This is a genomic window from Micromonospora profundi (assembly GCF_011927785.1).
In the GTDB taxonomy this organism is placed as follows: Bacteria; Actinomycetota; Actinomycetes; order Mycobacteriales; family Micromonosporaceae; genus Micromonospora; species Micromonospora profundi.
In genome coordinates this window covers 6072055-6128312 of sequence record NZ_JAATJK010000001.1, presented here as the reverse complement: position 1 = coordinate 6128312, position 56258 = coordinate 6072055, and the positions used below count along the sequence as shown (strand labels likewise).

58 protein-coding genes and 1 tRNA gene (1 of these 59 running past the window's edge) are annotated in these 56258 nt (G+C 70.5%); 37 read left to right on the top strand and 22 right to left on the bottom strand.

The window, feature by feature from the left end:
- Positions 1–80: 80 nt before the first annotated feature.
- Positions 81–1325 (top strand): hypothetical protein, encoded by a 1245-nt coding sequence (locus F4558_RS31815; protein WP_245241371.1) that lies wholly within the window; start codon positions 81–83, stop codon positions 1323–1325.
- Here F4558_RS31815 and F4558_RS27410 read toward each other — a convergent pair.
- On the bottom strand, positions 1286–2056 hold the full coding sequence (locus tag F4558_RS27410) for a CPBP family intramembrane glutamic endopeptidase (RefSeq protein ID WP_167946558.1): 771 nt from the start codon (positions 2054–2056) through the stop codon (positions 1286–1288). The two genes, F4558_RS31815 and F4558_RS27410, sit on opposite strands and share 40 nt — an antisense overlap.
- A gap of 145 nt (positions 2057–2201) precedes the next feature.
- Between F4558_RS27410 and F4558_RS27405 the strand changes: the two genes are divergently transcribed.
- Positions 2202–3317, top strand: a complete 1116-nt coding sequence (locus tag F4558_RS27405; RefSeq protein WP_053651469.1) for a globin domain-containing protein — start codon at positions 2202–2204, stop codon at positions 3315–3317.
- A 106-nt stretch (positions 3318–3423) separates the two neighbouring features.
- On the opposite strand, the gene F4558_RS27400 is transcribed toward F4558_RS27405, so the two are convergent.
- Positions 3424–4953: a peptide deformylase gene (locus F4558_RS27400; RefSeq protein ID WP_167946556.1), complete on the bottom strand. Its 1530-nt coding sequence runs from the start codon at positions 4951–4953 to the stop codon at positions 3424–3426.
- 323 nt (positions 4954–5276) lie between these two features.
- Here F4558_RS27400 and F4558_RS27395 point away from each other — a divergent pair, with 323 nt between their 5' ends.
- Positions 5277–6059 carry an IucA/IucC family C-terminal-domain containing protein gene (locus F4558_RS27395; protein ID WP_053651473.1) on the top strand — a complete coding sequence of 261 codons (783 nt, stop codon included), beginning with the start codon at positions 5277–5279 and terminating at the stop codon, positions 6057–6059.
- Positions 6060–6089: 30 nt separating this feature from the next.
- On the opposite strand, the gene F4558_RS27390 is transcribed toward F4558_RS27395, so the two are convergent.
- The gene (locus F4558_RS27390; RefSeq protein WP_245241370.1) at positions 6090–7940 is read right to left on the bottom strand and encodes a DUF6311 domain-containing protein; all 1851 of its coding nucleotides are present in this window, start codon (positions 7938–7940) and stop codon (positions 6090–6092) included.
- Between the two features lie 212 nt (positions 7941–8152).
- Between F4558_RS27390 and F4558_RS27385 the strand changes: the two genes are divergently transcribed.
- Positions 8153–8863, top strand: a complete 711-nt coding sequence (locus F4558_RS27385; protein ID WP_053651475.1) for a class I SAM-dependent methyltransferase — start codon at positions 8153–8155, stop codon at positions 8861–8863.
- A gap of 117 nt (positions 8864–8980) precedes the next feature.
- Here F4558_RS27385 and F4558_RS27380 read toward each other — a convergent pair whose 3' ends face one another.
- Entirely contained in the window at positions 8981–9523 is a 543-nt protein-coding gene (locus tag F4558_RS27380) for a YbhB/YbcL family Raf kinase inhibitor-like protein (protein WP_053652301.1), read from the bottom strand.
- 142 nt (positions 9524–9665) lie between these two features.
- Here F4558_RS27380 and F4558_RS27375 point away from each other — a divergent pair, with 142 nt between their 5' ends.
- From F4558_RS27375 to F4558_RS27360, 4 genes are all read left to right on the top strand, one after another.
- A complete protein-coding gene (locus F4558_RS27375; RefSeq protein WP_157552129.1) occupies positions 9666–9821 on the top strand; it encodes a hypothetical protein in 156 nt (51 codons plus the stop codon).
- Between the two features lie 47 nt (positions 9822–9868).
- Positions 9869–10372 carry a helix-turn-helix domain-containing protein gene (locus tag F4558_RS27370; RefSeq protein WP_167946554.1) on the top strand — a complete coding sequence of 168 codons (504 nt, stop codon included), beginning with the start codon at positions 9869–9871 and terminating at the stop codon, positions 10370–10372.
- Between the two features lie 599 nt (positions 10373–10971).
- Positions 10972–11400 (top strand): hypothetical protein, encoded by a 429-nt coding sequence (locus tag F4558_RS27365; RefSeq protein WP_167946552.1) that lies wholly within the window; start codon positions 10972–10974, stop codon positions 11398–11400.
- Between the two features lie 175 nt (positions 11401–11575).
- A complete protein-coding gene (locus F4558_RS27360; protein ID WP_167946550.1) occupies positions 11576–11875 on the top strand; it encodes a hypothetical protein in 300 nt (99 codons plus the stop codon).
- 75 nt (positions 11876–11950) lie between these two features.
- On the opposite strand, the gene F4558_RS27355 is transcribed toward F4558_RS27360, so the two are convergent.
- Positions 11951–12655: an HAD family hydrolase gene (locus F4558_RS27355; RefSeq protein WP_167946548.1), complete on the bottom strand. Its 705-nt coding sequence runs from the start codon at positions 12653–12655 to the stop codon at positions 11951–11953.
- A complete protein-coding gene (locus tag F4558_RS27350) occupies positions 12652–13518 on the bottom strand; it encodes a GntR family transcriptional regulator (protein WP_167946546.1) in 867 nt (288 codons plus the stop codon). Before F4558_RS27350 ends, F4558_RS27355 begins: the two co-directional genes overlap by 4 nt.
- A gap of 405 nt (positions 13519–13923) precedes the next feature.
- Here F4558_RS27350 and F4558_RS27345 point away from each other — a divergent pair, with 405 nt between their 5' ends.
- The 10 genes from F4558_RS27345 (at position 13924) to F4558_RS27300 (ending at position 23771) form a co-directional block, all read left to right on the top strand.
- The gene (locus F4558_RS27345; RefSeq protein ID WP_167946544.1) at positions 13924–14169 is read left to right on the top strand and encodes a DUF6284 family protein; all 246 of its coding nucleotides are present in this window, start codon (positions 13924–13926) and stop codon (positions 14167–14169) included.
- Positions 14169–14543 carry an RRQRL motif-containing zinc-binding protein gene (locus F4558_RS27340; protein ID WP_167946542.1) on the top strand — a complete coding sequence of 125 codons (375 nt, stop codon included), beginning with the start codon at positions 14169–14171 and terminating at the stop codon, positions 14541–14543. The genes F4558_RS27345 and F4558_RS27340 overlap by 1 nt, the downstream gene beginning before the upstream one ends.
- The gene (locus F4558_RS27335) at positions 14540–15340 is read left to right on the top strand and encodes an ABC transporter permease (RefSeq protein WP_167946540.1); all 801 of its coding nucleotides are present in this window, start codon (positions 14540–14542) and stop codon (positions 15338–15340) included. Before F4558_RS27340 ends, F4558_RS27335 begins: the two co-directional genes overlap by 4 nt.
- A gap of 90 nt (positions 15341–15430) precedes the next feature.
- The gene (locus F4558_RS27330) at positions 15431–17638 is read left to right on the top strand and encodes a cell division protein FtsK (RefSeq protein ID WP_167946538.1); all 2208 of its coding nucleotides are present in this window, start codon (positions 15431–15433) and stop codon (positions 17636–17638) included.
- A 386-nt stretch (positions 17639–18024) separates the two neighbouring features.
- Positions 18025–18324 carry a hypothetical protein gene (locus F4558_RS27325; protein WP_167946536.1) on the top strand — a complete coding sequence of 100 codons (300 nt, stop codon included), beginning with the start codon at positions 18025–18027 and terminating at the stop codon, positions 18322–18324.
- A gap of 182 nt (positions 18325–18506) precedes the next feature.
- A complete protein-coding gene (locus F4558_RS27320) occupies positions 18507–19409 on the top strand; it encodes a bifunctional DNA primase/polymerase (RefSeq protein ID WP_312877451.1) in 903 nt (300 codons plus the stop codon).
- Entirely contained in the window at positions 19406–21004 is a 1599-nt protein-coding gene (locus F4558_RS27315) for a YfjI family protein (protein ID WP_167946534.1), read from the top strand. Before F4558_RS27320 ends, F4558_RS27315 begins: the two co-directional genes overlap by 4 nt.
- 482 nt (positions 21005–21486) lie before the next feature.
- The gene (locus tag F4558_RS27310; protein WP_167946532.1) at positions 21487–21687 is read left to right on the top strand and encodes a helix-turn-helix transcriptional regulator; all 201 of its coding nucleotides are present in this window, start codon (positions 21487–21489) and stop codon (positions 21685–21687) included.
- A complete protein-coding gene (locus F4558_RS27305; RefSeq protein WP_167946530.1) occupies positions 21684–23051 on the top strand; it encodes a tyrosine-type recombinase/integrase in 1368 nt (455 codons plus the stop codon). The genes F4558_RS27310 and F4558_RS27305 overlap by 4 nt, the downstream gene beginning before the upstream one ends.
- A 72-nt stretch (positions 23052–23123) precedes the next feature.
- Complete coding sequence (locus tag F4558_RS27300) at positions 23124–23771, top strand: hypothetical protein (protein ID WP_167946528.1); 648 nt, start codon at positions 23124–23126, stop codon at positions 23769–23771.
- Positions 23772–23853: 82 nt separating this feature from the next.
- Here the strand turns inward: F4558_RS27300 and F4558_RS27295 are convergent.
- Positions 23854–23940: transfer RNA gene (locus tag F4558_RS27295), tRNA-Ser, on the bottom strand.
- A gap of 170 nt (positions 23941–24110) precedes the next feature.
- Here F4558_RS27295 and F4558_RS27290 point away from each other — a divergent pair.
- On the top strand, positions 24111–25085 hold the full coding sequence (locus tag F4558_RS27290; protein ID WP_167946526.1) for an NAD(P)H-quinone oxidoreductase: 975 nt from the start codon (positions 24111–24113) through the stop codon (positions 25083–25085).
- Positions 25086–25104: 19 nt separating this feature from the next.
- On the opposite strand, the gene soxR is transcribed toward F4558_RS27290, so the two are convergent.
- The gene (soxR, locus tag F4558_RS27285; protein WP_053651487.1) at positions 25105–25560 is read right to left on the bottom strand and encodes a redox-sensitive transcriptional activator SoxR; all 456 of its coding nucleotides are present in this window, start codon (positions 25558–25560) and stop codon (positions 25105–25107) included.
- A 46-nt stretch (positions 25561–25606) separates the two neighbouring features.
- On the opposite strand from soxR, the gene F4558_RS27280 reads away from it, so the two are divergent.
- Both F4558_RS27280 and F4558_RS27275 read left to right on the top strand, forming a co-directional pair.
- Entirely contained in the window at positions 25607–26302 is a 696-nt protein-coding gene (locus F4558_RS27280) for a thiamine pyrophosphate-binding protein (protein ID WP_167946524.1), read from the top strand.
- Positions 26303–26307: 5 nt separating this feature from the next.
- Positions 26308–27201: a transketolase family protein gene (locus F4558_RS27275; RefSeq protein WP_167946522.1), complete on the top strand. Its 894-nt coding sequence runs from the start codon at positions 26308–26310 to the stop codon at positions 27199–27201.
- Here F4558_RS27275 and F4558_RS27270 read toward each other — a convergent pair.
- On the bottom strand, positions 27187–27894 hold the full coding sequence (locus F4558_RS27270) for a glycosyltransferase family 2 protein (RefSeq protein ID WP_053652303.1): 708 nt from the start codon (positions 27892–27894) through the stop codon (positions 27187–27189). The genes F4558_RS27275 and F4558_RS27270 overlap by 15 nt on opposite strands.
- A 123-nt stretch (positions 27895–28017) precedes the next feature.
- Here F4558_RS27270 and F4558_RS27265 point away from each other — a divergent pair, with 123 nt between their 5' ends.
- Positions 28018–30177: a glycosyltransferase family 39 protein gene (locus tag F4558_RS27265; RefSeq protein WP_053651491.1), complete on the top strand. Its 2160-nt coding sequence runs from the start codon at positions 28018–28020 to the stop codon at positions 30175–30177.
- 231 nt (positions 30178–30408) lie between these two features.
- On the top strand, positions 30409–32019 hold the full coding sequence (locus F4558_RS27260) for a ricin-type beta-trefoil lectin domain protein (RefSeq protein ID WP_167946520.1): 1611 nt from the start codon (positions 30409–30411) through the stop codon (positions 32017–32019).
- A 53-nt stretch (positions 32020–32072) separates the two neighbouring features.
- On the opposite strand, the gene F4558_RS27255 is transcribed toward F4558_RS27260, so the two are convergent.
- The 6 genes from F4558_RS27255 to F4558_RS27230 all read right to left on the bottom strand — a co-directional run bounded on the left by F4558_RS27255 (position 32073) and on the right by F4558_RS27230 (position 37855).
- Entirely contained in the window at positions 32073–32660 is a 588-nt protein-coding gene (locus F4558_RS27255) for a hypothetical protein (protein ID WP_167946518.1), read from the bottom strand.
- Positions 32661–32716: 56 nt separating this feature from the next.
- Positions 32717–34198, bottom strand: coding sequence for a sensor histidine kinase (locus tag F4558_RS27250; protein WP_167946516.1), 1482 nt, complete (start codon positions 34196–34198; stop codon positions 32717–32719).
- Positions 34191–34880 (bottom strand): response regulator transcription factor, encoded by a 690-nt coding sequence (locus tag F4558_RS27245; protein WP_053651499.1) that lies wholly within the window; start codon positions 34878–34880, stop codon positions 34191–34193. The genes F4558_RS27250 and F4558_RS27245 overlap by 8 nt, the downstream gene beginning before the upstream one ends.
- Before the next feature lie 72 nt (positions 34881–34952).
- Positions 34953–35465, bottom strand: coding sequence for a hypothetical protein (locus F4558_RS27240; protein WP_053651501.1), 513 nt, complete (start codon positions 35463–35465; stop codon positions 34953–34955).
- A 110-nt stretch (positions 35466–35575) separates the two neighbouring features.
- Entirely contained in the window at positions 35576–36589 is a 1014-nt protein-coding gene (locus F4558_RS27235; protein WP_167946514.1) for a phosphotransferase, read from the bottom strand.
- Positions 36590–36682: 93 nt separating this feature from the next.
- A complete protein-coding gene (locus tag F4558_RS27230) occupies positions 36683–37855 on the bottom strand; it encodes a thiolase family protein (RefSeq protein WP_053651503.1) in 1173 nt (390 codons plus the stop codon).
- A 79-nt stretch (positions 37856–37934) separates the two neighbouring features.
- On the opposite strand from F4558_RS27230, the gene F4558_RS27225 reads away from it, so the two are divergent.
- Entirely contained in the window at positions 37935–38369 is a 435-nt protein-coding gene (locus F4558_RS27225) for a PH domain-containing protein (protein ID WP_167946512.1), read from the top strand.
- Positions 38370–38404: 35 nt separating this feature from the next.
- Here the strand turns inward: F4558_RS27225 and F4558_RS27220 are convergent, their stop codons facing one another.
- Together F4558_RS27220 and F4558_RS27215 are read right to left on the bottom strand one after the other, a co-directional pair.
- Positions 38405–39316, bottom strand: coding sequence for a rhomboid family intramembrane serine protease (locus F4558_RS27220; protein WP_053651508.1), 912 nt, complete (start codon positions 39314–39316; stop codon positions 38405–38407).
- A gap of 100 nt (positions 39317–39416) precedes the next feature.
- Positions 39417–39947 carry a peptidylprolyl isomerase gene (locus F4558_RS27215; RefSeq protein ID WP_053651510.1) on the bottom strand — a complete coding sequence of 177 codons (531 nt, stop codon included), beginning with the start codon at positions 39945–39947 and terminating at the stop codon, positions 39417–39419.
- Between the two features lie 84 nt (positions 39948–40031).
- On the opposite strand from F4558_RS27215, the gene F4558_RS27210 reads away from it, so the two are divergent.
- Complete coding sequence (locus F4558_RS27210; RefSeq protein WP_053651512.1) at positions 40032–40811, top strand: hypothetical protein; 780 nt, start codon at positions 40032–40034, stop codon at positions 40809–40811.
- 113 nt (positions 40812–40924) lie between these two features.
- Here the strand turns inward: F4558_RS27210 and corA are convergent, their stop codons facing one another.
- The 4 genes from corA to F4558_RS27190 all read right to left on the bottom strand — a co-directional run bounded on the left by corA (position 40925) and on the right by F4558_RS27190 (position 44528).
- Positions 40925–42073: a magnesium/cobalt transporter CorA gene (gene corA, locus F4558_RS27205; protein WP_053651513.1), complete on the bottom strand. Its 1149-nt coding sequence runs from the start codon at positions 42071–42073 to the stop codon at positions 40925–40927.
- Between the two features lie 316 nt (positions 42074–42389).
- A complete protein-coding gene (locus tag F4558_RS27200) occupies positions 42390–43484 on the bottom strand; it encodes an aminotransferase-like domain-containing protein (protein WP_053651515.1) in 1095 nt (364 codons plus the stop codon).
- A gap of 105 nt (positions 43485–43589) precedes the next feature.
- Entirely contained in the window at positions 43590–44048 is a 459-nt protein-coding gene (locus tag F4558_RS27195) for an ester cyclase (protein ID WP_053652305.1), read from the bottom strand.
- 87 nt (positions 44049–44135) lie between these two features.
- Complete coding sequence (locus F4558_RS27190) at positions 44136–44528, bottom strand: CBS domain-containing protein (RefSeq protein WP_053651517.1); 393 nt, start codon at positions 44526–44528, stop codon at positions 44136–44138.
- 114 nt (positions 44529–44642) lie between these two features.
- On the opposite strand from F4558_RS27190, the gene F4558_RS27185 reads away from it, so the two are divergent.
- The 5 genes from F4558_RS27185 to F4558_RS27165 all read left to right on the top strand — a co-directional run bounded on the left by F4558_RS27185 (position 44643) and on the right by F4558_RS27165 (position 48414).
- Positions 44643–45092 carry an NUDIX domain-containing protein gene (locus F4558_RS27185; RefSeq protein ID WP_053651519.1) on the top strand — a complete coding sequence of 150 codons (450 nt, stop codon included), beginning with the start codon at positions 44643–44645 and terminating at the stop codon, positions 45090–45092.
- Positions 45089–45856 carry a hypothetical protein gene (locus F4558_RS27180; protein ID WP_167946510.1) on the top strand — a complete coding sequence of 256 codons (768 nt, stop codon included), beginning with the start codon at positions 45089–45091 and terminating at the stop codon, positions 45854–45856. Before F4558_RS27185 ends, F4558_RS27180 begins: the two co-directional genes overlap by 4 nt.
- 77 nt (positions 45857–45933) lie before the next feature.
- Complete coding sequence (locus tag F4558_RS27175) at positions 45934–46665, top strand: phosphocholine cytidylyltransferase family protein (protein WP_053651524.1); 732 nt, start codon at positions 45934–45936, stop codon at positions 46663–46665.
- A complete protein-coding gene (locus F4558_RS27170; RefSeq protein WP_053651525.1) occupies positions 46653–47720 on the top strand; it encodes an iron-containing alcohol dehydrogenase family protein in 1068 nt (355 codons plus the stop codon). The genes F4558_RS27175 and F4558_RS27170 overlap by 13 nt, the downstream gene beginning before the upstream one ends.
- Positions 47695–48414, top strand: coding sequence for a CDP-alcohol phosphatidyltransferase family protein (locus F4558_RS27165; protein ID WP_053651527.1), 720 nt, complete (start codon positions 47695–47697; stop codon positions 48412–48414). Before F4558_RS27170 ends, F4558_RS27165 begins: the two co-directional genes overlap by 26 nt.
- A gap of 89 nt (positions 48415–48503) precedes the next feature.
- On the opposite strand, the gene F4558_RS27160 is transcribed toward F4558_RS27165, so the two are convergent.
- Entirely contained in the window at positions 48504–49778 is a 1275-nt protein-coding gene (locus tag F4558_RS27160; RefSeq protein WP_167946508.1) for a glycosyltransferase, read from the bottom strand.
- A gap of 24 nt (positions 49779–49802) precedes the next feature.
- On the opposite strand from F4558_RS27160, the gene F4558_RS27155 reads away from it, so the two are divergent.
- The 7 genes from F4558_RS27155 to F4558_RS27125 form a co-directional block, all read left to right on the top strand.
- Positions 49803–50663: an Fpg/Nei family DNA glycosylase gene (locus F4558_RS27155; protein ID WP_053651531.1), complete on the top strand. Its 861-nt coding sequence runs from the start codon at positions 49803–49805 to the stop codon at positions 50661–50663.
- Positions 50664–50928: 265 nt separating this feature from the next.
- Entirely contained in the window at positions 50929–52500 is a 1572-nt protein-coding gene (locus F4558_RS27150; RefSeq protein WP_053652306.1) for a sugar transferase, read from the top strand.
- A gap of 38 nt (positions 52501–52538) precedes the next feature.
- The gene (locus F4558_RS27145) at positions 52539–53765 is read left to right on the top strand and encodes a sensor histidine kinase (RefSeq protein ID WP_167946506.1); all 1227 of its coding nucleotides are present in this window, start codon (positions 52539–52541) and stop codon (positions 53763–53765) included.
- The gene (locus tag F4558_RS27140; protein ID WP_053651534.1) at positions 53762–54520 is read left to right on the top strand and encodes a LytR/AlgR family response regulator transcription factor; all 759 of its coding nucleotides are present in this window, start codon (positions 53762–53764) and stop codon (positions 54518–54520) included. The genes F4558_RS27145 and F4558_RS27140 overlap by 4 nt, the downstream gene beginning before the upstream one ends.
- A gap of 67 nt (positions 54521–54587) precedes the next feature.
- The gene (locus F4558_RS27135; protein ID WP_167946504.1) at positions 54588–55250 is read left to right on the top strand and encodes a DUF5701 family protein; all 663 of its coding nucleotides are present in this window, start codon (positions 54588–54590) and stop codon (positions 55248–55250) included.
- A gap of 121 nt (positions 55251–55371) precedes the next feature.
- On the top strand, positions 55372–56049 hold the full coding sequence (locus tag F4558_RS27130; protein ID WP_053651538.1) for a response regulator transcription factor: 678 nt from the start codon (positions 55372–55374) through the stop codon (positions 56047–56049).
- Positions 56049–56258: the 5' portion of a sensor histidine kinase gene (locus F4558_RS27125; protein WP_197281397.1), read on the top strand. The gene runs 870 nt beyond the window's last position; the window shows 210 of its 1080 coding nt (coding positions 1–210); the start codon lies at positions 56049–56051; its stop codon lies off the right edge, out of view. The genes F4558_RS27130 and F4558_RS27125 overlap by 1 nt, the downstream gene beginning before the upstream one ends.

The following is a 56258-nucleotide window of genomic DNA, read 5'->3' as shown; positions in this document are numbered from 1 at the left end:
CTCCCGCCGGCAAGAAGCCGCGAGCGTCGGCCGGCGACCCAAGCGCGACGACCGCGCCGCCGGTTCCGCCGACCTCAGCCGTGCCGGCAGCCGCCCCGATCGAACCAACGACGGACCCGAGCGAGCAGGCCACTCAGAGCGAGCAAGCCGCCCAGGCCAGGCGGGCCGAACAAGACACCTCGACCAAACGAACCGCGCCGGCCAAGCGAGCCGCACCGGGCAAGGCAGCCACACCCACTAAGGCGACCACGCCGGCCAAGGCAGCCACACCCGCCAAGGCAGCCACACCGACCAAGCGGGCGGCGAGCCCTCGCAAGAGTGCCGCGTCGAAGAAAGCCACGACAGCAGCACCCGAGACTGCGACCGAGCAGCCCCAGCCCGACGTCGCGGCGCCCCTCGCCCTCACCGGCAGCGCCGCCACGAGCAGCGCCGCCACGAGCAGCGAGCCGGCAGCGCAGCAGACCTCACACGAGCCAGCCGCACACGAGCGCGCGCACACGCCAGCCGCGCAGCAGACCCCACACGAGCCAGCCGCACACGAGCCGACCGCACAGCAGACCGCTCAAGCACCAGTCGCGGACGCGCCAGCCGCACAGCAGGTCGTGCACACGCCAGCCGCACAGCAGATCACGCACGAGCGGGCACCAGCTCTGGGGCGTACCCCGGAATGGGATCTTCGGGCGGTTACCGCCCGCGTGCTTGACCACCCGGGTTTCGCGCCGGAGTTGTTGGCCCTGGCGGCGGTGCCCGCGCTCGGGCCGAGCGCCGCCGAGTGGGCCGAACGGCTCCGGGGTCGGTATCCGGACGCTCCGGCAGACGGCCTGGCCCGGCTGGCCACCCGGCGGTACGTCGGTGCGGCCGCAGCGGGTGGGGCGACGGCCGCGCTCGCGGGGCTCTTCGCGCCGGTGGCGGAGTTGGCGTCGGTGCTCTGGACCCAGTCGAACCTGGTGCTGCACCTGGCGGCGGCGTACGGGCAGGATCCGGCGCATCCCGACCGGGCCGTGGACCTGCTGGCGCTGACCCAGGTGCACCCGGATCCGGAGAGCGCGCGTGCCGCGTTGGCCGCCGCGCAGACGGCGGGCGATCCGACGGAGGAGCCGTGGCCGAGGGCGGCGGAGGCCGCGTGGCGGCTGGCCGCGCCGCTCACGGCGCAGGCCGGCGGGTGGCTGGCGTTGCGGTTGGCGTCCCGGCTGCTGCCGGGTGCGGCGGTGCTCGCCGCGGCGTTGGGCGACTCGGCGGCGACCGAACGGCTCGCGGCGCGGGCGGTGGCCCTCTACCGGCCGTGTCAGAGCCAGTCGAACCACTCGCGGGGCAGCAGCGCGTAGCCGACGAACGCGAACACGTCGAGCAGCGTGTGCGCGATGACCAGCGGCATCACCCGCCGGGTCCGCAGGTAGAAGAGGCTGAACACGACGCCCATCACGGCGTTGCCGACGAACGCGCCGAAGCCCTGGTAGAGGTGGTACGAGCCGCGTAGCAGCGCACTGGCCGCGATGATCGTGACCAGCCGCCAGTGCAGCTGGCGCAGCCGGGTGACGAGGTAGCCGACCACGATCACCTCCTCCAGCACGGCGTTCTGGATGGCGGCGAGGATCAGCACCGGCACGGTCCACCAGAGATCCGGCAGCGCGGCCGGCACCAGCGTCGCGTTGATGCCGAGCTGGGCCGCCACCCAGAACAGGGCCAGCCCCGGCAGGCCGATCAGCGCGGCGAGGCCGGCGCCTCGGGCCAGGTCCTGACCAGGCCGTCGGGCGTCCAGGCCGAGGGTCCGCGCCGGGTCGCCGGGGTCGCGGCTGAGCAGGTGTACGGCGAGCAGCACGGGCAGCAGCGCGAAGGCGATGCCGAGCAGTTGGTACGTCAGGTCCAGCCAGGGGCGGGCCGACGCGGAGGTGTTCAGCGAGGCGGTCTGCTTGGAGAGCGGCCCCTCGGCGGTCAGCTTCGCGATGATCGACACCACCGCGTAGACCGCGGACTGGCCGAGGGAGAGGCCGAGGACCAGCAGCGTCTCGGTCCCCAACACTCGGCGGGACACCGGGCGGGTCAGCTCAACGGTCACCGCACCACTCTGCCCGACGGGTGGCACCGCAGGTACGGCCGATCGGGCGGCGTGAGCCGATCGCACATTCTGTGCGACCGGTGTGCACGCTCCGTGGAGATTCTATGGATGCCCGATCCGCTGACGTCTGGAGAAGGAGCACCCGGTGGAGAATGTCGCGCGGTTGCTGAAGGAGAGCTGGACCCTGGTCGAGGAGGACCGGGAGCGGCTGAGCGGCCATTTCTACGCCCGGCTGTTCCTGCTGGACCCGGCCCTGCGGCAGCTCTTCCCGGTGCAGATGACCGGTCAGGGTGACCGCCTGCTGGAGGCGATCATCACGGCGATCCACACGGTGGACGACCCGGAGAGCTTCGACGAGTTCCTGCGGGCGCTGGGCCGGGACCACCGTAAGTACCACGTCGACGACAAGCACTACGCGACGATGGGCGTCGCGCTGCTGGACGCCCTGCGCAGCACGGCGGGCGACGGCTGGAACCTTGAGTACGACCAGGCGTGGCGGGACGCGTACGCGGCGATCGCGGCGAAGATGGTGGCCGGTGCGGCCGACGACGGCAACCCGCCGTTCTGGCACGCTGAGGTGCTGACCCACGAGCGGTACGGCCCGGACACCGCAGTGCTGACCTGCCGGGCGTTGCAGCATCCGCTGTCGTGGCGGGCGGGCCAGTACGTCAGCCTGGAGTTGCCGCGCTTCCACCCGAGGGTGTGGCGGAACTACTCGGTGGCGAACGCCCCAAACGACGACAACGTGCTGGAGTTCCACGTTCGCAGCCCCGGCGCGGGATGGGTGTCCGGTGCGCTCGTCCGCCGGGTGCGGCCGGGGCACCTGCTGCGGCTGGCCGCGCCGATGGGTTCGATGACGCTGGACCGCACGTCCGAGCGGGACATCCTCTGCGTTGCCGGCGGGGTGGGGCTGGCGCCGATCAAGGCTCTGGTGGAGGAGTTGGCCACCTACAACCGGACGCGGTGGGTGCACGTCTTCTACGGCGCACGGCAGGCGGCTGACCTGTACGGGTTGGCCGGCTTGCAGGAGTTGGTGGCCGTACACCCGTGGTTGTCGGTCACGGCGGCGTGCAGCGACGACAGGGATTTCGACGGCGAGGTGGGTGACATCCCGGACGTGGTGGCCCGGTACGGGCCGTGGACGACGCACGACTGCTACGTCTCCGGTTCGGCGCAGATGGTCCGGTCCGCGCTGCGGGTGCTGGCAGCGGACGGGGTGCCGCCGCCGAACATTCGCTACGACACCTTCGGCGACCTTTAGAACGTTCCTCCCCCCATAGCCGGGGCGCGTGCCCCTGCCCCCTGGGGCACGCGCCCCGGCCCCCGTCGTCGCACCGCACCGCTGAGCACCGCCCGGGACGCCCTGCTCAGTACCGCCAGGGACGCCCGGTTTCCCGGTATTCCTCGACCGGCACCAGCGGCACGCCGGGCGCCATCCGGTCGACGTAGAGCCGACCTTCCAAGTGGTCGATCTCGTGGGCGACGAGCCGGGCCATGCCGAACTCGAACGACGTGATGACCCGGCTGCCGTCCCACTGGGCGTGTTCCACGTCGAGGCGTAGCGGCCGGGGCACCAGACCGCGGTGGTCGAAGAAGGAGAGGCACCCCTCGTACTGCTCGTCGGTTTCCGGGTCGGCGTCGACAACCCGGGGGTTGAGCAGGATGACCGGCTCCGCCGACCGGTCGGGGGGCCGGACTGCCGCCGCGGCCCGGCCGATGCCCAGTTGCGGGGCGGCGATACCGACGCCCTTGCTGAACGGATGCAGTTCGTCGAGGCGGGCAAGCGCCATGGTGAGCCGGTCGACGATGTCCCGGGCGGCCTGTTCCTCGCCGGGCAGGTCGAACTGCCGGACGCGCTGGCGCAGCAGGTCGTCGCCGCGTTGCACGATGCCGATCCCCCGCATCCGGTCGCTGGGCCGGACCCGGGCGCCGTTGGGCCCGACGTCCGGGTCGGTGTCCGGGCGGGCGCGGAAGCGCCACTGCATGCGGTAGCGGGCGTTCAGCGGGGGGTCGTCGGTCTGCCAGTCGAAGAGCGCCCGGTCGCCCGCGTCGCGACGCTGCGGCGCCGTCCTCAGGGGGCCCTCCTCCGCCGAGAGCGAGGTCTCCACGCCCCAGACCTGTGGGTCGAGCGCCGCCGGCAGGTCCAGCCGTACGGCGAGATGACGGGTGGGCAGCCGGACGGCCCGCTGGAACCAGGGCCCCCACTTCTCCTGGCCGACGCTGTACGCGTACTCGATTGTGGCCCGGTCGCCGGGGTAGAGCGGGAAGCGCCGCTCACCGTTCTCGAACAGCAGCCAGATCTCCTTGAAGGCGTCCCGGTCGTGCTTCGCCCGCCAGTGCATCGGCTCGGGGTCACCGACGTTGTCGTCCCGGCGAGCCTGGAGTTGCAGTTCGGCGAAGGTGAGGGGGTGCTCGCGGTGATGCCGGTTGGAGCGGCCGGGGTCGTTCGGGTAACGGTCGACCGCCACGCGTGCCAGGTAGCGGGTGACCGGCTCGGTGCCGGCGTTGTACAGCTCGCGGCGAATGACGCACCGGTAGCCGTTGTCGGTGTGGGTGAGGGCTGCCAGCTCCCGTTCGACGATCAGGCCAGTGCCGGGTGGCAGCCACTGGCCGGGCGAGGGGGGTTCGCGGTGCGGGTGGCCGGTACGGGCGTGCCGGAGGTCGTCGTACTCCCGGAAGCGCTGCCAGATCGCGCCGCTGGCCTCCAGGACGGCTTCGGCCCGGCGGGCGAAGTCCTCGGTGGGGCGGTGCCGGCGCCCTTCGACGTGGCTCACGTAGGACGGGTCGAACCCCATGAGGACGGCGAGTTGCTTCTTGGAGAGCCCGCGTCCGGTCCGTTGCCGGGCGAGTTCGGCCGCGAAGGAGTCGGCAGCCCGTTCGAGGGGGGATGTCGTCATCGGCGTCCTCGTGGCCGGGAGTATCATTCTCACGTTCTGTGGCGAAGCGCACACGCATCTGGCAACTTGGCGACACTCCGCTTGACAAGTACCCGTGGAGCTGCGGGCGTGAGGTCGGCGTTTTCGAGGAGCAGCGTCGGGTAGTACGGCGGAGCGCCGCTCGTGCTGGGAGCCGACGTGACCCGGGCCTCCCGCCTCCGACCGAGGTGAGGCTTCCCTTATAACCCCGGGTTGGTTAGGCTAGCCTTAGCTCAGGACGCAACTGCCGTCCGCCGAGGTCTTCCTCGGCCACGTGGACAGGGGATGACACGGTGACAGCGGTGATGCCGAGGCGGGACATGACCGCCACGCCGCTCGCCCCCGTCACCGCCACACTGCAGGCCATGTTCGGCACCGACGACCTCCCTGGGCTCGCCCGCGGCCTGCTTGTCGACGACGAATTCGTCTGGGCACCCGCCACCACGCTGATCGACGGCACCCGACTGCCGGAGTTGCTGCGCGGCGCAGGCGTCCGGTGGCGCGGCACCCCGCACGCCTGCGCCGCGCTGGCCTGGAAGTCCTACAGCTACTGGACGGCGCTGCCGGCCGTGCTCGGCTGGGCCTCGGCCCGACGGGTGCCGCTGCTCGACCCGTCCGACGTACTGATCCACTTCGAGGACCACCGGCCCCTGATCACCCTCGGCCTGCGTCGCAGCATCACTGTGGCGGTGCTGCCCAACGACCCACTGGCGGTGGCCGGCCTGCCGCAGGTACGCGTCGTCGCCGACGAGACGGCCTTGCTGGGCGAGCTGCGCGCCTCATTGCTCGACGCGCACCTGGCGCCGCTGATCACGGCGATCCAGTCCGAGGTTCGGGTGGGCACCCGGACCCTGCTCGGTTCGGTCGCCTCCGGCATCGCGCACGGCCTCCTTCGGGCCGCCGACGCCCTGCCCGGCCCGACGGTGCAGAACATCGACTCGGTGCTCGGGGCACTCGATCTGGCGGACCTGGTCGAGCTGGTGCCCGGCCCGGCCGGCGAGCCGACAGTGCAGCGGCGCACCTGCTGCCTCGCCTTCACGCTGCCCAGCCCGAAGGTCTGCCAGGGCTGCTGCGTCCGCCAGCCGTGAACGCGCTGGTACTCCAGGCCTGAACCCCGCTCAGTCGGTCAACGGCCGGACGTCCCACACCCACACGCCACCGGTGAAGACCGGCTGGATCCCGGTCAGCTCGGTCATCCCCCGACGCAGCGCGTCCTCGTGCTCCTGCGGGCCGAGGATTACCGCGCCGGCCCGCCAGTAGCGCAGGTCGTCGACCGCGTCCACACGACTCTGCGGGGTGATCGGCGGCACCGCACCGGTACGCCTGATGGTGGAGAAGAAGCTACTGGTGGGGCGGGGCGGCGCGCCGAACAGCGCGACCTTCGGCGGATCCGCGCTCGGGCGGGTGTCCGGGCCGAGGAAGTAGCCCCGGGCCAGCGGCATGTCCAGCCGGGTCACCGCCGACCAGCGCAGCGGCTCCGCATAGGTGGTGTCCGGCAGCGGCAGGGTCACCACACTGCGCCCGCCGGCCACGTAGGGGCGCCAGGCTCCGCTCGTCACGAATGTGGGGACCGGGTCGAGACGGACAACGGGCAGCGGGGTGGGCAGGATCGGCAGCAGGGCCATCGTCAGCACTGTGGCGGTGGCGAAGCGGATCTGCCGCCGGGCCGTCGGGTGTGCGGCAGCCATCTCGCGTACGCGCTCGGCGCCGTAGGCGAGCAGCACCCCGATGATCGGGGTTATGGCCAACGCCCAGCGGGTCGGCACCACCGAGTGCAGGATCGGCAGGTTCTCCAAGGCTGCCCACGGCCCGGGCACGCCGGTGCCCCGACCGGCGAAACGGACCTCCCGGCCGAGCGAGAGCACCGCGAAGAGCAGGGCGAGCCCGGCCAGCGCGAGCACCACCACCGAGCGCCGCAGCCACCAGACCAGTGCGACCACCAGCACCAGCAGGGACCAGCCGAAGAAGCTGTTCTCCTCGGTCGGGTTCTTGGCGAGGTTTCCGGCGGTGCGCGGGCTGCCGGCAAGCGACTCCCGGGCGTACGCGACGAACGAGGCGAGGTCGCTGGAGTAGCCGCGGATCAGGCTGGACAGCCCGGAGTACGCGCCCGGGCCGAAGAACTGCACGTACAGCGGGTACGCCAGCAGCACGGCGGCGACCCCGGCGGCAACGGCCAGGCCGGCGAGGAACGGCCGGGCGCGCGACCGCAGAGGTGGGCGAGCGATGGCGAGCGCGACGACGACAACGCCCAGGCCGATCGCGGTCATCAGGAGGATCTCCAGGTTGAGGAACGCCTGCCAGACGATCACCAGCGCGAGCAGCACCCCGTTGCGTAGCCATCGGCCGGGCTCGGCGAGCCGCAGCGTCCGCCAGATGATCAAGGGAACGACGTACTGCGACACGATGTTCGGGTGCGCGTTGGCGTGCGACACCATGGCCGGCGCGAACGCGCAGAAGCCCGCGCCCAGCCAGGACGGCCCGCGAGCGCCGATGAGGACGCGGGAGAGCAGGAAGTACCAGGAGACGGCGGTGGCGATCATCCCCAGCGTGAGAAAGAGCAGGAATGCCGCGCGCGGGCCGAACAGCAGTGTGACGGGCGTCATTGGCAGCGAAATGGATAATACGGACGTATTGGCCATGAGGTTGACGCCGTCAGGCACGTTCATCTGATCGGAATGAAATGGATACACGAAGCGTGTGACGACCCGCGTACCGTGCGCCAACATCCATTCGAACTGCGACTGGTCAGTGCGGTTGTCGCGTACCCCACTGCCCGGGTTCAACCAGAGGCGGCAAGTGACCCAAAAGGCGAGCGCCACGAAGCTCACCACGGCGGCCAGATCGACCCACTTCCCGTTGCGGCGCAACCCGTCCCCGCCGACTCCCTCCACAGGCAGCACAGTGACCGGCCCGTCACTGGGCGCAGTGGCCGGGCCGGCGCTCGGCGCGTCCGGTTCGGGAGTAGTCATCGCAATTCATAGGGTAGTCAGCGTATGGCTCTGCCGTGACATGTTTCGGGGTACTGCCGTACTATGTGCCGGGTTCGCCGACCGCCGATCACGTGCCCACCCCCCGACCGCAATTCGGCCACAATGCTGCCCCGATTCTTCTGCCATCCAAGCGGATGATTCACTCTGTCGGTTCAGGCACGGGTCGAGTTCATATCGTGAGGAATCGACGCATGGCAGAAATCACTGGGGACCAGCGCGTCCAGTCCGAGGTGCTGGAGGGTCTGGCGACGGCCGTCAACCACCGCCGCTGGTTCGTCGAACTGGCGGTGCCGTACCTCGGTGACAACCCGATCGAGATCGGCAGCGGTCTCGGCGACTACGCGCTGGAGTGGTCGCAGCTGCTACCCCGGTTCACCGCCACCGAGGCCGACCCCGACCGGTTGGTGCAGCTCAAGGAGCGGCTCGCCGCCCAGCCGGGCATCGACGTCCGGCAGATGCTGCTGCCGCACCACGAGCGGGGCGACTACAGCGCCGCCGTCTCGTACAACGTCCTTGAGCACATCGATGACCACGTGGGCGCGCTGCGCAGCATGCGCGACCTGGTCCGCCCCGGCGGTGCCGTGATCATCATCGTGCCGGCCTTCCAGTTCGCGATGAGCCCTGCCGACGTCGCCACCGGGCACGTCCGGCGGTACACGAAGAAGACCCTCGGAGCGGCGATGACCGACGCCGGCCTGACCATCGAGAAGATCCACTACGCCAACGCGCTCGGCTTGATCGGCTACTTCATGGCCACGAAGGTCTTCCGCCTGATGCCGAAGGAAGGCCCGATGGTCAAGGTGTACGACACCCTCGTGCTCCCCGCGACAAAGGCAGCCGAACAACTGGTCCGCCCCCCGTTCGGCCAGTCCGTCTTCGCCGTAGCCCGAGTCCCCGCCTAACCCCGCACCCCGGGGCCCCGCCCCGCCCCGCGATCTTGAACTTCGGTCGCCCCTGCGCGTCTTACACCAGGGATGCCGAGACAGGAACTGCAAGATCGCGGGGGAGGTGGGCTGGGGTTACTCCTTGACCTGGTACGTCGGGCGGATCACCGCTCGGGCCAGGGTGTGGAAGGTCAGGTTGAAGCCGACGTAGGCCGGGCTGGCATCCGGGGTCAGATCGAGCCGGTCCACGTCCACGGCGTGCACTGCGAAGACGTATCGATGCGGGCGGTCACCGGGCGGTGGCGCCGCACCGCCGTAGCCCTGCTCGCCGTAGTCGTTACGGACGGAGAACGCCCCGCCGAGGTCGGTGCCCGCCGCGCCGCCTGCGCCGCTGGGCAGCTGCGTCACGTCGACCGGTACGTTCACCAGCACCCAGTGCCAGAAACCGCTGCCGGTCGGCGCGTCCGGGTCGTAACAGGTCACCGCGAAGCTCTTGGTTTCGGCGGGGAAATCCGACCAGGTCAGCTGCGGAGAGACGTTGTCACCCCCCGTGCTGCCGTGCGCGTGCCGGGCGTCCATCGGCTCGCCGTTTTGCACGTCGTCACTGGTCAGCGTGAACGAGGGCACCGTCGGCAGCAGCTCGTACGGGTCCGGGGCGATCGGTCGTTCCAGGGTCATCAGGACGCGTCCTTCCGGTGCGGGCAGTTCCTGCCCCTTCATACCCCGTTCGGCGGCTGCCGACGACCGGATGGGCCCTGCCGGCCACAGAACTAGTGAGGGAAAATACTGTTGCCGCCACAATGTTCCACAGGGATACCTTATGGCATCAATATGGCGTGATTTCCTGATCGCCGTCGTCACCGCGCTCCGCAAGCCGGACGAGCGGTCGCTCGCCGAGGAGCGTCGTCGCGCTGTCGAACGACTGGCCGACGAGACGATCCGGAAGCACCAGCCGCCCGCCGACCCACCCGAGTAGCGGTCCAACGAGTTGCGTTTTTAGCGTTTGCGGCACATGCTTCATCTATGGTGACGACGGGTGGAGACCTGCTGACCACGGGCCAGGCTGCGAAGCTGCTGGGGTCGTCGCGCCAGCAGGTGGTCAACCTCTGCGAGCGTGGAGACCTGCCGTTCGTGAAGGTCGGCATGCATCGGAGGATTGAGCGCAGCCAGGTTGAGGCGATGCTGCGCCCCAAGCCTGAGCTGACTCGCGATCAACTCAAGTCACTGTGGCTGCACCAGGCGGTGGCGGGCAATTTGGTTACCGACCCGGACGCGGTACTGGGCAAGGCCAGGGAAAATCTCGATCGGCTCCTCCGGCAACACCGGGACACCATGACCGAGGTGTGGCTGAAGCGCTGGGAAATCACGATCGAAGAGGGCGTCGGAGCCGTTCTCAAGAAGCTGACCTCGGATGATCCGGAAGCTGTGGAGCTACGACAGAACTCACCTTTCGCCGGGGTCCTGTCACAGTCGCAGCGCAAGAAGGTCCTTGAGTCGTTCACGCGCACCGGTTGGAAACGCCCCTGACCGGCATCTACGCGGTTAGAGGCGCATGGCTTCCGAAGGCGGAGGGTGTGGGATTCGAACCCACGAAGACATCGCTGCCTTACCGGTTTTCAAGACCACCTCTAGCACGTCGCTGACCAGCGAGAACAGGAACGTTACGCGGCAGGATGCCGCTCATTTGCCGCGCCGCGCTCTGCTGCCGCTGACGTCGCGTGCGCCCGAGCCAGCCTGACCACCACGACCGGGAGGGATGCCTGCCGGACGAGCATGAGGTTGGCCAACCCGTTAGCCAACCCGTTGCCGCGTCGTAGGCAAGCACGATCGCCCACCGGGAAGCTCCCCCGAGCAATAGAAGTGTTCAACGCGGTGACGGAGATTTCTAGACGTCCGGCGCGACACGCCGAGCACTAAGTGACCACGGACACGAAACCGCGCGGCTCAAGGTGGCTGTTTGTCCAGATATGGGAGCAAAAGAGCACTTTGGTTTGTAGCATAGAGAACGTTTGACGACACCAATACGTCATGCATGGCGCACGAGTTAGAGGCATTGGAAGAGTCGGCTCGCGTTCTCGACTGCGCTCTGTGTTACCGTCACCCGGACACAAGACGCAGGAGGAACGGTGGCCAACTTCCAGGTCTTTACCAGGCGAATGGTGCCTCTGGTCAAGCAGCCGGCCGTCACGATCCAGAAGCGTGGAAACATGTCTGTCAACCGCGCTGCGTTCGTGGCTCTGGGCGAACCCCAGGCGGTAGAGCTGTTGTACGACCCGGCGGAAAACATCGTGGGGTTTCGCGCGGTCCCGACGGACACGGAACACGCATACCCGATGCGTCCGCAAGGCCAGAAGGAGGACGGCCCCTACATCGTCGCGGGCATGGCCTTCACCAAGTACTACGGCATCGACACCACAATCTCCCGCCGGTGGCCAGCAACGATGCAGGACGACGTCCTCTGCATCGATCTGAAGCAGGAGGGAACGGTTGTCACGAGCAACCGCGGCCGCTCGACCGACGTGGAGGAGGTCGAAGCCCAAGGAAAGCTCATCTAGCTTGGCTGACGTTGTCGGCCGCTTGGGTGACAGCTCACCCCTCAGTGCTTCGGTGACCGGAGTTCACACGGTCACGGTCGCCTAAAGAGCGGTGACCCCCTGCGGGAACAGGGGGCCACCGTATGCGACCTCGCTCCATAGCCGGCAAAGCTCATGAAGTAGGAGGCGCCCTAGTATGGGCACAGTACCTGGCAAGAAGCCACCCGCAGGTCAAGTCGATGGCGACAATCACGGTGTCGTTGAGGTTGTCCGCGACGATCCTGAGACGACTGCCATGCCCAACCCTGAGGCGCAGTACGTTGTCCGAACGACGATGCTCGTCGCTGGCGCTGCCATCGGCGTCATCCTGGCAATCACCGTGCTGAGCGCTTGGAAGGATACCGGCGCAGTCGCCAATGTGGCCATCACCGCTATCAGCGCCATCGTAGGAGCGGCAATCGGAGTCGCCGCCCTTGAGGTGCAAAGGCGCAAGTAGTCAGGGCAGACCACCGGCCGACACCCGTCTGACATGCAGGGGTGCCGGCCGGTGGGTCTGATGTTCCGCCCATGCTCATGTATTGGCTGCTTTGATGCGCTCCAGTAGAGCACGAGCCAATGCGTCCATGCTGGTGATCACAATGTCCGCCCTGGCCCGCCTAAACACGTCGACCTTGGAGGGCCGGTTCGCGTAACCGATCACCCGTACCCCGGCGGCTCGCGCCCCCTCGATGTCCGACAGGGAATCGCCGACGAGGACACAGCGGCCCGGTGATTCGCCAAGCGCGTGCACGGCTTGCAGGATCGGTTCCGGGTTGGGCTTCATGCGCTCTGGGTCGGCGTACGCCCGGCCGACCACCGGCGATACGTGTCCGGCGAGCCGGTGCGCTGCCAGGTAGGCGTTTACCGCCCCGGCCGAGTTGTTGCTGACCGCCGCCACCGACATCCCGGCTTGCCTGGCAGCCACGATGACCTCTCGGCCATACGGCGTTGGCTCGGCAGTCTCGACGGCCCGGCGCTCGGCCACGCAGAGCGCATCCTCCAATGCCCGCGTAATTCCTTGGTCGCCTGCCGCGTTGGTGCGGCGCAGTACCTCAAGCGGGTCGGGCTCGCCGGCAAGGTCCGGCGGCACATCGATACCGCGCCGCCTCAACAAGTCGACCAACTCAGCAGCAACCTGCGGCGCTGGATAACCGGAAAAGATGCTGCACACAGGCCCGTCGAAGTCGAGCAGCACCGCACCGACCTCGTCGAGCAGCCGGCCCAGGTCGGAGTTCATCCGTCGTACCGGTAGGCGATGGTCGACCACACTGAGTCGAACCACTGGCGGGACGCCTCCACGAACTGCGTTCCGTGGGAGGCGTCATCGTCGGTCACCGCGTAGTGGAACAGCGGCACGTCCTTCCCCATCAGGTCATAGATGGCCATGGGCTCACCTTTGATCGACACGGTGCGCTCAACGACCGGGTAGAAGCCGTAGAAGACCTCCTCGCCGTTCAGGATGTAGAGCTTGAACAGCGGGGACGCCCGATGCAGTCGCACATCAACGGTGGCCGACCGGATGAGCCCGAGGTCGCCCAGTTCGCCAACCTGATCGATGATGCCGTCTGCGGCCCGGCGGGTGATCCGTTCCGCGCGTTCGCGTACTGCTGGGTCGTCTGCCTGCGTCTCGGCCCGCGACGGCAGCGCCATCGGTACGGCCATGTCGGAGATCAGGACCCGCACGGCGATCGTCTCCGGCGCGAGCCGGCCCACGCGCACCTTGTCGAGCGCTTCGGCGAGCGCGTCGCGCAGCGTCTCTCCGGAGAAGCCGGCGAAGTCGATGGTGACGTGAGGTCGGTCGAATGACGCTTCGATGTGTGGTCGCAGCTCAACCGCTCGCTGTGTCTGCGCGCGGACGAACGCGCCGCTGCCCTGCCGGGACACGATTAGCCGCTCGGCCCGGAGCAGGTCCAATGCTCGCTTGACCGTTTCTCGCGCCACGCCGTAGCGGGTGGCTAGCTCGGGCTGCGAAGGCAGCTTGTCGCCGGGGGCGAGGCGACGCGTGAGGATGGCCGCCCGCAGCTTGTTCGCGATCTGCTGTGAGGCCTGTTTGGGGTCGTCGGGATCCAGTTCGCCGAGGAAGTCAAGATTCTCGCTCACCCGCTCACGGTAGCGCTGACTAGCCAAGTTAGGAAAGTTCGCCGCGCCCTCTTGACCTGACTAGCCAAGCCGGCCTACGTTCATCTCGTTGCACCTGGCTAGCCAGGTGCGGCAAGCCGAGCGGAAGCCGGGGAAGGTGGCGCATTGCGCTGCGCATGCCCACGGGCCGGTCGTGTGGTCGTTCATTGAGAACTTCACAGCAGAAGCGCCGCGTAGATCCGTCTGCGGCATCCCCGCCTTGAGCCACGCGGTGGTCGACCCCGGTAGATCCCGGGCGAGCGGGGCGAGCGGGCCGGATCTGGCGCGCGGTTGCTTCTGCCCCTCGAACCTGTTTCGCCCGGGGTGCGGCCGTTCTGGTCGCACCCCGGGTTTCCCCCACTTCATCAACTCACCGGAGGTTCCCCCGTGCGCACGCACCTTGCCCCCGTCACCACCGAGCCGACCGCTGCCGACCTGGCCGCGATCGAAGCGGAGTGGCCGCTGATCGCGGCTGAGCTGGACCTGTTGGACGCCGAGATCACGTTGCTCTACGCCGAGGACCACGGCGGACCGACCGTGCTGGACTGGCGGCGGTTGCGCCGGGCCGAGGCCCGCGTCACCCGCGCCGCCACCGAGATGACCGCCCGGACCGACCCGCGCCGCGCGGCCTGATGGCTCGCATCCGCGCCGCCTACTTCGATCCGGACGGCGCGCGGTATGGCATCCCCACCTACTGGTGGCAGGGTGCCCCGCCCGGCTACGCCACCCGCCGCCAACTGACCGCCGCCGGCCTACGCCCCGGCGGCCAGCCGATCGCCGCTCAGATCCTCTGGCGCGGCGTTGGCGGCACCCGTACCGCCTACCTGTACCGCCTCGACCTGGCCGCGCCGAAGCGCACCGCGACTCCCGCGCAGCGCGCCGCGATCGGCAAGGCCCTCACCGCCCGCCGCACCTGCCCGACCTGCCACACGATCCGGCCCTACTTCATCCCGCGCTCGCTGGGCGAATGCCTCGCGTGCGCCTTTCCCCAGGAGGACGCAGCATGACCGCCCCCACCATCAACGGCACCCGCTACCCCCAACCCATCGAAGACCTGGTGCCCGCCGCCCGCGCGCTGGACCTGCCGGACGGGGAGGTGTTCCCGTCGCGGAACCGGCTCATGCGGGAGTTCCGCATCGGCGCCCCGAAGGCCGGCGAACTGCTCGCGCTGCTCAAGACCACGCCCGCCGCCCCGCCGACCGACACTACCGAGGCGGCCACCCCGGACCCGGCACCCGCGCCGGCCGCACCCGAGGCCGCGCCGCCTGTCGTACCGGACCCGACGCCCGCCCCAGAGATCACGCCGCCGACGCCGCCGGCCGAGGTCGCGCCGGTCAGTCGCCCGGACACGCCCGCCCCGCCCGCGCCACCCGCGCCGCCCCGGTCGGCGGTGGTGTGGCCGGTGGTGCTGCTGGCGCTCCCGGCGTTCGTCGCCATCTGGTCCGGGTGGGTCGGGCTGGGCGGACTCACCGGGTTCGGCATCGTGCACCCGCTACCGGGCATCTGGGACAGCTTCTCCATCAACTCGGCGATCACCCTGCCGATCGGGGTGGAGACGTACGGCGCGTACGCGCTCTACGTGTGGCTGTCCGGTCGGGTGCCCGAGCGGGCACGCCGGTTCGCCAAGTGGTCCGCCCTCGGCTCCCTCGCCATCGGCGCGCTCGGCCAGGTCGCCTACCACCTGTTGGAGGCGGCCGGGGTCACCTCGGCCCCGTGGTGGATCACCACCGCCGTGGCCTGCCTCCCGGTAGCGGTGCTCGGCATGGGCGCAGCCCTCGCGCACCTCGTCCGCACTCACGACTAGTTCCGCCCGGCGGCGCGGCCCCTGGCTTCCCAACCTGCGCCGCGCCGCCGGCCCCCTACCGATCTCCCGACCGTTGGAGGAACCCCCATCATGACTGCCCCTGATGAGAACCGTTTCGACTGGCAGGCCGCAGAGAACGACCTGACCGACCCGAGCGCCGGCCCGGATGCCGAGGTGGTCGACCTGGACGACGCCCGCGCCCGACGGGTGCCCCGCCCCCGCCCGCCGGCCGACCCCGACGACACCGAGCAGGACGACGCCGAGACGGTCGATGACGGGCCGGAACGCCTCGGCGGGTTGGTCGACACGGCCGAGGACATCCCGCCGGACGTGTTGGCCCGGCAACGGGAGCGCCGGCCGATCCTGGCCGAGTGGGCGCGCTCATGGCGCGGCCTACGCGCGGCGGCCCGGCACCAATCGAAGGATGCCGGCTACGTCACCGCCTACCACGCCGTGCGCCTGCCGAAATACGCGGCGAAAACCCTTGTGTGGGCACCCGTTGGCCTGTTCCGCGGCCTCGGCCGGGCGGTGCACTGGGCCAGCGCCGAAGAAGGCAACTGGCACCTACGGCAGGCCGCCGCGACGCGCGGTGAGGCCGACGTGTGGCTCAAGCTCGACGCCCGCCGGCAGCGCCAAAGCGTGTGGCGGTGGTGGGTACTGGCCGCCGGTGCCGGCGCGACCGTCGCCGGGGCGATCGTCCTCACCGTGGGTCCGCCGTGGTGGCGCTACGCCGCCCTCGCCGTGGTGGTGCCGCTGCTGGCCACCCTCGGCCGACCGGCGGACAAGCCACTCACCGACCGGGTCACCGAAGGCACCCGCTACCGCAAGCTCACCGCCGACCTCGTGCGCCGGGCGCTCACGTCGCTGCAACTGTCGGCGATCAACAGCGCGGTTGCCAAGGACCCGAAGGCGATCAGCTTCCCGTTAGACATTCACCGCGACGGCCCCGGCCACCTCGCGGTGGTCGACCTGCCGTATGGGGTGGAGGCCGCCGAGGTGGTCGCCCGGCGCGGTCGGCTGGCCTCGGCGATGCGGCTGCCGCTGGATCAGGTGTGGCCCGAACCGGCACCTGGCCACACCGGCCGGCTGGCGTTGTGGGTCGGCTACGAACCGGCGTCGCAGATGAAGCAACCCGCGTGGCCGCTGCTGTCCGACTCGGCGAAGGTGGACGTGTTCAAGGCGTTCCCGTTCGCCACCACCCCGCGCCTGGACACGGTTGCGGTGGACCTGATGTTCCGCAACTACCTCTTCGGCGGCCAGCCCGGCAGCGGGAAGACGTTCGCGCTGCGGGATCTGATCCTCGCCGCCGCCCTCGACGCCCGCACCGAGATTCGCGGGTACGAGTTGAAGGGTGTTGGGGACTTCGCGGTGCTTGAGCCGGTCATGGCCGAGTACGGCAACGGCTTCGATGACGACACCCTCGCCCGCTGCTTCGCCTTCATCGAGTGGCTGTACGAAGAGTGCCGCCGCCGGTCCAAGCGCATCGAGCACTACGCCCGGTTGGGCAAGGCACCCGAGAACAAGGTCACGCCCGAGCTGGCCAGCCTCAAGGGGTCGGGGCTTCACCCCCTGGTGGCGTGGTTCGATGAGCTGCAAGAACTGATGACCAGCAAGTACGGCAAAGAAGCCGGCGAAATCTTGGAAAAGGTCATCAAGCTCGGCCGGGCGCTCGGGGTGATCATCCTGATCGGGACGCAGATCCCCGACAAGGACAGCTTGCCGACCGGCATCACCCGCAACGTCAACTCCCGGTTCTGCCTGTCCGTGGCTGACCAGACGGCCAACGACATGATTCTCGGGACGTCGGCGTACAAGAACGGCTACCGGGCGACCGTGTTTCAGCCGGTGGCCGAGGCCGGGTGGGGCATCCTGCGCGGGTTCGGCGCGAAGGCGTCGGCGGTGCGCTCGTTCTACGTCGACACCACCGCCGCCGCCCGCATCGTCGCCCGCGCCGTAGCCCTGCGCACGAACGCGGGGACGCTGCCGAAGCTGGACGAGCAGACCCGCGACGTCGCCCCGATCGCCGACGTCCTCGGCGACCTCGCGCGGATCTGGCCGGGCGATGAGAAGGCCGTGTGGAACGAGACGCTGTGCGCGCTGCTGGCCGAGCTGCGACCCGACGTCTACGGCGGGTGGGAGGCCGCGCAGCTCACCACCGCGCTCAAGCCGCACCCGCTGGTGAAGGTTGGCGACGTCGGGCGGCGCATCGACGGCAAGGCCACCACCCGACGCGGCATCAAGCACCCCGACCTACTCGCCGCGATCGCGGAGCGTGACCGCAAGCGGTCCGCCGGCTAACCACTCCGGGGGTGCTAGCGCTAGCGGCCCGACCTGCTAGCGCTAGCACCCCCGCTAGCACCCCATCCGAATCATGAGCTGCGACCTAGCAGATAGCAGCTCACGGCCCCGTGCACCCAAAAACCGGCCCCGGAGGCACCTGTGGACCCCCACCTGACCGCCGCTATCACCCTCGCCACGATTCCCGCCCTGATCACGCTCGGTTACGCCGGGCTGTGCTGGGTCAAGCCCGTCAAAACCTGCCAGCGGTGCGCCGGCACCGGCCACATCACCACCCGCGTCCTGCGCCGCCCGCGCCCTTGCCGACGCTGCGACCGAGGCCACCGACTGCGCACCGGACGACGCGTCTACAACCACTTCCACCGCCTGCGGGCCGAGGCCAACCGATGAACCGCCGCACCCGCGACGGGCACACCGACTGGTGCGGCAAGGACCACCGCTGCGGCCTCGGCGAACACCGATCCGACGAAATCGTGGTCGACGTCGCCACCCGCTCCCGCGCCGTCCTCGTGAGGGTGCGGACAGCGACCGGCCGGGAGCACGCCGAGGTGCGCGTCAGGGTCGCGCTCGCCCCGACCGAGGTGGCCGCGCGCCGGCAGTTGGTCGGGCTGCTCGGCGACCTGCGGCACGCCGTCACCCGCGCCGCGATCGCGGCCCGGCCGCGACCCGGGCGGGCCGCGCGGTGACCGGCGGGCGGTGCGGCCACTGGATCGGCAGCGACCGCCGCTACTGCCACACCCCGGAAAACCTGCGCCCGTACCTGCAAGGGCTGCGCTGCCCCGCCCACACGCCCGCCGCGCTGGCGGGGCAGCCCGAACCCCCATCGACACCACGGCACCCGTTCACCAGCAAGGAAGGGAGGCACCCTGTGCCGACCACCGACCTGCTCACCGCCGCGCTCGCGCACGCCGCACGCGGCTGGCACATCTTCCCGCTACGCCCCGACGACAAGCGACCCGCTTTCCCCGACCACCCCGCCGACCAGTGCACCGGCCGCGACCCGCGCTGCTGCACCGGCCACGTCGGGTGGGAGCCCCGCGCCACCACCGACCCCGACCGCATCCGCCGAGCCTGGACGGCCCGGCCCTACGGCATCGGGTTGGCCTGCGGCCCGTCGCGGCTTGTCGTGGTCGACCTCGATCGACCCAAGGGCGACACCGCCGGGCCGACCGGGCTGGACACTCTCGCCGAGCTGGCCGCCGCACACCCTGCCGTCATCGAACCGACGTACACCGTGACCACCGGGCGAGGCGGCACCCACCTCTACTACCGCCACCCCGACGACGGGCCGCCGCTGCGCAACACGGCCGGCACGCTCGGCCCGCTGGTCGACACCCGCGCCAACGGCGGTTACGTGGTCGCGGCCGGCAGCACCGTGGCCGGTCGGCCCTACCGGGTCGACCTGGATACCGACCCCGCGCCGCTACCAGGCTGGCTGGCCGCCCGGTTGATTCCGGCGCCGCTTCCGCCGCAGCGGCCGGTGGTGGTGTCGCTGCCGACCGACCGCAGCGGCGCGTACGTACGGGCCGCGATCAACCGAGAAGCCGACCGGGTAACCACCGCGCCGGCAGGGGAGCGCAACAGGGCGCTCTACATCGCTGCCGTGGCGCTCGGGCAACTCACGGCCGGTGGGTCGCTCACCGACGCGGACGCGTCGGGAGTGCTGGAACAAGCCGCAGCGTCTGCCGGGTTGAGCAGCGTCGAGACGGCGCGCACCATCCGATCCGGGCTGGCCGCCGGCAGCAAGCGACCCCGGCAGGTGGCCGCATGAGCGCCGCCCGACTGCACCTGGTCACCGACCACCCCGACGCTGCCGACCCGGCAGCCGCGGGCGGCCCGTTGTGGGATGTTCCAGTGCCCCTGACCGGCCCGACCACCGCGCCGCCGCCGTTCCCGGTCGACGTGTTCCCCGCCTGGCTGGGCGACATGGTGACCGGCGTCGCCCGCTTCACCCAGACCGACCCGGCCATGGCCGGCACCCTCGCCGTAGCCGTGCTCTCCGCGTGCGCGGGTGGCCGGCTAGAAGTCGAACCGGTCGGCGGGTGGCGAGAGCCCGTGAACGTCTTCGCCGCCGTCATCGCCGGACCCGGCGAACGGAAGTCACCCGTACACAGAGCCATGACCGCGCCACTGTTCGCCGCTCAATCGACGCTCGGTGAGGCGATGCGACCTCGGATCGCGGAAGCGGCGGCGCTGCGGGATATCGCCGACCGGCACGCCGAACAGGCCAAGACCCAAGCCGCGAAAGCCAGCGACCCGGGCAAGCGCGACGAGGCCGCCGCCGAGGCGGTAGCCGCCGCGATCGCGGCCGAGGCGATCACCGTTCCCGGCCTGCCCCGGCTGATCGTCGATGACGCCACCCCGGAGGCGTTGATCGGCCTGATGGCCGCGAACGGCGGACGGATGGCGATCATCAGCGATGAAGGCGGGATCTTCGACACCCTCGCCGGTCGGTACTCCGGTGCCCCGAACCTTGACCCCTACCTGAAAGGTCATGCGGGGCAGCCGATGAGCAACGAACGGCAGACCCGCGAGGGTGCCTCGGTCGACAAACCCGCGCTGACGGTGTGCGTGATGGCGCAACCGACCGTGCTGCGGAAATTCGGCGGGAACGCCGACCTCGCCGGGCGCGGCCTGCCGGCCCGGTTCCTGTTCGCCCTACCCCGATCCCTCGCCGGATACCGGCTGGTCGACACCGAGCCGGTGCCCGAGCAGGTGACCGCCGGCTACCGGCACCGGGTGCACGACCTGGCCGCCACCCTCGCCGAGTGGGAAGACCCCGCCGTGGTCACCCTCACCCCGGAAGCGGGGCGGGTGCGGCTGGCCGCCGCTCAGGAGGTGGAGGCGCAGCTACGCCCCGGCGGGACGCTGCACGACATGCGGGAGTGGGGCAACAAGCTGTCCGGCGCAACGCTGCGGCTGGCCGGGTTGCTGCACGTCGCCCACCACCCCGCCGACGCGTGGCGACGCCCCATCGACGCCGACCGCATGGCCGACGCGGTGAGGCTGGCTGAGTTCTTCGCCGCGCACTACCGGGCCGCCCTGACCACGATCGGCAGCGACACCGCGATGGAGAACGCCCGCTACGTGCTCGGGGTGCTCACCACCAAGGGCATGACCACCTTCACCCGCCGGGAGGCGCACCGCCGGGTAGCCCGCAAGCTGCCAAAATCCGAAGAGGTCACCGCCGTGCTCAACGAGCTGATCGCCCTCGGGTGGGTCCGCAACGGGCCGGACGGCCGCTACGAGCTGCACCCCCGCGCCGCCGGAGAGGACCCCGGAAACGCTGACACGCTGACAATCGCCCCGCCCGGCGACGTTTCCGCAGCTCAGAGCATCCGAGAAGGTGTCAGCGGTCCGTGCTGACAGGCGCTGACAGGCGCTGACAATCCTTGCCGACGCCCGCGAAGTGTCAGCGCTGTCAGCGCCTGTCAGCGCACCCCGCTGACAGCTTTGCACCCTCATTGAACTGCGGAAACGTCACTAGCAAGCCCTGCTGTCAGCGTGTCAGCGTTTCCCGGCCTCCCATCGCCACCTGCCGACATCGACCGCCGGCCCACAACCCCCCGGAAACGGCCCGCTGAGAGCCCCTGAGAGCGCTAGGCCCTATGCCTTGCCCCAGTCCTGCCCAGATCTTGCCTCTACGGCGCTCTCAGCGGACCGCCCTGCGCCGTCCTGCCGCACTGCCGCCCTGACCCTCCACAGGCGACCGGCATCGACCAGAAGGCGCTCACCGCGCCAATCAGCCCGCAAGGCAACCCCGCTGAAACAGCCGCAGCGCTGACCACCACCGCCCGCCCCGGTGTTCCAGCGCTCCACCTCCACCCCGCACGAGGGAGGCACCGCCCATGCCCGCGCGCCGCACCCCGACCGGCGACCTGCTCACCCTCGCCGAAGTCCTCGACGAACTACGCGTACCCCGGTCGACCTTCTTCCGCTGGAAGGCGACCGGCCGCGCGCCCCGAACGATCAAGTACCCAAACGGCAGCCTGTACGTCCGCCGCCGCGACCTGGACAACTGGCTCAACGACCACGAAGAGGCAGCATGAGCACCTACGAGGTACGCATCTGGACTACCCGCGAATACCAGGGGCGCGACCGCAAGACAGGCAAGGAGCGCAAGAGCTACCGAGTCCGGTGGGAGGTGGCCGGGCGTGAATTCGGCAAGACGTTCCAGACGCGAGCTATGTCTGAGAGCTTTCGATCCCGCCTCGTCGTTGCCCAGCGCGAGGGAATCGCGTTCGACAAGCCGACCGGCCTGCCGGAACCGATGGCGCGAGAGCTGAACAGCCGAACGTGGTACGAACTCGCCGTGGCGTTCGTAGACATGAAATGGTCCCGAGCCGCCCCGACCCAGCGAAAGAGCATCGCCGACGCCCTCACGACCGTGACACCAGCATTTTTGAGCAGCACGCGGGGAGTGCCCCCCGAGCCTGAAATCCGTCAAGCGCTGTATACGTGGACCTTCAACAGGTCGCAGCGGGAGGCCGATCCGCCGGCCGAGCTGGCACCGGTCATTAAGTGGCTCAAGGCCAATACGCTGCCGCTGACCGAGCTAGCGAACGCCGCCACGATTCGGAAGGCGCTCGACACGCTAGCGACCCGGCTTGACGGTGGACCGGCCGCCGCTAACACCGTTGCCCGCAAACGAGCAGTCCTCTATAGCGCGCTCAAATACGCCGTGGAACTGCGATACCTCGACGCACACCCGATGGATTTCGTCCAGTGGCGAGCACCGAAGAACGAAGAGAAAGTCGACCGAAAGGTAGTCGCGAATCCGCAGCAAGCACGTTCGCTGCTGGCCGCTGTGAGCGGCCGAGATCCGGCGCTAAAGGGGTTTTTCGCGTGCATGTACTTCGCGGCGCTCCGGCCGTCCGAGGTGATGCACCTAAGAGACGACGAATGCGAACTGCCCGAAGAGGGTTGGGGGTGGCTTCACCTCAGCGGCTCAACACAGCACGTTGGCGAGGAATGGACCGACAGCGGCGAAATGCGCGAGGACCGAGAGCTAAAGCATCGAGCGAAGAAGGCAACGCGCGACGTGCCGGCCTGCCCGGAACTTGTCCGCATATTGCGGCACCACCGCCAGCACTACGGCAACCCGGGCGGGCGGATGTTCAACGCGCCAGGCTCACGGCCCGGCCCCGTCACGAAAAGCACCTACCTGAGAGCCTGGCGACAAGCACGAGAAAAGGCGCTTAGCCCCGCCCAGCAACGCTCCGTTCTGGCACGGGTGCCGTACCATCTCCGTCATGCTGCCGTGTCACTGTGGCTCAACGCCGGGGTGCCCGCCACCCAGGTAGCCGAATGGGCCGGTCACAGCGTGCATGTGCTCTTGAAAGTCTATGCCTCGTGCATCGATGGCCAGGACGAGGCGGCACGCAAGCGAATAGAGCAGGCTTTGTCCAACTGAGACGGCAGCGGAAGGTGATGAGAAATCGACAAGTCAGGCGTAATTTGGGCGAGCGTTCTGGCTTCCGCTGGTGTGGCCGCCTTCACCACCCTGCTTATTGAGTACCTAGCGAAGCCATGGCTTGAGGTGCGCAAAGAGCGCATACTGGACCGGGATCGTCGGCGGCGCGGTGCGCTCCACGGCATGAACCAGGCACTTTTTCTGGCAGGCCGATTGGTTGCCTTGCGCGAGGCTCAAGACAATGAGGTGCTTCGCGAAAGAGCGGTCAACATGGCTGCCGAGATTGAACCATTGGTGATGACGGCGGTACATGAATTGGAGGTTCCCGCGAGGCTTGAGGAGGAGTGGACCGACTCCACTAGCGCTATGGTCTCATCAATCATCATTCTCAAACGAGAACCGCCGGCTGAAGAAGTCTGGCAACGCTTTGATATCGCGTCGGAGATTGCTGGCTGCTTCGCCGACCTGCTCGGGACGCCGCGCCGACGGTGGCGGAAACGGCGGAAGTTGGTGAAGGAGATCAGGTCGATCGGCTCGCCGAGGGCGGACGTGTCCTCGGACGACGAGGCTGTTCGCGCCGTCCAGCGCTATCTCGTGGAGAGCGGATTCGCCGTTCATCCCTCACCCCCTGCGGCTCCTGAGCAGCCGGCCGAGGGAACTCCGAACGTTGCCGCTCATTTGCCGCGACCAGTGAGACCGGACCGCCCTCGGCGAGACTGAGTGAGACCCGCTCGCCACTGTTTGACACGCCCCCTGATCAGAGTTTGCGCTGATCAGGGGGCGTTTTTGCTGTCCAGGTGAGCGGAGGGTGTGGGATTCGAACCCACGAAGACATCGCTGCCTTACCGGTTTTCAAGACCAGCGCCATCGGCCACTAGGCGAACCCTCCCGGGCCGTCACCCAAGGGTGTACGGCCACGCATAGTCTGCCACGGCTCCCGCCGGGCGGCCCGGCGTCCCTCCCCGAATACGCGGGCAGGAGGCCCGCCAGGTCCACAGTGTCCAGTGGGATGAGCTGGGTGCGCCTGCGGCCCGGTCGGGCGTCGGGTAAGACTGAGCCATGCGAGCCGTCACGATTCCGCAGCCCGGTGGACCTGATGCCCTGGTCTGGGCCGAGGTGCCCGATCCTGAGCCGGGTCCCGGGGAGGTGATCGTGGATGTGCGGGCAAGCGGCGTCAACCGCGCTGACCTGCTGCAACGGCAGGGCCACTACCCGCCGCCGCCGGGCGCTTCCGCGTACCCCGGGTTGGAATGCTCCGGGGTCATCACGGAGGTGGGCGCGGACGTCGCCGGGTGGGCGGTCGGGCAGCAGGTCTGCGCGCTGCTGTCCGGCGGCGGGTACGCCGAACGGGTGGCCGTCCCCGCCGGGCAACTGCTGCCGGTGCCGGCCTGCGACTCGGTGGACGCGGCGGCGCTGCCCGAGGTGGCATGCACGGTCTGGTCGAACCTGATCCAGGTGGGGCGGCTCAGCGCCGGGGACACGCTGCTGGTGCATGGTGGCGGCAGCGGGATCGGCACGTTCGCGATCCAGTTCGGGGCGGCGCTCGGCGCCACAGTGCTGACCACCGCCCGCGCGGCCAAGCACGACCGTCTGCGTGAGCTGGGCGCGGCACACACGATCGACTATCGGGAGCAGGATTTCGCCGAGGAGGTCCGGCGGGTCACCGACGGCCGGGGCGCGGACGTCGTCCTCGACATCATGGGCGCGTCCTACCTGGGGCGGAACGTCGCCGCGCTGGCCACCGGCGGTCGTCTCGTGGTGATCGGGATGCAGGGCGGACGCAAGGCCGAGTTGGATCTCGGCGCGCTGCTGACGAAGCGGGCGAGCGTCAGCGCGACGTCGCTGCGCGCCCGACCGCTCGCGGAGAAGGCGGAGATCGTCCAGGGCGTACGGGACGAGGTGTGGCCGATGGTCACGGCCGGCGCGATCCGACCGATCGTGGACCGGCGGCTGCCGATGGCCGAGGCGGCGCAGGCGCACCGGCTCGTCGAGTCGAACGAGCACTTCGGCAAGGTGGTGCTCACGATCGGGTGAGGGCGGCGGGAGTAGGCAGTCAGGCGGGCGTGCCGGTCGGGCGGGGCAGCATGAGGCGCGCACCCGGGCCCTCTCCGGCCAGGGCGTCCCCCGGGTTGTAGAGCGTGCAGCGTTGCAGGGACAGGCAGCCGCAGCCGATGCAGCTGTCGAGGTCGTCGCGGAGCTTGGTGAGCAGGCGGATCTTCTCGTCCAGCCGGCCGCGCCAGCTCGCGGACAGCCGCTCCCAGTCCTGCGGGCTGGGCGTGCGGGAGTCGGGGAGGGATTCGAGTGCCGCGCGGATCTCGTCAAGCGACACTCCGACCTGCTGGGAGATCCGGATGAAGGCCACCCGCCGCAGCTCCGAGCGGGCGTAGCGACGCTGGTTGCCGCTGGTCCGGTCGGCGCGGATCAGCCCGAGTCGCTCGTAGTAGCGCAGCGCCGAAGGTGCCACGCCGGAGCGGACGGACAACTCGCCGATCGTCAGCAGATCATGCATTCCATGCCCTTGAGGTGAAGTGCGCTTTAACTACCACAGTAGTGTGATGACCTCGACACTGACCACTGACACCGGCTCCCGGCTGCCTCAGTTGATTCGTCGGCTCACCGGCGACGAGAAGCACGGGCCCAGCGCGCACTCCACCATCGACGTGCTCCAGGTGCTCTACGACCGGGTGCTGCGGGTCACCCCCGACACCGTCGACGACCCGGAGCGGGACCGCTTTCTGCTCTCCAAGGGGCACGGGCCGGCCGCCTACTACGCGGTGCTCGCCGCGCACGGCTTCATTCCGGACGCCTGGCTCGACGACCTGGCCGGGCCGGACAGCCGGCTCGGCCACCATCCGGACCGACTGCTCGTGCCCGGCGTCGAGATCGGCTCCGGCTCGCTCGGCCACGGGCTCGGGTTGGCCGTCGGCACCGCCCTCGGCCTGCGAGCCCAGGGCCTGCTCAAACCCAGGGTGTACGTCCTGCTCGGCGACGCCGAACTCGACGAGGGCTCCAACCACGAGGCCATCGCGTACGCGGGAGCGACAGGGCTGGAGAGTCTCACCGCGATCGTCATCGACAACTCGTCGACCACGCACGGCTGGGCCGGTGGCATCGCCAGCAGGTTCACCGTCAACGGCTGGACCGCCGACACCGTCGACGGCCGGGACCACACCGCCCTGTACACGGCGCTGACCGGACAGCGGCCACCACGGCCGCACCTTGTGGTCGCCCGCATCGACAGCAAGGGATGACCACCATGCGTACCGCTTTCATCGACACCACCGCCGCGCTGCTCGACGAGGACCCGCGTACCGCGCTCGTGCTTGCCGACATCTCGGCCAGCCAGTTCGCGCCCGCCGGACGACGGCACCCGGACCGGGTGCTCAACGTCGGCATCCGCGAACAACTGATGATCGGCATGGCCGGAGGGCTGGCCCTGACCGGGCTCCGCCCGATCGTGCACTCGTACGCGACGTTCCTGGTGGACAGGACGTACGAGCAGATCAAGTTGGACCTGGACCACCAGGGCGTGGGCGCGGTCCTGGTGAGCATCGGCGCGTCGTACGACGGGTCACGGGAGGGCCGGACCCACCAGTCGCCGGCCGACGTGGCGCTCTTCGACTCGCTGGGCGGCGGTTGGACGGTTCGGGTGCCCGGTCACCCCGACGAGGTCACGCCCCTGCTGCGTGCCGCCGCGGCCACCGACGACCCGGTCTACCTGCGGCTCAGCGAACAGCGCAACACGCACGGGTACCCGGACGCCGACCGCCTCCGCGTGCTGCGGCAGGGCGGGACGGGCGCGCCGCTCGTGGTGGCCGTCGGGCCGATGCTCGATCCCACGATGGCGGCGACCGAGGGGATGGACGTGACTGTCGCGTACACCCACACACCCCGGCCCTTCGACACGGCCGGACTGCGAGCGTTCGCCGGGACCGAGGTGGTGCTTGTCGAGCCGTACCTGGCGGGAACGTCGAGCGCTGTCGTGAGCCGCGCCCTGGCGGACGTACCGCATCGGCTGCTGGCGCTCGGGGTGGGTCAGACCGACCTGCGACGGTACGGCGACCCGGCCGACCACGCCCGGTGGCACGGCCTGGACGCCGACGGCCTGCGGCGGTCGATAAGCGCGTTCCTGAAGTCAGCGCACCGCTGACGGGGCGGGACGGCGGCGTGCGCGCTCGCGACCGAGGATCCAGATCGCCTCGACGCCGTCCTTCCAGGTGATCTTCTTGCCCTCTTCGCGCCCGCGAGCCCGGTAGCTGATCGGCACCTCGTACGGCCGGATGCGCCGACGCAGCAGCTTGCCGGTCACCTCGGCCTCCATGCCGAAGCCACGCGAGCGCACCTCAAGCGACCTGTAGAGCGCCACAGGCATCAGCTTGAAGCAGGTCTCCAGATCGCCGATGTACGAGTTGAACAAAACATTGGCCGCCATCGTGACGCCCTTGTTGCCCATCACGTACCAGAAGCTGTAGGCGCTGTGGCTGCCGAAGGTGCGATTGCCGTAGACCACCGTGGCCCGCCCGTCGAGCACCGGGTCGAGCAGCTTGGGGATGTCCTGCGGGTCGTACTCAAGGTCGGCGTCGAGGATGACCATGTAGTCACCCTCGGCGCTGTCCACCGCGGTCTTGATGGCCGCGCCCTTGCCGGCGTTGCGCTGGTGGGTGATGACCCGCAGGCGTGCATCGTCGGCGCGACCGAGGATCTCACCGGTGCCGTCACGGCTGCCGTCATCGACCACTACCAACTCGATCTCGCACGGGTAATCCACCGCCAATGCCTGCTTGAGGGCATCCGCGATGCGTTCTTCCTCGTTGTAGACCGGCATGAGGATCGACAGCTTCACGGGATTCTCCACGGTGGCGACAACACGTCGGGCATAGCCTAGCGTGGCTGGTCAGCCAAACGCTGGCCGCACCATCGGGCAGCCGGCGTGGCGGGCTCAGCCGGATGGTGTTTACTTCGCGCCATGTCGGCTGCCGGCTTCCTGCTCGCGGTGCTACCCGCCGCCTCGGTGCTCCTACTCACCGTCGCGACGAGGCCGCGCCGGACTGACACGGTGGCGCCGCTACGACTCGCCGTGGTGCGCGCCGCCCTGCTCACCGGCGCGTACGCGGTGCTCGTCGTCGAACTGCTCGGAGCCCTGCACGCGCTGACCCGGCCGGCGTTCGTGGTCGCCTGGCTGCTGTTCCTGCTTGCCGCCGGGACCGCCGCGGTGCTGCGCCAGCGGCAGGCTGCCGCGCAGCCCCAGGTCGCCGCGCCCCGCCCGGTGCCGGTCGGCGCGGCGATGACCGCCGGCACCGGCCCGGCGACGCCCGCCCCGGTCACCGACGGCGGCGCGCACGACGTCGCGCCGGTCCAACCCGATCGGGTACGCGCGAACCCACTCGCCCGAGCGGCCGACGCCTGGCGTACGGCGGGTCGGGGCGAGCGGCTGCTCGCCGGCACCATCGGCGGCCTGCTGCTGGTGGAGTTGCTTGTCGCACTGCTGGCCGAGCCGAACAACTTCGACTCGCAGACGTACCACCTGCCCAAGGTGGAGCACTGGGTCGCCCAGGGCGACCTCGACTTCTGGCCGACCGCCATCCACAGGCAGGTGACCATCCCGCCCGGCGCGGAGTACCTGCTGCTGCACCTGCGCCTGCTGACCGGCGGGGACGCGCTGCACAACCTGGTGCAGTGGGCCGCCGGGATCATCTGCCTGCTGGCGGTCGCCCGGATCACCGCGCAGCTCGGCGGCAGCCGGCGGGCTCAACTGATCACCGCGTTCGTGCTGGCCAGCACCCCCATGGTCGTACTCCAGGCCACGAGCACGCAGACCGACCTGGTCTGCGCGGCGTGGGTGGCGTGCGCGGCGACCCTGGTGCTGGATGGGCTGCACCGACGGGCTGGCCTGGGCACCCTGCTCGGGCTGGGGGCGGCCACCGGGCTGACCGCCGTGACGAAGACCAGTGGCCTCATCGCGGTGGGTCCGCTGCTTGTGCTCTGGGGACTGGCCCAACTCCGGCTTGCAGTGAGCGGCCGTACGCATGCGGGAACGGCCCGACCGGTTGGTCCGGTCGCGCGTACCGTCGGCGGTTCGGTGTTGATCCTGCTGGTCGCGGCCACTGTGGTCGGCCCGTTCATGGCCCGGGTGACTGCCGAGTTCGGGCATCCGCTGGGCCCGCCCCGGCTGCGCGAGTCGATCCCGATGGAACGCCACGATCCGCAGTCGATCCTGGTGAACGCCCTGCGGATCGGGCACACAGCGTTCGACACGCCGTTGGCGCCGCTGCGGCGGGCCGGCGCGGAGGCGATCATCAACGGCGCGGAGGCGATCGGCGTCGACCCACAGGACCGGGAGATCACCTTCGGCCGGGAGATCTTTCCCGAGCCCGCCTGGTACCCGGACGAGGACCGGGTGGCCTTTCCGATCGCCGGGGTACTGGCACTGATCGGCGCGGTGGTCGCGCTCACCCGCCCCCGCCGGATCGACCCCGGGCTGGCGGGGCCGCTGCGGGCGTACGCCGTTGTGGTGCTCGCCGCCGTCCTGCTACACACCTCGATGATCAAGTGGCAGCCGTGGGGCAACCGGCTGATCCTCTACGCCCTGGTGCTCGCCATCCCGCTCGCCGGCCTGTGGCTTGACGCGCTCTTCCGGCGCCACGCCACAGGTGGGCGCGGACGGCGTTCGGTGGCCACCATGACCGCTGTCGCGGTGCTGGCCACCTCGGCGCTGGCCGGGGTGCTCTCTCTGTCGTACGGATTCCCGCGCCGGCTCGTCGGCGACGGCTCGGTCTTCACCACCTCGGACTGGGACACCCGGTTCCTGCGCCGCCCGCAGTGGACCGACGAGTTCCGCTGGGCCGCGACGGCCGTCCGCGACAGCGGCGCCCAGCGGATCGGGCTGGTGCAGCAGAACGACAACTGGGAGTACCCGTGGTGGCTGCTGCTGCGCCACACCGACGGGCGGTCGCCGGATCTGGTGGCGTTGCAGTCGGTCCTTCCGGAACGGCCGCCCGCCGACCCGACCTCGGTCGACGCGATCGTCTGCACCGGCAGCCAGCCGGCCTGCGCCAAGCTGGTTCCGGCCGGCTGGCGGCTGGAGTTCCGCGGCTACGTCGGCTACGCGCTGCCGCCCGGCCGCTGACTCGTCGCGCTGACCTGACGCCTCGGCGGGCTGGCCTGGCCGGGCTGACGCGGCGGGGCTGACCCGGCGGGGCGAACGCGCGCGAGCCGTGTCGGGTGACCGGATCGTCCGATCCGGGCGGTTCGGCAACCCGCGCGCAAGAACCCGAGCTGCATTCACATCCACCGATCACCGGGTTACCTTCTGGTAACTCGATCGACGTCCCGCGATCGAGCCGAAAGGAGTGCGTCGATGCCTGTCACCCCCGCCAGGCCCGAACGTGCGACCCGACGACGGGCCTGCACCACCGCCGTCGCCGTCGCCGCTCTTGTCCTGCCGATGCTCGCCGGACCGACCGCCACCGCCACCGCCGCTCCCGCCGCTGCCGCCGACCGACCCGCTGTCCAACCACTGCCCGCCAACCTGGAGACCGTCCGGGCCGCCGAAGCGACAGCTCTCTACGGAAGCCCGGCGATCCGCCCGATCGAGCAACGCCGCACCGCGCTGATCACCATGGGTGACAGTCAGATCTCCGGTGAGGGGGTCGGCAACTACGTCCCCGGCACCCACCAGAACGGCAACTGGTGCGACCGCTCGTACGACCAGGCGGTGTTCCGCACCGGAATCCAGTCGGACACGCGATACAACCTGGCGTGCTCCGGCGCGACCCCGTGGAACCTCATCGCGGGCGGGCCGACCCAGCACAACGAGCTGAACCAGGGCGACTACCTGGGCATCAAGGCGCGCAACACGCACGTCAAGCTGATCTGGGTGGTGGTCGGCGCGAACGGCGACGGCACCATCCAGTTCGGGCCGGTCGCCACCGACTGCGCCGTACGCCGGGTCTTCCTACAGGGCAACTGCTACCCGGCCTACACCGACCAGTGGACGATCCGGACCGACGGCAGCCGGCGCGCGGTGGAGGCGGCGCTCACCGACATCCGGGCGACGATGACCAAAGCCGGCTACCTGCGCTCGGACTACGAGCTGGTGCTGATGTCGTACCCCGGTCCGGCCAGCCCGGACGTGGAGGACAACCCGAACTTCCCCGGCTGGTACTCCGGCGGCTGCCTGCTCTACCTCGCCGACGCCGCGTTCGCCAGGAACAAGGCGGTGCCGCTGTTCGAGTCGGCGCTGCGGTCGGCCGCCGCGAACACCGGCACCCGCTACCTCGACGCGAGCCGGCTGTTCCACGGCCACGAGGTGTGCACCGACAACACCTCGGTCCGTGGCCTCTTCATCGAGGTGGGGATCTGGAACGAGAACGCCGCCCGGCAGTCGTTCCACCCGAACGCCCGTGGGCACGGCATGTTCGCCCAGTGCATCACGCAGTTCTGGAACTCCGGGCAGAACCAGGCCACCTGCGTCGACCCGGCCAGCACCGGCGGCGGCGTGCTCTACGCCGGCCTGCTCCAGTTCAAGCAGTTGCGCAACCTGGCCACCAACACGTGCGTCGACGGTAAGGGGTACGACTCACGCAACGGCACACCCCAGCAGTCGTACGGCTGCCACGGAGGGCGCAACCAGGGCTTCTGGTACGACTCGACACGGCGTTCGCTGCACTCGGAGCTCTCCCACGACCGCTGCCTGGACGTCGCGGGTGGATCGATGACGTCCGGCACCGCTGTCAACATCTACGACTGCAACGGCACCCCCGCCCAGCAGTTCGCCTTCGTCGGCAACCAGCTCAAGCCGGCCAGCGCCAGCAACCTCTGCGTGGCGTTCGACACCGCGGGCACTCCCCGACTGCGGTTGGCCGCCTGCTCCACGAGCACCCGGCAGCAGTGGTCGTCCGAGGCCCGTACCGCCGCGAACCCGGTCGGTTACGGTCACGGCGACTTCATCGGCTCCCGCGTCTACTGACGAAAGGAAGGGCCCCTTCTTATCGCCGAGGCGATAAGAAGGGGCCCTTCCTTTCACTTGGTGCGGGGGATGAGGATGAGCCTGGCGACTCCCTTGTCACCGTCCTTCGCGCCAGCGACACCGAGCTTCGCGCCGACCTTCACCTCGCTGGGCTGCACCGTGGTGCGCCGCTGCACGACCCGCAGGTCCTCACCGAAGGTCCAGGTCATCGTGAAGCCATCGGTGGACTTGACCGTCATCGAGTTGCCGTCGATCGCCGTGACCTCGCCGCGCTGCACGGCGACGGTCCGCGTACCGCCGTCCTTCGTCTGCACGACGGCCTCCCCGTGCAGGGTGTTCTTGCGCAGCAGCACCCGGGCCTGGCGGCGCTGACGCCACTCCTCACCGCGCTTCGGCCTGGCCTTCTCCGCAGTGGTGGGAGACGGGCTGGCCGGCGCGGCGACCGGTTGCGTGTCCAGGTCATCGGCGTCGAAGCCCATCGCGGTGAGCGCCTGACCCTCCACGCCCAGCGCGGCGGCGACCTCGACGGCGGCGTCCCGGGCCGGTGGGCTGGCCACCTCGGCCGCTCCGCAGCCGCTGGCGCCGAGTGCCACAGCTGCGAGCAGTGACGTGGTGGCGGTGGCGAGTCCCCAACGTGGCATGGCGTTCCCTCTCGTCAGTGGAGCCCTCAGCCTGCCCGGCGATGACGAGCGCAACGTCAGGCCGATGTTCGGATCCGGTAAGGATCACTTGGCAGCCGGACCGTGAACGCGGCACCGCCCTCCGGCGCGTGACCCGCGGTGATGTCTCCACCGAGCCGACGGACCAGCCCGGCAGCCAGCGCCAGCCCCAGACCGCTGCCCACCTTGCGCACCCCCCGGTAGCGCTCGTGCAACGCTCCCCGCTCGAACGCCACAGCCAGGTCGTCGTCGGTGAGGCCCGGCCCGCCGTCGCGGACCTCCAGGACCCCGCCGGCAGCCGGGTCCGCGCCCGCCTGCCGGACCGCGAGCACCACAGGCGCTCCCGGGGGTACGACCCGCAGCGCGTTCTCCAGCAGCCCGTCCACCACCTGCCGGATCCGACCCGGATCGGTGTACGCCGGGACCGGCCGGTCGGGGCTCTCCACCCGGAACGACACTCCCACCGCCGCGCACCGGCCCGACCAGGTGGGCTCGGCGTCGGCGGCGAGACGGGTCAGGTCCACCGGCGCCGGTTCGAGGGGGAAGTCGGCGGCTTCCAGCCGGGCCAACGCCAGCAGGTCACCGATCAGCCGGTCGAGGTGCTGCGATTCGGCGAGCATCGTCCGGCCGGCGGCAGCCGTGCCGTCCGCCTCGATCACCCCGTCGGCCAGCGCCTCGGCGTACCCACGGATCGCTGTCAGCGGGGTCCGCAGTTCGTGCGAGACGGAGAGCAGGAACTCCCGCTGCCTCCCCTCGCTGGTGGTCAGCGCGGCGGCCAGCCCGTTCAACGCCTCCGCAAGGTCGGCGACCTCGTCCGGTGGCTCGACCGGCACCCGTACGGCGCGGTCCCCGGCGCGCAGCCGAGCCGCGGCGGTCGCGGCGACCCGGATCGGCCGGGCCAGGCGGCGGGCCAGCAGCAGCCCGGCCACCACGCCGGCGGCCAGCCCTGCCAGCAGCGGCAGCCAGAGGCTGAGCAGTACCTGCCGCCACAGCCCCGGCGACGAGGCGCGGGAGAGCACCACCCCGTTGCCGCCGGGCAGAGCCCGGCCCTCGACGAGAGCACGGCGGCCGTCGACCGGGCGGCGCGCCGACACGTTGCGGCCCTGTCCGACCCGCTGCACCACGCGGGGCGGCAGGCCCGCCCGGTCGGCGGTCCCGCCCCTGATCAGGTACGCGTCGATGCCCTGGCTGCGCAGTTGCCGGATGAGCCGTTCCTCGTCGGCGGTGCGACCCCGGTCCAACCGTGTGCGCAGCACCTCGGCGGCGAGCCGTGCCTGCGCGGCGAGCGCCTCCTGCTCGCGCCGCTCCGCGCCGCGGATCGCCAGCGGCACCGCGACGATGGCGGTGACAAGCACCGACACCAGCGCCACAGTGCAGGTGACGAGCACAGCGCGGGCGGTGAGCGTCTCGCCGAACCGGCGGCGTCGAGGTGCTGCCGGCGGTGGAACGGCGACCACAGGCAGCGCCCCGGCCTGCGCTTCGGTGCGCGCGGGCTGTCGCGGTACGGGGTGGTCAGGCATCGACGGCGTACCCCACACCCCGGTGGGTGCGGATGACACTTGCCGGGCCGAGCTTCGCCCGCACCTGGGCGACGTGCACGTCGACGGTGCGGGTGCCAGCGTGCGCGGCGTAGCCCCACACCCCGGCCAGCAACTCCTCCCGGCTGAACACCCGCCCCGGTCGGGCCATGAGGTGCGCCAGCAGGTCGAACTCGGTGGAGGTGAGCTGCACCGGGGCGCCCGCCGCGGTGACGGTCCGGCGGGCCGGGTCGAGCGTCACCGCGCCGACGGCGCGTGGCTGCTCCGCCCCGTCGGGGCCTGCGGCGCGGCGCAGCACGGCACGCACCCGGGCGACAAGTTCGCGCGGGCTGAACGGCTTGGTGACGTAGTCGTCGGCGCCCAACTCCAGGCCGACGATCCGATCCACCTCGTCGTCACGGGCGGTGAGGAAGATGACGGGCGTCCAGTCGCCAGCCTCGCGCAGCCGCCGGCAGATCTCGGTGCCGGGCAGGCCGGGCAGTGCGATGTCCAGGACGCAGACCACCGGGCGCAGTCGGCGGGCGGCGCTCAGGCCCGCCTCGCCGTCACGTTCCATCTGCACGCCGAACCCGTCGCGGGTGAGATAGAGCCGCACGAGGTCGGCGATGGCCGGCTCGTCCTCGACCACGAGGACGAGCCCGCGGTACGACGTTTCGGCGGTCACCGGCCCATGATTGCCGACCGGGCGGTCCCGGCGCGATCGACGCGTGTTCGGGTTCGGTAAAGGCGCGTGCCGTCAGCGCGCCACGGCGGGGCGGAACACGCTCGGTAGTACGGGCGCCGGTGCGTCGCCGATGGTGGCGACGATCCGCTCGCGGGGCGTCCGCAGTCGGGTACGGAACGCGTGGTTGAGCAGGGCGTCCATCTGCCACACCTGCTTGGGGTGGGTGGTGCGGATCAGGAACCGCTCACGTATCCCGTCGATCGCTGTGGCGGCCAGCTCGACCGAGTGCAGCCGCGGATCAGGGCTCCAGGTGACGTTGCTCAGCTCGCGCAGCTCGGTGTTGAGGTGCAGGCGCAGCCGGTGCAGCAGCCGCGTCTGCTGGGTCACCACCAGCCGGCGGTGGGTGAGCAGGAGTAGGTAGTCGCCGGTGACCGGGCGGTCGGGGCGGCTGCAACGGGTGACCAGGATTGTCGCGTCACCGGAGCCGACGCAGCGCCGGAACACCGGCATGTGCCGGCTCACGGTCTGCACGGCCAGGCCAGCCTCGGCAGCGGCCGGGAGGAACGTTCGGGAGAAGACGTCCATGACCTGCCCAACGACCCCCCGGCAGGGGTGACGCGGGTCACGGCGCTTTTTGGAAGTTCCACGCCGCCCGTCGCACTGCATGTCCGACTTCCGACGGGGACGGATCTTGGTCAGGAGTCGGGCTGCAACGGGGCGGCGGCGAACAGCTCGGCGAGCCAACCGGGCACCGCCTCGGCGTACTCGGCGCGTGCCGGGTCGACGGTGTCCAGGGCTCGCCGCCAGGACAGTGAGCGACTCACCGCGCCCAGGTTCATCGCCAGGTCGGCTGCCTCGACAAGTGTCCGGCGGTCGTACCTGTCGGTCCACGCCTCCAGATAACTGTCGCGAAGTCGGACCAGCGCGGCGTCGTCGGCAGCCAGTTCGGCGGCGTACCGGATGGAGCGCACTGTCACGAGCAGCGTGCCGAACGGGTGCGCCACCGAGGCGTCGCCCCAGTCGAAGTACCGGTACCCGTCCGGGCCGGCGAAGACGTTGCCGTCGTGCAGGTCGTCATGCTGGATGGTGGACGCGATGCCGAGGTCGGCGAGCCGGCGACAGCGCTCGGCGTACGCCGGAACCTCTGCCCGCAGCCGCTCGTACGTCTCCGGGTCGAGCCCGTCCTCGGCGCCGATCCGCAGCGACTCACGGTCTTCCAGCAGGTCGGCGAGCAACCCGGCCAGCACCTCGGGGCGGTGGTCCGGCACCCCGAGGGCGACCAGCTCGTCGGCGCGTGGCGCGGTGGCGAGCTGGAGTGCGGCGTACCCGGGCAGCGCCCGTTCCCAGTGCGCCAGGTCCGGATCTCGGCCCAGCACGTCACGCAGCGACTCCCCGCCGTCGGGCAGCAGTGACCAGCCCTGCTGCGGGTCCACGGCGATCGGTGTCAGCACCCGGTCGGGGGTCAGCTCGGCCAGCGTCGCGATCAGGACGGCCTCGTGCACGGTGCCCTGGTTGTTTGCCTTGAACCAGACCGGCCCGCCGTCGGTGGGCACCCGCCAGACGAGCGACCACGGACGGACCCGGGGCTCCACAGCCCCGGTGATCCGCCGGCCGGCTGCCGCGAGCTGCTCGTCGACCCAGCCGCGAGCCCGCGTCTGCCACTGCTCGCTGGACCAGTCGGGGGCACGCTCACCGGCGATCGTCTCCACGGTGGGCACCCTAGGGTCGGTTGCCCCTTCCGTGCCATGCCTTTTCAGTGGCGGCGCGCCGCGACAGTTCGCCAGTCGCAGAGGGGCTCGGGATCAGACCAGCTCGACGATCGTGGCGTTGGCCATGCCGCCGCCCTCGCACATGGTCTGGAGGCCATAGCGGATCCCGTTGTCCCGCATGTGCTGGAGCATCGTGGTCATGATCCGGGCACCGGAACCGCCGAGCGGGTGACCGAGGGCGATAGCGCCGCCGCGCGGGTTGAGCCGCTCCGGGTCGGCCTCGGTCTCCGCCAGCCACGCCAGCGGCACCGGGGCGAACGCCTCGTTCACCTCGTACACCCCGATCTCCTCGATGCCCAGCCCCGCGCGGCGCAGTGCCTTCGCGGTGGCCGGGATGGGCGCGGTGAGCATTGTGACCGGGTCGTCGGCGGCGACGACTGCGGTGTGGATCCGTGCCAGTGGGCGCAGGCCGTGCCGGCTGGCCCAGTCGGAGGTGGTCACTGCGAGCGCGGCGGCGCCGTCGGAGATCTGGGACGCGGAGCCGGCGGTCACCACGCCGTCGGCGCGGAACGGGGTGGCCAGCTCACCGAGCTTCTCCAGGGAGGTGGTCCGGCGGATGCCCTCGTCGGCCGCGAACTTGCCGCCGTCGGCGAGCGGCACGGGCGTCAACTCCGGGTCGAACGCCCCGGCGTCCTGCGCGGCGGCTGCCTTCTCGTGGCTGGCCAGCGCGAACTCGTCGAGCTGGGTACGCGACAGACGCCACCGCCGGGCGATCAGCTCGGCGCCGACGCCCTGGTTGAACGGCAGCGGCTCGTCGTCGGCGAAGCCCTCGACGCCCCGGTAGCGGGACCGGAGTTGGTCGCTGAACGGCATGCCGCCGCCCACACTGGAACCCATCGGCACACGGGTCATCGACTCCACCCCGCCGGCGACCACCAGGTCGGCCTGGCCGGAGAGGACTGTCGCGGCGGCGAAGTGCAGTGCCTGCTGGCTGGAGCCGCACTGCCTGTCGAGCGTGGTGCCGGGCACCGACTCGGGCCAGCCGGCGGCGAGCACCGCGTTGCGGGCGATGTTCCACGACTGCTCGCCGACCTGGGACACACAGCCCCAGAAGACGTCGTCGACCTGCGCCGGGTCGAGCCCGGTGCGCTCGGCGAGGGCGCGCAGCACGTGCGCCGAGAGGTCGACCGGGTGGACACCGGCGAGGCTGCCCTTGCGCCGCCCGACCGGGGTGCGTACCGCGCCGACGATGACCGCGTCACTCATGTTTACTCCCCGGTAACCTGACTGACCCGATCCTACGTCGTCGGTGGACCGGTCGTCCGCCCGCGGGCATGCTGGGCGGATGGATGAGATCTCCCCGGCCCGACAGTGGCGGGTGCCCGCGAGTCTGCCGGCGGCGAAGCTGGCCGGCGCGGCTGCGCTCGTCGCGCTCGGGCTGCTCTTTGCCGACGGCGACACGGTACGGCTGGTCCTCGCCTGCCTGGCGGCCGTCGCGCTGGCGGGCTGGGCGGTACGCGATCTGATCGCGCCGGTCCGGTTGGCGGTCGACCCGGAGGGGGTCACCGTCATCCACGGATTCGCTGGCCGGCGGATGCTGCCCTGGCCGGCGATCGAGGCGATCACCGTGGACCGTCGACCCCGGTTGGGGCTGACCACCGAGATGCTGGAGATCGACGCGGGCGAGTCGCTGCACCTCTTCGGTCGCTACGACCTGGGCACCATGCCCGAGGACGTGGCCGCCGAGCTGCACGCCGCCCGTCCGGGCGCGACCGGATAACCTGCGGTCAGCCCACACGACCGGACAGCCGGCGGTCAGCCCAACAGTTGCGCGGTGCGGAACAGGACAAGGGCCAGCAGGATGAGCAGGATCACCGCAGCGCCGCCGACCTGCACCAGCGTGCGCCGGCCCCGGGGCGCGTAGGCGAGAACCAGGGCCATCGCGGCACCGACCGCGAGGCCGCCCAGGTGTCCGGGGATCGAGATGCCCGGCACTGTCAACGTGAACACCAGGTTGATCACCAGGATCGGGATCACCTGGGAGATGTCACGGCCCAGCTTGCGCTCGATGATGATCAGCGCGGCGAAGAGACCGAAGACGGCGGTGGACGCACCGGCGGTGGCCGAGTTCTGTGCGCTGAACAGGTAGGCGGCGACGTTACCGCCGAGACCCGCGATCAGATAGAGCGCAGCGAAACGGGCCCGCCCCAGGTTGGCCTCCAGCGAACGGCCGAGCACCCAGAGCGCCCACATGTTGAGCAGCAGGTGGATCACGCCGTAGTGCAGGAACATCGCGGTGACCAGCCGGTACCACTGGCCGTCGGCGATGCCCCCGAGCGTGCCGTCGGGGAAGACCGCCAGCCCGAGCACCGAACCCCAGTTGGTAAGCGGCGTGCTGCCGCCCATCAGACCGCCAAAGCCGGAGCCGCCCACTGCCGCGTCTCCACCCCGGTCGGAGGCGATGGAGAGCACCATGAACAGCACGTTCAGCGCGATGAGCGCCTTGGTGACGTAGCCGTGCCGGCCGGCCGCACCACCACCGAAGGCGGTACGCGCCGGCCGGACACTACGACGTCCCTCGTTGACGCACTCCGGGCACTGGTGCCCGACGGACGCGTCCCGCATGCAGTCCGGGCAGATCGGCCGGTCGCAGCGGGTGCACCGGACGTAGGTCTCCCGACCGGGGTGCCGGTAGCAGACCGGGGTGGTCGGTGGGGACTCGCTCACCGGGCCGACCCTCCGTCCGTCACCGCGCGGGGCACCGGCGCTGGCCGGTGGGGTGCTCCGGAGCGCTCAATCATGCGAGCAAAGGTACCTCGCTGGTTCGTCAGCCAGCAGACCGCTCGATCTCGACCCGCTCGATCACGACGTCCTGGAGCGGACGGTCGCTCGGGCCGGTCGGGGTGTTCGCGATCGAGTCGACGACCTTCACCGACTCCTCGTCGGCAACCTGCCCGAAGATGGTGTGCCGGTTGTTGAGGTGCGGCGTCGGCGACACGGTGATGAAGAACTGCGAACCGTTGGTGCCCGGTCCGGCGTTCGCCATCGCCAGCAGGTACGGCCGGTCGAAGCGCAGGTCCGGGTGGAACTCGTCGGCGAACTTGTAGCCCGGTCCGCCGCGACCGGTGCCGGTCGGGTCGCCCATCTGGACCATGAAACCGCTGATCACGCGGTGCGAGATGGTGCCGTCGTAGTACGGCCCGCTGCCCGGCTGGCCGGTGCGCGGGTCGGTGTATTCCCGGTTGCCCTCGGCCAGGTCGATGAAGTTGCGGACCGTCTTCGGCGCGTGGTTCGGGAAGAGCTCCAGACGGATCGGCCCAGCGTTGGTGTGCAAGGTGGCGTAGACAGCCTCGGCCACGGGTACTCCTCACTCGTTGGTCAGTTCCATGCGGATCCTCCCATGTGCCCGATCTGGCATCGCGGAGGCATCCGAAGGTGGAGGATGACGAAGGAACAACTCCCAGGAGGTGGGACCGTGTTTGGAATCGGGCGGCGTAAGTCTGAGGGTCAGCTGGCCAAGGCGGAGCTGAACCGGAGCATCAGCCACCTGATGCAAGCAGCCAACCACGCCGCTAAGGGCGCTGGCTCGACGGTCGGCCCGCGGGTGCAGGTCGCCCGCGGCTACGTCGCGCCGACCGCGGCGAAGGTACGCGATCGTGCGTCGACCGGCTGGGGGACGACACTCACCACGCTGGCACCGCTGGCCGCGGCGGCCCGTGACGGCGCCGCGCAGGCAGGGCCGTTGACCAGGAAGGCCAAGTCGAAGAGCATGCGGATCACTGGGAAAAAGAAGCAGCCGCGTCGTCGCGGCCCGATGATGACCGGCCTTCTGGCGGCGGGTGCCATCGCCGGCCTGGCCGGCGCGGTCGCTCTGCGCCGTCGTCGGGAGCAGCAGGAGTGGGCCGAGTACGACCCGACCCGCACCCTGGAGCCGATGCGCGACGAGGTCGACTCGTTCGAGGTGCGCACCCCGTCGACGCCGAAGGGTACCGACGGGTCGGCCATGACCGGGATGACCGGCGCGGGCAGCTCGGCGGTGGCCGGCGGCGACAGCGCCAGCACCACAGCCCCCGCCACCCCCGGCCCGTCGACGACCGGCATCCGCCCGACCGACAAGGTCCCGGCGGTCGCCGAGGGCGCCAAGGACGTCTCCGGCCGCCCGGCCGATGACCTCACCAAGGCGCTGGGCAAGGACACTGCCCGCACCAACGGCCGCCGCTGACCGCAGCGGCAGCGCTACCGGGCGCCGGCGACGCGGGTTACCCCGCTCGCCGGCGCTTTCGCGCCCTCAGCTCGGCGACGTCCGTCGGTGCCGGGTTGCCAGGTGTACGCGGGTCAGAGCCAGTCGTTGCGGCGGAACCAGCGGTACAGGGCGAGGGAGACCCCGAGCATCAGGGCAAGCACGACGGGATAGCCGTACGTCATCTTCAGCTCGGGCATGTTCTCGAAGTTCATGCCGTAGATGCCTGCGACGCCGGTCCAGAACGCGGCGATGGCCGCCCACGCGGCGATCTTGCGCATGTCGTTGTTCTGGTCGACGGTGACCTGGGCCAGGCGCGCCTGGAGGATGGAGTTCAGCAGGTCGTCGTAGGAGTTGACCTGATCGACAGTGCGGCTCAGGTGGTCCTGCACGTCCCGGAAGTAGCGCCGGATCTCCTTGGGCACCTCGCGGTTGACCTGGGAGGTCAGCGTCATCAGCGGGCGCTGCAACGGGATCACAGCCCGCTTGAACTCCACAAGCTCGCGCTTCATCTGGTAGATCCGCTGGATCCGACCGTGGCTGTTGCGGTCGAAGACCTCGGCCTCCAGGACGTCCAGGTCGTCCTCCAGCTGCTCGGCCACCTCCAGGTAGAGGTCGACCACGCGGTCGGTGATGCCGTACGCCACCGCCCACGGGCCGTGCAGCAGCAGATCCCGCTTGGTCTCCAACTCGGCGCGGACCGGAGAGAGCCGGCAGGCGTCCCCGTGCCGGACGCTGATCAGGAACTTCGGGCCGATGAACAGCATCACCTGGCCGGTCTCGACGACCTCGGAGTTCTCGGTCAGCTCGGCGTGCTCGCAGTACCGGGCCGTACGCAGCACAAGGAACGTGACGTCGTTGAACCGCTCCAACTTGGGCCGCTGCGCTGCCTTCACCGCGTCCTCGACGGCCAGCTCGTGCAGACCGTAGGTCTCCGCGATGGCTGTCATTTCAGTCAACTCAGGCTGGTGCAGCCCGAGCCAGACGAAGCCGTGCTCCTCGCGGCGGGCCACCTCCAGCGCGTCCGCGTACGTCCAGTCGCCGGGCTGCCGCTTGCCGTCGACGTACAGCGCGCAGTCGACCACGCCGCTGCGGCCGGAGCCGGCGGGGGCCGGCGTGGGGGGCGAGCCGTCGGCGTTGAGCATCCGGGTGACCGCCCGCACCGGGGACGGCCACGCCCGGGGTCGCAGTGCCCGTCCGGTGCTCGGCAGCACCGACCGGCCGCGATCTGCCCGATCTGTCATCTCGACACCTCCCCGCGCTCGCCTGCGGCTTGCAGGCTACGCCGATGGTCGCCATCGGCAGGTGTGACGGCGGTCGCGGGGGCGGCGCCGGGCGGGCCGGGTCGCGTCGGGGGGTGAGAGGACGACACGGCCCACCCGGCGCCCATTGGGGGCGGGGGTTGTGCTGCACGCGTGACCCGCAACGGCACGGTGGTCGCAGTCGCCTGCGACGCTCACGACGTATGACGAATAACGCTCGCAGCATTGTGAGCCGCCGGCCGCCCGGGCGGGAGCCCTGGGCGGCCGGCATCGTCGTTTTGTCAGGAACCCGACAGAATCAGCTCCGGACGGCCTCGACGGCTTCCGCGAGACGGCGGACACCTTCGTCGATCCGGTCGGCGGTCACGGCCGAGAAGGCCAGCCGCAGAGCGTGCTGCCCACCGTCCAGAACGAAGTCGCTGCCCTTGACCACTGCCACCCCGCGCTCGGCCGCCGCCGGGGCGAGCTTGTCCACAAGGACGTCCTCCGGGAACTCCACCCAGAGGAAGTAGCCACCGTCGGGCTCGACGAACCGGGCCTGCGGCAGGTGCCGGCGCAGCGACTCGGCAAGCACCTGGGACCGCTCGCCAAGCGCCGCCCGGACGGTGTCGATCGAGCGGTCGATGTCACCGGAGACGCAGAACTGGTGCACGATCGCCTGGGACACCATGCCGGGCGAGATGTAGAGGCTCGTCGCGTTCTTGGCGATGTCGGCGATCAGGTCCGCGGAGCCGACCAGGTAACCGACCCGGACGCCCGGGCAGACCGTCTTCGTGAAGCTCGACGCGTGGACCACAACGCCGCGGGTGTCCAGCGACAGCATCGACGGCAGCGCCTCGCCACGGAACCGGATGTCCGCGTACGGGTCGTCCTCGAAGATGATGAACCCGTACTCCGCGGCAAGGTCGAGCAGCTCGCGACGCTTCTCCAACGACAGCGTCACGCCGGCCGGGTTCTGGTAGTTCGGGATGATGTGCGCGAGCCGGGGACGTACCCCGGACTCCAGGAGCTTGCGCAGCTCGGCGGTGTCCACGCCGTCAGGCTGGACCGGAACCCCGTACAACTCGCTGCCCATCCGCTGCAGGTTGAGCAGCGTCCGGTCGTACGTCGGACGCTCCACCACCACAGCGTCGCCGGGACGGACAAGGTGGTCGAAGAGGAACGCGTCGGCCTGGAGCGAGCCGTTCGTGACAAGCACCTGGTTTGCCTCGACACCGTGCTTGTCGGCGATCCATTTCCGCAGCGGAAGGTAGCCGACGGATGTGCCGTACGCCGTGATCCCCGCAGGGTCGGCGTCGAAGGCGCGTACGGCGGCGGCCTTGAGGCCCTCGACATCGACGATGTCCAGCGAGGGCGCCCCACGGGCAAAGGAGATCAGCTGCTCGGCGGTCATGGACATTGAGCGTACGGGCGACGGCGGGGCGCGCGCGGACGGCACGGCGATGTCCGCATCCTGAGCCACCGGACGGGTGACCCGACTCCACCGGTCGCCGTCAGATCAGACCGGAAGTGCGAGCGCGTCGTGCTGCGCCGACCGGGAAAGCCCCTCCAACTGCACGCCGAGCACGTCGAGCAGGTGGCTCCAGTCGAAGTAGGAACGCCACGCGACGATCCGGCCCCGGCGAACCCGCACCACGTCCGCCACCTCCCAGCTCACCGACCGGCCAGTGGGCGCCACGGTGCCGTACGGCGAGTGCAGCGTGCCGGTGTGGGTGCCGGTCAGGCGCAACTCGACTGCCGCGCCGCCGGACGTCCGAACCGAGCCCAGCGGGTCGACCCGCAGGTCGGGGAAGGCACCCGTCCAGGTACGCAGCAGGGCGGGCAGTTCGATCGGGCGGACCGTGACACCTGGCATGGCGTAGAACGCCTCCGGGGCGTACAGATCCGGGAGTCGAGCCACATCCCGACTCAGGAGCATGGCGTACTGCTGCTCGACCAGGCGCTCCGCGTCACGCATCGGGCCCTCCCCCACGGGTGGCGGAATCTCCGCGCCCGCACGGAATCCTTACCCGTCGATTCCGCCGGGCACACCCGCATGGAGCGGTCAGCTCGTGGTGAGGGCCGAGTTCTCCGCCCAGACCCGCATGATGTCCCTAACGGAGATCACGCCGGCGACCTCCCGGCCGTCCAGCACCACGAGGTGCCGGAACCCGCCCCGAGCCATCGCGGCGGCTGCCTCGGCGACCGTCCACTCCGGCCCGGCGTAGACGACGTCCCAGGTCAGGTGGGAGCGGGTGCGTTCCACGTCGCAGTCGAGGCCCGCGCCGATGGCCTTCAACACGTCGCGTTCGGTCATGATCCCGACCCCCTCGGACTCCGGGTCGATCACGACGGCCGACCCGACACCGCGGGCCGACATCATCTGGGCCGCCTGGCGGAGCGTGTGCTCCGGACCGACGACGAGAACCTGGCTGGACATTGCTTCCCGTACCTGCATCACGCATCACCCCTGCCGACGTTGGCATCCGGTAGGGACATGGTGGTCTGTGGATGTTTCCTGGACAAGACCACGGCATCGCCGAATCGCCGGAGCGCTCGCTACTGTCAAACGGTGCCCACCGACCCCCTGCGCTGCGCCGGCGCGCTGATCGTCGACCACGACGGCCGCATCTTCTTCCAGCGCAGGTCGCCGCACCGACGACTTTTTCCCAATTGTTGGGACATCGTCGGAGGGCACCTGGAGCCCGGCGAGGACGTCGACGAGGCACTCCGCCGGGAGATCACCGAGGAGACCGGCTGGCTCCTGTCGCACGTTCTCGGCCCGGTGGGCGAATACCACTACGTCGGCGACGACGGCCTGGCCCGGATCGAACACGACTTCCTGGTACGGGTCGACGGCGACCTCGCCCACCCGACGCTTGAGGCCGGCAAGCACACCGAGTACCGCTGGCTGGCCGAGCACGAGGTGACGGTGCTGGACGAGAACCGCGACGTCAACGACGGCCTGATCCGGCGGATCGCGGAGGAGGGCTTCGCCGTCCTGCGGTCGATCGGTCTGTGAACACCATCGAGTTGGCGCCCCACCGGGCCGCCGGTCTGGTCGCCCCGGCCGTCGACCGCGCGTACCGCGCCGGAATGCTCGCCGGTCACGACTGGGGCGGGGCGGAGCTGAGCCAGCGGTACGGCGGGCCGGCCGCCACCGGCCTCCTGGTCGAACTACGGACCAGGCTCGCCGCACCCGGCGGCATCGTCGACGAAGCCGGGTTCGCGGCGGTCACCAGGTACCTCGATCCGGCGGTCAGCCGCCGGACTGTCGACAAGCAGGTCGCCTACGGCATGATCCATCGCCGCCCCGACGGCGGGCTCTGCGCCACCGAACGCGGGCTGGCCTTCCTCACCGAGCTGTACCAGGTGCACGCGGAGGTCACCGACGAACTGTGGGCCGGGCAGGACGAACGGGTGGCGCGGCTGGTGGCGTCACTCGGCCGGGTGCTGGCGTACGCCCTGGTGCTGGCCGACGAGGAGGGCGACCGGGGCGACTCGGCATTCACCGCGATGGCGCCGCCGCACGAGCCGTACGGCACCCCGCCGGGCGTGCTCCTGCTCAACAGGCTCGGCGCGCTGCGCTACCACCGGGCCGACGCGCACGCCGCCGCCTGGACGGCCGCCGCGCACACCGCGTCGAGCGTCGCCGCCCTGCCGCCCGGCCCGGAACGGCTCGCCATCGAGTTGGAGACCGACCGACGGGCGGCCGGCCCGTACGCCGTCCTCACCGCGGACGAGCGACTGACAATGCTCGCCGACCTGGCCGCGCTGCCCGGCTGACCGGTTGACCGGAGTCACCGGGCCGCCCGGGGCTATCCTCCACCGGTGACGGGAGCAGGACGAGGGAGGATGTCGCGATGATCGGTTTGGTGCTCGCGGCCGGAGCAGGACGCCGGCTGCGCCCGTACACCGACACCCTGCCGAAGGCGTTGGTGCCGGTGGACGGCGAGATCACGATCCTGGACATCGCGCTGGGCAACCTCGCCGAGGTCGGGCTCACCGACATCGTGATCGTGGTCGGCTACGCGGCGGACGCGGTCGTCTCCCGCCAGGCGGAGCTGGAGAAGAAGTACGGGGTCACGCTCACCCTGGTGCACAACGACAAGGCCGAGGAGTGGAACAACGCGTACTCCCTCTGGCTGGCCCGGGAGCACTTCGCGCGCGGGGTGCTGCTCGTCAACGGCGACACCGTGCACCCTGTGAGCGTGGAGAAGACCCTGCTCGCCGAGCGCGGCCCGGGGATCCTGCTCGCCGTGGACACGCTCAAGCCGTTGGCCGAGGAGGAGATGAAGACCACCTTCGACGCCGCAGGCCAGCTCACCCGGATCACCAAGATCATGGATCCTGGCGAGGCGTACGGGGAGTACATCGGCGCCACGCTCATCGAGCCGCAGGTCGCCGACGCGCTCGCCGACGCCCTGGAGGCGACCTGGCGGCGTGATCCGAACCTCTACTACGAGGACGGCTACCAGGAGTTCGCCGACCGGGGCGGAGAGGTGCGGGCCGCACCGATCGGCGACGTCCCCTGGGTCGAGGTCGACAACCACGCCGACCTGGCCCGCGCACGGGAGATCGCGTGCCTCTACTAGCCCGGAGCGTCCTCACCCCGCTGCACATCGACGTACGCCGGGGCGCGGTCGCCGACCTGGGCGCGATCCTTGCCGACGGGCGGATCTCCGCGGGCGGTGACGTCGCGGTGGTGGTAGGCCCGGGTCAGGGTGCGCAGATCGCGGAGCTGATCCGACCGTCGCTCCGGACTGCCGACGTGTTCACCGTCGCCGGGGCGACCCTGGACGCCGCCGACGACCTCGGCGGCAAGCTCCGCGCCCGGTCGTACGACGCGGTGGTCGGTATCGGCGGCGGCAAGACGATTGACGTGGCCAAGTACGCGGCCACCCGCCGAGGGCTGCCGATGGTGTCGGTGGCGACAAGCCTCGCCAACGACGGGATCGCCTCCCCGGTGGCAAGCCTCATCACCGACGGGATCAAGGGCTCCTACGGGGTGCACATCCCCATCGCGGTGATCGTCGACCTGGACTTCGTGGAGAGCGGCCCGGACCGGCACAACCGCGCCGGCATCGGTGACGTCATCAGCAACATCAGCGCCCTGGCCGACTGGGAACTGGCCCGCCGGGTACGCGGTGAGCCGGTCGACGGGTTGGCCGCATCGCTGGCCCGGGCGGGCGCCGAGGCGGTGCTCAACCACCCGGGCGACATGACCGACGACGCGTTCGTCATCGTGCTGGCCGAGGCGTTGATCTCCAGCGGCCTGGCCATGGCTGTCGACGGCACCAGTCGCCCGTGCAGCGGTGGCTGCCACGAGATCATGCACGCCATCGACTCGCTATTCCCCGGCACCGCCTCACACGGCGAACTCGCCGGCCTGGGCGCGCTGTTCTGCACCTGGCTGCGCGGGGACCTGCGCCGCTTCGGGGAGATGTCGGCCTGCCTGGCCCGGCACGGTCTGCCGCGTCTCCCCGCCGAGGTGGCGCTCACCGACGACCAGTTCGTGGAGGCCGTGCAGTTCGCGCCGCGTACCCGACCGGACCGGTACACCATCCTCGAACACCTGGCGCTGTCGCCTACCGAGACGCGGGAGCGGCTGGCAGACTACGCCGGTGCAATCCGCGACCAGCTTGGCTGACCCCCGTCCCACCGTCGCCGACTTCCACCGGGTGAACCGGGGCGGCGGCCTGTTCAGCGAGTCGATCAGCCAGTGGCTGGGCGCCGTCTTCGCGCTCGTCGCCCAGCGCCTCGGGCTGCGCCCCACCGCGCTGACCCTCACCAACCTGGTGCTCGGACTGGCCACCTCGATCACAGTTGTGGCGCTCGCCGGGCCGGTCGCCGCCGGTGACGTACCGGCCTGGGTGGTCGGTCTGCTCGCCCTGATCGGCTGGCAGGTGGCGTACTCCCTGGACTGCGCCGACGGGCAGCTCGCCCGGGTGACCGGCCAGGGCAGCCCGGCCGGCGCGCGGATCGACATTCTCTGCGACGTGGCCGCGCAGATCGCCCTGGTGGCCGCGCTCGCCGCGACGGCGGTGGCGCAGGAGCCGGGCACGCCGACCTGGCTGGTGGCGACCTTCGCGGGCACCTGGATGGTCAACCTGGTCACGTCGGTGATGCAGTCCGGCCCCAACGCGGCAAGCATGGTCACCTCGACCTCGCTACCGGTCCGCCTGGTGAAGCTGGTCCGCGACTACGGCGCGGTGATCTTCGTGGCCGCCGTGGTGCTGGCCGTGGCCCCCGCGCTGGTCCTCTGGGTGATGGTGGCGTTCACCATCGTCAACGGCGGCTTCCTGCTGGCCAGCATCGCTTTCTCCGCCCGAGCCTCCCTGTAAGGAAGGGCCCCCTACTATCGCCTCTTGCATAGGAAGGGCCCCTTTCTAACCACCGCTGGGCGGTGCCTTCGTCGCCGGCACCGCTGCCGTCACCGAGAGCGGGTCACCCCGGCGTAGATGTCCAGGTGCCGCTTGATGACGACGTCCGGGTGGAACGTCTGCTCGTACCGCAGCCGGGCGGGTGCGGAGAGCGCGGCGGCACCGGCCCGCGCGACCGGGAGCGCGGCGGCCAACGCGGCCGCGTCCGGCGGGACCACCCAGCCGGCGGTGCCGCTGACCAGGCCGGCCGGCACCGCGGGCGGACCAGCCGGTGGCGGGTAATGGCCGGCGACGGCTGAGGCGACCTCCGCCGGGCCGGTGCCGGCGGGCTCGTGCGGAGCGTCCGCGCCGACGAGGTACGGGATGCCGCCCAGCGCGGTGCCGAGTACCGGCCGGCCACTGGACAACGCCTCGATGATCACGGTCGGTAGCACGTCGTGCCACATGGAGGCGGCGATCACCACAGCGCTCGCCTCGACAGCTGCCTGCACCCCGGCCCGGTCGAGCTGGCCGAGGTAGACCACGTCCGGTCGCTCGGCGACGGCGGCCTCCACCAGCGGACGCAGCTCCCCGTCCCCGGCGATACGCAGCGTGCCGAGCGTGCCCACTGGGTGTCGACGCCAGGCGTCCAGCAGCAGGTCCACACCCTTCTCGGGCGAGAGCCGGGCCATGTAGAGGAACCCGTCACCCAGCGGCGCCGGCCGGCCCGGGTCGGGCACGGCGTTCGGCTTCACCACGATGCGATCGTCCGGAATGCCGTACTCGCGCAGGTGGTCGGCAATCGCCGTGGTGAGCGCGATGTACCGGTCCACCGACCGCCAGGTGCCGCGGTGCACGGCCAGGGTCGTCGCCATCAGCGCGGACTGTGCGGCCGAGTCGCGGTAGCAGCGGTGCTTGATCGCCGGTATGCCCAGCGCCCGACCCTTGCAGTCCTGGCAGATCACGCCGTCGCGGAAGTAGATCCCCGAGGAGCAGACCTGCCGGTAGTTGTGCACCGTCTGCACCACAGGCACGCCGTGCTTGTGCGCGGTCCGCACCACCCAGGGCGAGATCAGAGGGTACGGGTTGTGCAGGTGCAACACGTCCGGCCGATGCTCGGTGAGCAGCCGGCTCAGGTCCTGCTGGGCACGCGGCGCCCAGATCGGCGAGATCGGCAGCAGCGCCTTGGCCGCCTTCGACATCGACGGGATCTCGTCGGAGCTGCGGATGAACGGCAGCACCTCGACCCCGGCAGCGGTGAGCTGGGCGATCTCCGAGTCGACGATCGTGTTCTCGCCGGAGGGCTGAGCTTCCCGGTACCGGTTGTGTGCCACCACGATTCTCACGGGAAAGAAGGCTACCGTTGTGTCGTGCCCGAACTACCGGAGGTTGAGGCGCTCGCGGGTTACCTGCGACAGCGCGCGGTGGGGCGGCGTGTCGACCGGCTGGAGATCGCCGCGATAAGCGCCCTGAAGACGTACGACCCGGCACCGTCCGCGGTCGCCGGCCGGGCTGTCGTCGACGCCCGCCGGCACGGCAAGTTCCTCGACGTACTCATCGAGGGTGATCTGCATCTCGTGGTCCACCTGGCGCGGGCCGGCTGGCTGCACTACCGGGAGGCGTTCCCGTCCACGACGCCGCTGCGCCCCGGCAAGGGTCCGATCGCGGTACGGGTCCGCCTCGACGACGGCTCCGGCTTCGACCTGACCGAGGCCGGCACCCAGAAGAAGCTGGCCGCGTACCTGGTCACCGACCCTGCGGCGGTGCCCGGCGTGGCCAAGCTCGGCCCGGATGCGCTTGCCGCCGACCTGCCCACGTTCACCGAGCGGCTGCGCAGCCGGCGCGGGCAGGTCAAAGGGGTGCTGACCGACCAGTCGGTGCTCTCCGGGGTGGGAAACGCGTACTCCGATGAGATCCTGCACGCCGCGAAGCTGTCTCCGTTCGCGATCACCGACCGGCTCACGGACGCCCAGCTCGCCGCCCTGCACGCGGCGACGCGGCAGGTGCTCGGCGACGCGGTCGAGCGTTCCGTCGGGCAGCGCGCGGCGGAGCTGAAGGGTGAGAAGCGCGCCGGCCTGAAGGTGCACGCCCGCAACGGGCTGCCCTGCCCGGTGTGCGGGGACACGGTGCGAGAGGTGTCGTTCGCCGATTCGAGCCTGCAGTACTGCCCGACGTGTCAGACCGGCGGCAAACCGCTCGCTGACCGACGGTTGTCCCGACTCGTACGGTGAGTAGCTCAACGCGGCGACTACAGAGCGGAATCGACCCGACTGGGCTGAAAGCTCCGGTCCACCGTTCTCGCCACACGCGTATCCATCGGTATAGTGGCCCGGTCCCCGGCTTCTGAAATGGTGCGGAGCCGGCCAGATCCCATCGTCACCATCGGTCGCCAATCTCTTTCGGGGCGGCGACCGGTCGGAGTCCGCGTGGGAGACTGGGACGGTGGGCGACCCGGGCCCTCACGGCGAGTGAGCGGCACGTGTCATGCGGGAGGACATGGGTGAGGTGACGACAAGCCTCCAGCGCCCGGTAACCAACGAAGGCCGGAGCAGACTCGTGCGGCACGTCGACAGCTTCGAGATCCAGCCGCCGACGCCGCCGTCACACAACGGCGTCCCTCGGTCGGCGTGGACCAGGGCGCGCCGTCGTGTCTCCCGTTGGCACCGCCCCTACATCGCGATCCTGCTGCTGCTCGACTTCGGCTCGGCGGCGTTCGCCAGTTGGATCGCGATCCAACTGTTCGACCAGGCCGCCTCCGGTTTCTCCGGCACCCACCAGGATCCGACCTGGTTCCACACCGTCTCCTACCTGCTGCTGCCGCTGGGCTGGGTGGTCATCCTCTGGAGCAACCGGGCCTATGACCGGCGCTATCTGGGGCTCGGGCCGGACGAGTTCAAGCGGGTCATCCGGGCCGCCGTCACTGTCGCGGCAAGCGTCTCCTTCCTCGCCTTCGCCACCAAGACCGCGCTGTCGCGGTGGACGGTCGGCACGGCGCTGCTCGGGGCGCTTCTGCTGATCCTGTGGGGCCGTTTCGTGGCCCGCTGGGCGCTGCACTACATCCGTCGGCGGGCCGGTCAGGCCGCCCACCGGATGGTGCTGGTGGGCACCCTGCCGGAGTGCCTGGAGGTGTACGCGGCTGTCACCCGCAGCCCGGCCGCCGGGCTGGTGCCCGTCGCCATCCACATCACCGACGGGTACGCGGCTGCGCGCGGGATGCCCACTCCGGTGCCTGTGCACGCCGGGCGCGACGTCCTGGCACTGGTCCGGGAGGTCGGCGGGGACACCATCGCGGTCTGCGGGTCGGCCAGCGCCGAGCCGGGCGAGTTGCGCCGGCTGGCCTGGCAGCTGGAGGGCTCCGGCGTCGACCTGGTGGTCGCTCCGCAGTTGACCGACATCGCCGGCCCTCGCGTGCACATCCGGCCGATCGAGGGTCTGCCGCTGCTGTACGTCGAGGAGCCGACCCTCTCCGGGCCGGCGCTGCTTGCCAAGAACCTCATGGACCGGGTGGCCGCCGGCCTCGGCCTGCTGCTGCTGATCCCGCTCTTCGTCGCCATCGCCGTGGCGATCCGGATCTCCGACCCCGGGCCGGTCTTCTTCCGCCAGCCCCGCGTGGGGCACGAGGGGCGCACGTTCCGGGTGTGGAAGTTCCGGACCATGTACGTCGACGCCGAGGACCGCCTGGCCAGCCTGACCGACCAGAACGAGACCGACGGCATGCTGTTCAAGATGAAGGAGGATCCCCGGGTCTTCCCGGTGGGTCGCTTCCTGCGGGCGTCCTCGCTCGACGAACTGCCGCAGTTGATCAACGTGCTCTGGGGCGAGATGTCGCTTGTCGGGCCCCGCCCGTTGCCCGCCGACGACGGCGACTTCCTCGGCGACGTACGACGCCGGCTGCTGGTCCGCCCCGGCATGACCGGCCTGTGGCAGGTCTCCGGCCGCTCCGACCTGTCCTGGGACGAGGCTGTCCGGCTCGACCTCTACTACGTCGACAACTGGTCGCTGGCGTACGACCTGAGCATCCTCTGGCGCACCGTCGGGGTGGTGCTCGCCCGCAAGGGCGCGTACTAGGGCTTGGCCTGGCGGGCCGGAGAGGCCAGGATCGCTGCGTGGGTGGCAACCTCTCCGCCGTCGTCGGCGTCGTCTCACTGGTGACAGCGCTAACCGCTGCCCTGCTGGCGGTGTTGCGGCTGCGTGCCCGACGCGGCATCGCCACCGCCACCCAGCGGGCAACCTACGAGGTGCTGCACACCGCCGGGTTGGCGGCCGAGCCGCTGCGGGCTGGGCTGAGCGCGGCTGGCGCGGCGAAGGCCGTACGCCATCTGCGGGCCCTGGTGGGGGCGGCCGGGCTGGCTCTCACCGACGCCGAGCAGGTGCTCGCCCTCGACGGGCGTGGCACGCACCACGGCGAGCAACTGCTCGCGGCGGCCCAGCGGGCGGTGGCCACCGGGCGTTCGACAGTGCTCGGGGAGGCCGACCTGCGGTGCGACCGGGTCGACTGCCCGGTCCGGGGGGCGGTGGTGGCGCCGCTGCACGGGCCGGACAGCCGGGTGGTCGGGGCTCTCTTGGCGATCGCGGACAGCCCACCGGCACCCGGCTTGGTGCAGGCCACCCTGGAGACCGCGCACTGGGCCGGTAACCAGCTCGCGCTGGCCGAGCTGGACTCGTCGCGGGAGCGGCTGGCACGCGCCGAGATCCGTGCCCTGCGGGCGCAGATCAGCCCGCACTTCATCTACAACGCGCTTACCGCTATCGGCTCGTTCGTCCGCACCGACCCCGAGCGGGCGCGGGAGCTGATCCTGGAGTTCGCGGAGTTCACCAGGTACTCGTTCCGGGCGCACGGGGAGTTCACCACCCTCGCCGAGGAACTGCGGTCGATCGACAGGTATCTGACGATCGAGCGGGCGCGGTTCGGTGACCGGTTGCAGGTGCGGTTGCAGATCGCTCCGGAGGTGCTGCCTGTGACGCTGCCGTTTCTCTGTCTGCAACCGTTGGTGGAGAACGCGGTGCGGCACGGGTTGTCCCGCAAGCCGGGCACGGGCATGGTGAGCATCGAGGCCCGGGACGCGGGCGCCGAGTGCCACATAACCGTGGAGGACGACGGGGTGGGAATGGATCCGACCGCGCTGACCGCCGGCATCGCCGAACTGGCCCGCGCCACCGCAGACCCGGGCGACGACACGGGCCAGCACGTTGGCCTCTCCAACGTCGACGAGCGGCTGCGGTCGGTCTTCGGGGACCGCTTCGGCCTGGTCGTCGAGACGGGTCTGGGGTCGGGCACGAAGGTGAGCATGCGGGTGCCGAAGTTCCACCCCGGTGTACGGGCCGGCTCGTGACCACTGGCTTCCTGCGGGTCCTGGCGGTGGACGACGAGCCGCCCGCGCTCGACGAGTTGGCGTACCACCTGCGGGCCGACCCTCGGGTGGCCCGGCTGCACACCGCCGGGGACGCCACCGAGGCACTGCGGTTGCTCCGCGACGGCGACGTGGACGTGGTCTTCCTGGACATCCGGATGCCCGGCCTGGACGGTATGGAGTTGGCCCGGGTGCTGCGCCGGTTCGCCCGGCCACCGGCGATCGTGTTCGTCACCGCGTACGACGACGGCGCGGTGGACGCGTTCGACCTGGGTGCCACCGACTACGTCCGCAAGCCGGTACGTGCCGAGCGGCTGGCCGAGTCCCTGCGCCGGGTGATCGGCTCACGGGTGGTGCCGTCGCATCCGGCGGCGCTGGCCCGCGCCGAGGAGGATCCGACGATCCCCATCGAGCTGGCCGGGACCACCCGCATGCTGCCGCGCTCGGCGGTGCGTTGGGTGGAGGCGCAGGGGGACTACGCCCGGCTGCACACAGCGGAGGGGTCTCACCTGGTGCGGGTCTCGCTGGCAACGCTCGCGGAGCGGTGGGCCGATGCGGGCTTCGTGCGCGTCCACCGGTCGTACCTCGTGCAGTTGAAGTTGATCGCCGAGCTGCGCCTTGTCAACTCCGGTTACGTGGTGGTTGTCGACTCCACCGAGCTGCCGGTGAGCCGGCGGCACACCCGGGAGTTGAAGGACAAGCTGGTCAGGGCGGCCAAGCAGGACTGGAGTCGCTGATTCGGGAATGACACCAACCTTCCCGTACGTTGTACGCTAGGCCGTACGACTTCCGGGAGGCTGTGCCGTGACCGAGACTCTGTTCGACGTCGAAACCGAATTCGACCGCCAACTCGACCGGCTCGTGGAACTGGGCTACCCCGCCCTGGCCGAGCTGCCGGAGAGCACCTTCCGCGACCTGGTCGCCCCGCTGCGGGCCCAGGCCGTCAAGGGTGCCCAGGGCCTGCCGGCGCCCACCGACGCCCGGGTGCCGTTCCTGCTTGTCATCACCCGGGACCTGATCGCTGTGGAGGCCCGCCTCGAACTCACCACACTTGTCGGCAAGCGCAAGCCCGGCTTCGTCGACCACCACTACGCGGAGGACGACCTGCCGCGCTTCAACCCGATCAAGGAGTTGGAGGTGCCGGCCGGGCCGGCGTACCTGCTCTTCGACGTCGACCGGGGCGAGGAGTTCCGCAACCTCGCGCCGGCCGTGGCGCTGGACGGGATGACCGCACAGGGTCGGCTGCCGCTCACAATCGACGAGGGGCTCGCCTTCATCACGCTGTACCCGGCGGCGCTGGCCAGCAACAAGTGCTTCTCGCTCGTCGGCTCCCGCTGCGGCGACAAGCGGGTGCCGGCGCTGTGGATCAGTCAGGGCGCCCCGAAGCTGGGCTGGTGCTGGTACGGCAACCCGCACACCTGGCTCGGCTCCGCCTCGGCCCGTCCGGAGCGCGTCGGCCTGGACTGACCTGCGGTTGTTCGGCCGATCGGCTCACCCCTGGAGTTATCCACAGGGGTGAGCCGTTCTCCACAGGTTATTCACAACGCGACCCACTGATCTCCACGGCGGCTCCCTACAGTCAGAGCCCATGAAGGAACGCCGCGTCCTGGTGGTCGAGGACGAACGCACCATCGCCGAGTCGGTCGCCGCCCGCCTCCGCGCCGAGGGCTTCCTGGTGGAGATCGCCACGGACGGCCCGAGCGCTGTCGAGCGGTTCCGGACCGGGCAGCCCGACCTCGTCGTACTCGACGTGATGCTGCCCGGCTTCGACGGCCTGGAGGTGTGCAGGCGGATCCAGGCCGTCCGGCCGGTGCCGGTGCTGATGCTCACCGCCCGCGACGACGAGACCGACCTGTTGGTCGGGCTCGCGGTCGGCGCTGACGACTACCTCACCAAGCCGTTCTCGATGCGCGAGCTGGCCGCCCGGGTACACGTGCTGCTGCGCCGGGTGGAACGGGCCGCCGCCCCCGCCCCACCGGCCATCCGCCTCGGCGACATCGAGATCAACGAAGCCGAGCGGCGGGTACGCCGGTCCGGCGCGGACGTTCACCTCACGCCTACCGAGTTCGACCTCCTGGTCCACCTCGCGGGCCGGCCGCGCACGGTCCTTCCCCGGGAACGGCTGCTCGCCGAGGTCTGGGGATGGGCAGACGGCAGCGGTACCCGCACCGTGGACAGCCACGTCAAGGCGTTGCGCCGCAAGCTCGGCGCCGACCTGATCCGGACCGTCCACGGCGTCGGGTACGCCCTGGAGGTGCCCGCGTGATCAGCTGGCTGGATCGGGTGCATGACTGGCTCGATCGGGTGCTCCCCCGCCCGCTGGATCCGGTCCGCTCGATCAAGATGAAGCTCGGTGTCCTGCTGGTCGCCTCCTGGGCTGTGGCCATCGGCTACTTCTGGTACGGCATCGGCTGGCTCCCGCCGGGCACGTCGATCACGGTCATCTGCATCGCGCTCGTCACCTCCCAGGTGCTC

Bases quoted from the DNA above. Each gene is read 5' to 3' on its own strand.
- F4558_RS27355 (WP_167946548.1), bottom strand. From the start codon at position 12,655: ATGAACTCCGACCTGGGCCGGCTGCTCGACGAGGTCGGTGCGGTGCTG.
- F4558_RS27260 (WP_167946520.1), top strand. From the start codon at position 30,409: ATGCCTGTCACCCCCGCCAGGCCCGAACGTGCGACCCGACGACGGGCC.
- F4558_RS27130 (WP_053651538.1), top strand. From the start codon at position 55,372: ATGAAGGAACGCCGCGTCCTGGTGGTCGAGGACGAACGCACCATCGCC.
- F4558_RS27375 (WP_157552129.1), top strand. From the start codon at position 9,666: ATGGCATCAATATGGCGTGATTTCCTGATCGCCGTCGTCACCGCGCTC.
- F4558_RS27230 (WP_053651503.1), bottom strand. From the start codon at position 37,855: ATGAGTGACGCGGTCATCGTCGGCGCGGTACGCACCCCGGTCGGGCGG.
- F4558_RS27360 (WP_167946550.1), top strand. From the start codon at position 11,576: ATGGGCACAGTACCTGGCAAGAAGCCACCCGCAGGTCAAGTCGATGGC.
- F4558_RS27315 (WP_167946534.1), top strand. From the start codon at position 19,406: ATGAGCGCCGCCCGACTGCACCTGGTCACCGACCACCCCGACGCTGCC.
- F4558_RS27290 (WP_167946526.1), top strand. From the start codon at position 24,111: ATGCGAGCCGTCACGATTCCGCAGCCCGGTGGACCTGATGCCCTGGTC.
- F4558_RS27305 (WP_167946530.1), top strand. From the start codon at position 21,684: ATGAGCACCTACGAGGTACGCATCTGGACTACCCGCGAATACCAGGGG.
- F4558_RS27330 (WP_167946538.1), top strand. From the start codon at position 15,431: ATGACTGCCCCTGATGAGAACCGTTTCGACTGGCAGGCCGCAGAGAAC.
- F4558_RS27370 (WP_167946554.1), top strand. From the start codon at position 9,869: ATGGTGACGACGGGTGGAGACCTGCTGACCACGGGCCAGGCTGCGAAG.
- F4558_RS27340 (WP_167946542.1), top strand. From the start codon at position 14,169: ATGGCTCGCATCCGCGCCGCCTACTTCGATCCGGACGGCGCGCGGTAT.
- F4558_RS27190 (WP_053651517.1), bottom strand. From the start codon at position 44,528: ATGCAGGTACGGGAAGCAATGTCCAGCCAGGTTCTCGTCGTCGGTCCG.
- F4558_RS27275 (WP_167946522.1), top strand. From the start codon at position 26,308: ATGCGTACCGCTTTCATCGACACCACCGCCGCGCTGCTCGACGAGGAC.
- F4558_RS27280 (WP_167946524.1), top strand. From the start codon at position 25,607: ATGACCTCGACACTGACCACTGACACCGGCTCCCGGCTGCCTCAGTTG.
- F4558_RS27395 (WP_053651473.1), top strand. From the start codon at position 5,277: ATGCCGAGGCGGGACATGACCGCCACGCCGCTCGCCCCCGTCACCGCC.
- F4558_RS27255 (WP_167946518.1), bottom strand. From the start codon at position 32,660: ATGCCACGTTGGGGACTCGCCACCGCCACCACGTCACTGCTCGCAGCT.
- F4558_RS27265 (WP_053651491.1), top strand. From the start codon at position 28,018: ATGTCGGCTGCCGGCTTCCTGCTCGCGGTGCTACCCGCCGCCTCGGTG.
- soxR (WP_053651487.1), bottom strand. From the start codon at position 25,560: ATGCATGATCTGCTGACGATCGGCGAGTTGTCCGTCCGCTCCGGCGTG.
- F4558_RS27335 (WP_167946540.1), top strand. From the start codon at position 14,540: ATGACCGCCCCCACCATCAACGGCACCCGCTACCCCCAACCCATCGAA.
- F4558_RS27400 (WP_167946556.1), bottom strand. From the start codon at position 4,953: ATGACGACATCCCCCCTCGAACGGGCTGCCGACTCCTTCGCGGCCGAA.
- F4558_RS27195 (WP_053652305.1), bottom strand. From the start codon at position 44,048: ATGCGTGACGCGGAGCGCCTGGTCGAGCAGCAGTACGCCATGCTCCTG.
- F4558_RS27390 (WP_245241370.1), bottom strand. From the start codon at position 7,940: ATGACTACTCCCGAACCGGACGCGCCGAGCGCCGGCCCGGCCACTGCG.
- F4558_RS27150 (WP_053652306.1), top strand. From the start codon at position 50,929: ATGGGTGAGGTGACGACAAGCCTCCAGCGCCCGGTAACCAACGAAGGC.
- F4558_RS27380 (WP_053652301.1), bottom strand. From the start codon at position 9,523: ATGACCCTGGAACGACCGATCGCCCCGGACCCGTACGAGCTGCTGCCG.
- F4558_RS27175 (WP_053651524.1), top strand. From the start codon at position 45,934: ATGATCGGTTTGGTGCTCGCGGCCGGAGCAGGACGCCGGCTGCGCCCG.
- F4558_RS27210 (WP_053651512.1), top strand. From the start codon at position 40,032: ATGACGAAGGAACAACTCCCAGGAGGTGGGACCGTGTTTGGAATCGGG.
- F4558_RS27325 (WP_167946536.1), top strand. From the start codon at position 18,025: ATGAACCGCCGCACCCGCGACGGGCACACCGACTGGTGCGGCAAGGAC.
- F4558_RS27200 (WP_053651515.1), bottom strand. From the start codon at position 43,484: ATGACCGCCGAGCAGCTGATCTCCTTTGCCCGTGGGGCGCCCTCGCTG.
- F4558_RS27310 (WP_167946532.1), top strand. From the start codon at position 21,487: ATGCCCGCGCGCCGCACCCCGACCGGCGACCTGCTCACCCTCGCCGAA.
- F4558_RS27240 (WP_053651501.1), bottom strand. From the start codon at position 35,465: ATGGACGTCTTCTCCCGAACGTTCCTCCCGGCCGCTGCCGAGGCTGGC.
- F4558_RS27250 (WP_167946516.1), bottom strand. From the start codon at position 34,198: ATGCCTGACCACCCCGTACCGCGACAGCCCGCGCGCACCGAAGCGCAG.
- F4558_RS27225 (WP_167946512.1), top strand. From the start codon at position 37,935: ATGGATGAGATCTCCCCGGCCCGACAGTGGCGGGTGCCCGCGAGTCTG.
- corA (WP_053651513.1), bottom strand. From the start codon at position 42,073: ATGACAGATCGGGCAGATCGCGGCCGGTCGGTGCTGCCGAGCACCGGA.
- F4558_RS27385 (WP_053651475.1), top strand. From the start codon at position 8,153: ATGGCAGAAATCACTGGGGACCAGCGCGTCCAGTCCGAGGTGCTGGAG.